The organism is Helicobacter sp. MIT 03-1616 (genome assembly GCF_000765685.2).
Lineage (GTDB): Bacteria > Campylobacterota > Campylobacteria > Campylobacterales > Helicobacteraceae > Helicobacter_C > Helicobacter_C typhlonius.
Genome location: NZ_JROY02000004.1, coordinates 1 through 57,671, shown reverse-complemented (window position 1 = coordinate 57,671; position 57,671 = coordinate 1). Strand labels below are relative to the sequence as shown.

General features: G+C 38.9%; 61 protein-coding genes and 1 pseudogene (1 of these 62 running past the window's edge). 50 read left to right on the top strand and 12 right to left on the bottom strand.

Annotated elements, in window-relative coordinates:
* The 29 genes and pseudogenes from nuoH to LS67_RS03725 all read left to right on the top strand — a co-directional run.
* Positions 1 to 347, top strand: the final stretch of a protein-coding gene (nuoH, locus tag LS67_RS03865) for an NADH-quinone oxidoreductase subunit NuoH (protein WP_034326174.1). The gene continues 643 nt to the left of window position 1, outside the view; only the last 347 of its 990 coding nucleotides appear in the window; the start codon falls outside the window, past its left edge; its stop codon occupies positions 345 to 347.
* A gap of 9 nt (positions 348 to 356) precedes the next feature.
* Positions 357 to 1,052: an NADH-quinone oxidoreductase subunit NuoI gene (nuoI, locus tag LS67_RS03860; RefSeq protein WP_034326125.1), complete on the top strand. Its 696-nt coding sequence runs from the start codon at positions 357 to 359 to the stop codon at positions 1,050 to 1,052.
* A complete protein-coding gene (locus LS67_RS03855; protein ID WP_034326128.1) occupies positions 1,045 to 1,569 on the top strand; it encodes an NADH-quinone oxidoreductase subunit J in 525 nt (174 codons plus the stop codon). The genes nuoI and LS67_RS03855 overlap by 8 nt, the downstream gene beginning before the upstream one ends.
* Positions 1,562 to 1,864, top strand: coding sequence for an NADH-quinone oxidoreductase subunit NuoK (gene nuoK, locus LS67_RS03850; protein ID WP_034326129.1), 303 nt, complete (start codon positions 1,562 to 1,564; stop codon positions 1,862 to 1,864). The genes LS67_RS03855 and nuoK overlap by 8 nt, the downstream gene beginning before the upstream one ends.
* A gap of 4 nt (positions 1,865 to 1,868) precedes the next feature.
* Positions 1,869 to 3,743 (top strand): NADH-quinone oxidoreductase subunit L, encoded by a 1,875-nt coding sequence (gene nuoL, locus LS67_RS03845; RefSeq protein WP_034326132.1) that lies wholly within the window; start codon positions 1,869 to 1,871, stop codon positions 3,741 to 3,743.
* Positions 3,740 to 5,311, top strand: coding sequence for an NADH-quinone oxidoreductase subunit M (locus LS67_RS03840; protein ID WP_034326134.1), 1,572 nt, complete (start codon positions 3,740 to 3,742; stop codon positions 5,309 to 5,311). Before nuoL ends, LS67_RS03840 begins: the two co-directional genes overlap by 4 nt.
* 1 nt (position 5,312) lies before the next feature.
* Positions 5,313 to 6,782, top strand: a complete 1,470-nt coding sequence (gene nuoN, locus LS67_RS03835) for an NADH-quinone oxidoreductase subunit NuoN (RefSeq protein ID WP_034326135.1) — start codon at positions 5,313 to 5,315, stop codon at positions 6,780 to 6,782.
* A gap of 30 nt (positions 6,783 to 6,812) precedes the next feature.
* Positions 6,813 to 9,179 carry a tetratricopeptide repeat protein gene (locus tag LS67_RS03830; RefSeq protein ID WP_231944848.1) on the top strand — a complete coding sequence of 789 codons (2,367 nt, stop codon included), beginning with the start codon at positions 6,813 to 6,815 and terminating at the stop codon, positions 9,177 to 9,179.
* Entirely contained in the window at positions 9,179 to 9,982 is an 804-nt protein-coding gene (locus tag LS67_RS03825; protein WP_034326138.1) for a HesA/MoeB/ThiF family protein, read from the top strand. The genes LS67_RS03830 and LS67_RS03825 overlap by 1 nt, the downstream gene beginning before the upstream one ends.
* Positions 9,983 to 10,033: 51 nt before the next feature.
* Positions 10,034 to 10,501, top strand: a pseudogene (gene moaC, locus LS67_RS03820) (cyclic pyranopterin monophosphate synthase MoaC); the annotation flags it as partial.
* 94 nt (positions 10,502 to 10,595) lie between these two features.
* Entirely contained in the window at positions 10,596 to 11,981 is a 1,386-nt protein-coding gene (locus LS67_RS03815; RefSeq protein ID WP_064504556.1) for a DNA recombination protein RmuC, read from the top strand.
* Positions 11,982 to 12,288: 307 nt separating this feature from the next.
* The gene (gene trxA / locus LS67_RS03810; protein ID WP_034326139.1) at positions 12,289 to 12,609 is read left to right on the top strand and encodes a thioredoxin; all 321 of its coding nucleotides are present in this window, start codon (positions 12,289 to 12,291) and stop codon (positions 12,607 to 12,609) included.
* 318 nt (positions 12,610 to 12,927) lie between these two features.
* Positions 12,928 to 14,529, top strand: a complete 1,602-nt coding sequence (locus LS67_RS03805) for a phosphoethanolamine transferase (RefSeq protein WP_231944847.1) — start codon at positions 12,928 to 12,930, stop codon at positions 14,527 to 14,529.
* Positions 14,530 to 14,705: 176 nt separating this feature from the next.
* Complete coding sequence (locus LS67_RS03800; RefSeq protein WP_034326141.1) at positions 14,706 to 15,866, top strand: hydrogenase small subunit; 1,161 nt, start codon at positions 14,706 to 14,708, stop codon at positions 15,864 to 15,866.
* Positions 15,867 to 15,876: 10 nt separating this feature from the next.
* Positions 15,877 to 17,607 (top strand): nickel-dependent hydrogenase large subunit, encoded by a 1,731-nt coding sequence (locus tag LS67_RS03795; protein ID WP_034326143.1) that lies wholly within the window; start codon positions 15,877 to 15,879, stop codon positions 17,605 to 17,607.
* Positions 17,608 to 17,617: 10 nt separating this feature from the next.
* Positions 17,618 to 18,376 (top strand): Ni/Fe-hydrogenase, b-type cytochrome subunit, encoded by a 759-nt coding sequence (cybH, locus tag LS67_RS03790; RefSeq protein WP_034326144.1) that lies wholly within the window; start codon positions 17,618 to 17,620, stop codon positions 18,374 to 18,376.
* Positions 18,376 to 18,915 (top strand): HyaD/HybD family hydrogenase maturation endopeptidase, encoded by a 540-nt coding sequence (locus tag LS67_RS03785; protein WP_034326146.1) that lies wholly within the window; start codon positions 18,376 to 18,378, stop codon positions 18,913 to 18,915. Before cybH ends, LS67_RS03785 begins: the two co-directional genes overlap by 1 nt.
* Positions 18,912 to 20,750 carry a hypothetical protein gene (locus LS67_RS03780; RefSeq protein WP_034326148.1) on the top strand — a complete coding sequence of 613 codons (1,839 nt, stop codon included), beginning with the start codon at positions 18,912 to 18,914 and terminating at the stop codon, positions 20,748 to 20,750. Before LS67_RS03785 ends, LS67_RS03780 begins: the two co-directional genes overlap by 4 nt.
* Positions 20,751 to 20,801: 51 nt before the next feature.
* Positions 20,802 to 21,569, top strand: coding sequence for an SIMPL domain-containing protein (locus LS67_RS03775; RefSeq protein WP_034326149.1), 768 nt, complete (start codon positions 20,802 to 20,804; stop codon positions 21,567 to 21,569).
* Between the two features lie 7 nt (positions 21,570 to 21,576).
* The gene (locus tag LS67_RS03770) at positions 21,577 to 22,728 is read left to right on the top strand and encodes a trans-sulfuration enzyme family protein (protein WP_034326152.1); all 1,152 of its coding nucleotides are present in this window, start codon (positions 21,577 to 21,579) and stop codon (positions 22,726 to 22,728) included.
* Positions 22,725 to 23,702, top strand: coding sequence for a PLP-dependent cysteine synthase family protein (locus LS67_RS03765; protein ID WP_034326153.1), 978 nt, complete (start codon positions 22,725 to 22,727; stop codon positions 23,700 to 23,702). Before LS67_RS03770 ends, LS67_RS03765 begins: the two co-directional genes overlap by 4 nt.
* A gap of 213 nt (positions 23,703 to 23,915) precedes the next feature.
* On the top strand, positions 23,916 to 25,907 hold the full coding sequence (locus LS67_RS03760; protein ID WP_138109599.1) for a glycosyltransferase: 1,992 nt from the start codon (positions 23,916 to 23,918) through the stop codon (positions 25,905 to 25,907).
* Positions 25,895 to 27,085 (top strand): glycosyltransferase family 9 protein, encoded by a 1,191-nt coding sequence (locus LS67_RS03755; protein ID WP_052099943.1) that lies wholly within the window; start codon positions 25,895 to 25,897, stop codon positions 27,083 to 27,085. The genes LS67_RS03760 and LS67_RS03755 overlap by 13 nt, the downstream gene beginning before the upstream one ends.
* Positions 27,078 to 27,812: a class I SAM-dependent methyltransferase gene (locus tag LS67_RS03750; RefSeq protein ID WP_138109597.1), complete on the top strand. Its 735-nt coding sequence runs from the start codon at positions 27,078 to 27,080 to the stop codon at positions 27,810 to 27,812. The genes LS67_RS03755 and LS67_RS03750 overlap by 8 nt, the downstream gene beginning before the upstream one ends.
* A complete protein-coding gene (locus tag LS67_RS03745) occupies positions 27,813 to 28,751 on the top strand; it encodes a hypothetical protein (RefSeq protein WP_034328490.1) in 939 nt (312 codons plus the stop codon).
* Positions 28,752 to 29,245: 494 nt separating this feature from the next.
* Positions 29,246 to 29,671, top strand: a complete 426-nt coding sequence (locus LS67_RS03740; RefSeq protein WP_236096338.1) for a methyltransferase type 11 — start codon at positions 29,246 to 29,248, stop codon at positions 29,669 to 29,671.
* 111 nt (positions 29,672 to 29,782) lie between these two features.
* Positions 29,783 to 30,610 (top strand): class I SAM-dependent methyltransferase, encoded by an 828-nt coding sequence (locus tag LS67_RS03735; protein WP_236096337.1) that lies wholly within the window; start codon positions 29,783 to 29,785, stop codon positions 30,608 to 30,610.
* A 30-nt stretch (positions 30,611 to 30,640) separates the two neighbouring features.
* Complete coding sequence (locus LS67_RS03730) at positions 30,641 to 31,231, top strand: class I SAM-dependent methyltransferase (protein WP_138109595.1); 591 nt, start codon at positions 30,641 to 30,643, stop codon at positions 31,229 to 31,231.
* Positions 31,232 to 31,253: 22 nt separating this feature from the next.
* Entirely contained in the window at positions 31,254 to 31,589 is a 336-nt protein-coding gene (locus LS67_RS03725; RefSeq protein WP_138109593.1) for a hypothetical protein, read from the top strand.
* A 5-nt stretch (positions 31,590 to 31,594) separates the two neighbouring features.
* Here LS67_RS03725 and LS67_RS03720 read toward each other — a convergent pair whose 3' ends face one another.
* On the bottom strand, positions 31,595 to 32,431 hold the full coding sequence (locus tag LS67_RS03720; protein ID WP_034327062.1) for a polyphenol oxidase family protein: 837 nt from the start codon (positions 32,429 to 32,431) through the stop codon (positions 31,595 to 31,597).
* Between the two features lie 133 nt (positions 32,432 to 32,564).
* Here LS67_RS03720 and nrfH point away from each other — a divergent pair, with 133 nt between their 5' ends.
* The 4 genes from nrfH (at position 32,565) to LS67_RS03700 (ending at position 36,488) form a co-directional block, all read left to right on the top strand.
* Positions 32,565 to 33,062, top strand: a complete 498-nt coding sequence (nrfH, locus tag LS67_RS03715) for a cytochrome c nitrite reductase small subunit (protein WP_034327106.1) — start codon at positions 32,565 to 32,567, stop codon at positions 33,060 to 33,062.
* Between the two features lie 25 nt (positions 33,063 to 33,087).
* The gene (locus LS67_RS03710; protein ID WP_034327063.1) at positions 33,088 to 34,932 is read left to right on the top strand and encodes an ammonia-forming cytochrome c nitrite reductase subunit c552; all 1,845 of its coding nucleotides are present in this window, start codon (positions 33,088 to 33,090) and stop codon (positions 34,930 to 34,932) included.
* A 159-nt stretch (positions 34,933 to 35,091) separates the two neighbouring features.
* Complete coding sequence (locus LS67_RS03705) at positions 35,092 to 36,078, top strand: hypothetical protein (RefSeq protein ID WP_034327065.1); 987 nt, start codon at positions 35,092 to 35,094, stop codon at positions 36,076 to 36,078.
* Positions 36,079 to 36,086: 8 nt separating this feature from the next.
* Complete coding sequence (locus LS67_RS03700; RefSeq protein WP_034327067.1) at positions 36,087 to 36,488, top strand: diacylglycerol kinase; 402 nt, start codon at positions 36,087 to 36,089, stop codon at positions 36,486 to 36,488.
* A gap of 186 nt (positions 36,489 to 36,674) precedes the next feature.
* Here the strand turns inward: LS67_RS03700 and LS67_RS03695 are convergent, their stop codons facing one another.
* Together LS67_RS03695 and corA are read right to left on the bottom strand one after the other, a co-directional pair.
* Positions 36,675 to 37,397, bottom strand: coding sequence for a TerC family protein (locus LS67_RS03695; RefSeq protein ID WP_034327108.1), 723 nt, complete (start codon positions 37,395 to 37,397; stop codon positions 36,675 to 36,677).
* An 11-nt stretch (positions 37,398 to 37,408) separates the two neighbouring features.
* The gene (corA, locus tag LS67_RS03690; RefSeq protein WP_034327068.1) at positions 37,409 to 38,377 is read right to left on the bottom strand and encodes a magnesium/cobalt transporter CorA; all 969 of its coding nucleotides are present in this window, start codon (positions 38,375 to 38,377) and stop codon (positions 37,409 to 37,411) included.
* A gap of 152 nt (positions 38,378 to 38,529) precedes the next feature.
* Between corA and pgsA the strand changes: the two genes are divergently transcribed.
* From pgsA to LS67_RS03645, 9 genes are all read left to right on the top strand, one after another.
* The gene (pgsA, locus tag LS67_RS03685) at positions 38,530 to 39,069 is read left to right on the top strand and encodes a CDP-diacylglycerol--glycerol-3-phosphate 3-phosphatidyltransferase (protein WP_034327070.1); all 540 of its coding nucleotides are present in this window, start codon (positions 38,530 to 38,532) and stop codon (positions 39,067 to 39,069) included.
* Positions 39,070 to 39,072: 3 nt separating this feature from the next.
* A complete protein-coding gene (rseP, locus tag LS67_RS03680; protein ID WP_034327072.1) occupies positions 39,073 to 40,128 on the top strand; it encodes an RIP metalloprotease RseP in 1,056 nt (351 codons plus the stop codon).
* Positions 40,129 to 40,137: 9 nt separating this feature from the next.
* Positions 40,138 to 40,797 carry a YggS family pyridoxal phosphate-dependent enzyme gene (locus LS67_RS03675; RefSeq protein WP_034327073.1) on the top strand — a complete coding sequence of 220 codons (660 nt, stop codon included), beginning with the start codon at positions 40,138 to 40,140 and terminating at the stop codon, positions 40,795 to 40,797.
* A gap of 21 nt (positions 40,798 to 40,818) precedes the next feature.
* Entirely contained in the window at positions 40,819 to 41,193 is a 375-nt protein-coding gene (locus tag LS67_RS03670; RefSeq protein ID WP_034327074.1) for a hypothetical protein, read from the top strand.
* A gap of 51 nt (positions 41,194 to 41,244) precedes the next feature.
* The gene (locus LS67_RS03665; RefSeq protein WP_034327075.1) at positions 41,245 to 42,543 is read left to right on the top strand and encodes a DUF3298 and DUF4163 domain-containing protein; all 1,299 of its coding nucleotides are present in this window, start codon (positions 41,245 to 41,247) and stop codon (positions 42,541 to 42,543) included.
* A 6-nt stretch (positions 42,544 to 42,549) separates the two neighbouring features.
* Positions 42,550 to 43,290, top strand: a complete 741-nt coding sequence (locus LS67_RS03660; protein WP_138109589.1) for a YaaA family protein — start codon at positions 42,550 to 42,552, stop codon at positions 43,288 to 43,290.
* Between the two features lie 68 nt (positions 43,291 to 43,358).
* Positions 43,359 to 45,158, top strand: coding sequence for a sodium-extruding oxaloacetate decarboxylase subunit alpha (oadA, locus tag LS67_RS03655; RefSeq protein ID WP_034327076.1), 1,800 nt, complete (start codon positions 43,359 to 43,361; stop codon positions 45,156 to 45,158).
* Positions 45,159 to 45,249: 91 nt separating this feature from the next.
* The gene (locus tag LS67_RS09580; RefSeq protein WP_156407279.1) at positions 45,250 to 45,393 is read left to right on the top strand and encodes a hypothetical protein; all 144 of its coding nucleotides are present in this window, start codon (positions 45,250 to 45,252) and stop codon (positions 45,391 to 45,393) included.
* A 138-nt stretch (positions 45,394 to 45,531) separates the two neighbouring features.
* Entirely contained in the window at positions 45,532 to 46,692 is a 1,161-nt protein-coding gene (locus LS67_RS03645; protein WP_034327078.1) for an aminotransferase class V-fold PLP-dependent enzyme, read from the top strand.
* A gap of 113 nt (positions 46,693 to 46,805) precedes the next feature.
* On the opposite strand, the gene LS67_RS03640 is transcribed toward LS67_RS03645, so the two are convergent.
* From LS67_RS03640 to LS67_RS03630, 3 genes are read right to left on the bottom strand one after another with little or no spacing between them, the layout of a single operon-like run.
* The gene (locus tag LS67_RS03640) at positions 46,806 to 47,159 is read right to left on the bottom strand and encodes a hypothetical protein (RefSeq protein WP_052082225.1); all 354 of its coding nucleotides are present in this window, start codon (positions 47,157 to 47,159) and stop codon (positions 46,806 to 46,808) included.
* Positions 47,143 to 47,682 (bottom strand): hypothetical protein, encoded by a 540-nt coding sequence (locus LS67_RS03635; RefSeq protein WP_034327080.1) that lies wholly within the window; start codon positions 47,680 to 47,682, stop codon positions 47,143 to 47,145. Before LS67_RS03635 ends, LS67_RS03640 begins: the two co-directional genes overlap by 17 nt.
* A complete protein-coding gene (locus LS67_RS03630; protein ID WP_052082224.1) occupies positions 47,679 to 48,131 on the bottom strand; it encodes a hypothetical protein in 453 nt (150 codons plus the stop codon). The genes LS67_RS03635 and LS67_RS03630 overlap by 4 nt, the downstream gene beginning before the upstream one ends.
* A 127-nt stretch (positions 48,132 to 48,258) precedes the next feature.
* On the opposite strand from LS67_RS03630, the gene LS67_RS03625 reads away from it, so the two are divergent.
* The 5 genes from LS67_RS03625 (at position 48,259) to LS67_RS03605 (ending at position 51,912) form a co-directional block, all read left to right on the top strand.
* Positions 48,259 to 48,918: an amino acid ABC transporter permease gene (locus LS67_RS03625; RefSeq protein WP_034327082.1), complete on the top strand. Its 660-nt coding sequence runs from the start codon at positions 48,259 to 48,261 to the stop codon at positions 48,916 to 48,918.
* The gene (locus LS67_RS03620; RefSeq protein WP_034327084.1) at positions 48,918 to 49,574 is read left to right on the top strand and encodes an amino acid ABC transporter permease; all 657 of its coding nucleotides are present in this window, start codon (positions 48,918 to 48,920) and stop codon (positions 49,572 to 49,574) included. Before LS67_RS03625 ends, LS67_RS03620 begins: the two co-directional genes overlap by 1 nt.
* On the top strand, positions 49,571 to 50,317 hold the full coding sequence (locus LS67_RS03615; protein WP_034327086.1) for an amino acid ABC transporter ATP-binding protein: 747 nt from the start codon (positions 49,571 to 49,573) through the stop codon (positions 50,315 to 50,317). The genes LS67_RS03620 and LS67_RS03615 overlap by 4 nt, the downstream gene beginning before the upstream one ends.
* Positions 50,318 to 50,670: 353 nt before the next feature.
* Entirely contained in the window at positions 50,671 to 51,219 is a 549-nt protein-coding gene (locus LS67_RS03610; RefSeq protein ID WP_236096336.1) for a hypothetical protein, read from the top strand.
* A 12-nt stretch (positions 51,220 to 51,231) separates the two neighbouring features.
* A complete protein-coding gene (locus tag LS67_RS03605) occupies positions 51,232 to 51,912 on the top strand; it encodes a hypothetical protein (RefSeq protein ID WP_034327088.1) in 681 nt (226 codons plus the stop codon).
* A 220-nt stretch (positions 51,913 to 52,132) separates the two neighbouring features.
* Here the strand turns inward: LS67_RS03605 and LS67_RS03600 are convergent, their stop codons facing one another.
* The 6 genes from LS67_RS03600 to nikR all read right to left on the bottom strand — a co-directional run bounded on the left by LS67_RS03600 (position 52,133) and on the right by nikR (position 55,800).
* On the bottom strand, positions 52,133 to 52,519 hold the full coding sequence (locus LS67_RS03600; RefSeq protein ID WP_034327090.1) for a hypothetical protein: 387 nt from the start codon (positions 52,517 to 52,519) through the stop codon (positions 52,133 to 52,135).
* A 33-nt stretch (positions 52,520 to 52,552) separates the two neighbouring features.
* The gene (locus LS67_RS03595; RefSeq protein WP_034327093.1) at positions 52,553 to 53,041 is read right to left on the bottom strand and encodes a TolC family protein; all 489 of its coding nucleotides are present in this window, start codon (positions 53,039 to 53,041) and stop codon (positions 52,553 to 52,555) included.
* A 128-nt stretch (positions 53,042 to 53,169) separates the two neighbouring features.
* The gene (locus LS67_RS03590; RefSeq protein ID WP_138109587.1) at positions 53,170 to 54,102 is read right to left on the bottom strand and encodes a hypothetical protein; all 933 of its coding nucleotides are present in this window, start codon (positions 54,100 to 54,102) and stop codon (positions 53,170 to 53,172) included.
* A gap of 35 nt (positions 54,103 to 54,137) precedes the next feature.
* Entirely contained in the window at positions 54,138 to 54,491 is a 354-nt protein-coding gene (rsfS, locus tag LS67_RS03585; RefSeq protein ID WP_081953919.1) for a ribosome silencing factor, read from the bottom strand.
* A gap of 36 nt (positions 54,492 to 54,527) precedes the next feature.
* Entirely contained in the window at positions 54,528 to 55,304 is a 777-nt protein-coding gene (locus LS67_RS03580) for a nicotinate-nicotinamide nucleotide adenylyltransferase (RefSeq protein ID WP_034327096.1), read from the bottom strand.
* Positions 55,305 to 55,368: 64 nt separating this feature from the next.
* On the bottom strand, positions 55,369 to 55,800 hold the full coding sequence (gene nikR, locus LS67_RS03575; RefSeq protein WP_034327098.1) for a nickel-responsive transcriptional regulator NikR: 432 nt from the start codon (positions 55,798 to 55,800) through the stop codon (positions 55,369 to 55,371).
* A gap of 164 nt (positions 55,801 to 55,964) precedes the next feature.
* On the opposite strand from nikR, the gene exbB reads away from it, so the two are divergent.
* The 3 genes from exbB to LS67_RS03560 are packed head-to-tail and all read left to right on the top strand — an operon-like array spanning position 55,965 to position 57,444.
* Positions 55,965 to 56,396, top strand: a complete 432-nt coding sequence (gene exbB / locus LS67_RS03570) for a TonB-system energizer ExbB (RefSeq protein WP_034327100.1) — start codon at positions 55,965 to 55,967, stop codon at positions 56,394 to 56,396.
* Positions 56,397 to 56,405: 9 nt separating this feature from the next.
* A complete protein-coding gene (gene exbD, locus LS67_RS03565) occupies positions 56,406 to 56,786 on the top strand; it encodes a TonB system transport protein ExbD (protein ID WP_034327102.1) in 381 nt (126 codons plus the stop codon).
* Positions 56,752 to 57,444, top strand: coding sequence for an energy transducer TonB (locus tag LS67_RS03560; protein WP_034327104.1), 693 nt, complete (start codon positions 56,752 to 56,754; stop codon positions 57,442 to 57,444). Before exbD ends, LS67_RS03560 begins: the two co-directional genes overlap by 35 nt.
* The last annotated feature ends 227 nt before the right edge of the window (positions 57,445 to 57,671 follow it).

Genomic DNA, 57,671 nt, shown 5'->3' with positions numbered 1-57,671 from the left:
GCACGCCTTTTGACTTGCTCGAGCACGAAACCGAGCTGACTGCAGGGTTTGCGACCGAATACAGCGGCTTAAAATGGGGAATGTTTTTTATCGGTGAGTATGCAAATATGTTTGCCACTGCCTTTATCTTAAGTCTCATATTTTGTGGAGGATTTAACGACTGGGGCTTTATCCCCGGTGGCATTGCGATTTTACTCAAGGTTTGCTTTTTTATCTTTTTATTTATGTGGGTAAGGGCGACATTCCCGCACGTGCGCCCCGACCAGCTTATGCGTATGTGCTGGAAAATTATGCTTCCTCTCGGGTTGCTTAATGTGCTCCTCACTGGCTGCATTTTATTATTTTAGGAGATGTGAATGAAAAAAGATTATTATGTCTTAGCACCTCGCAAAAATCGTGAAAATCAAGCCTTTCTCACGCGCGTAGCTATAAGTATCAAAACAACTCTAGGGCTTGATCTTTTTGCTGGACTCAAAAGATCTTTTGGCGCATTTTTATCTCCAAAAGTAACGATACACTATCCGCTAGAAACTGCACCATTAAGTCCAAGATACCGTGCAGTGCATACATTACAAAGACTTTTAGAATCCGAAAATGAGCGGTGTATTGGCTGCGGACTATGTGAGAAAATCTGCACGAGCAACTGCATACGAATCCTTACCAATAGAGGCGAGGACGGGCGCAAAAAGATTCTAAATTATAGTATCAATTTTGGACGCTGTATTTACTGCGGACTATGTGCGGAAGTTTGCCCAGAGCTTGCTATCGTGCATAGCGGGAGATTTGAGAGCGCAAGCGAACAGAGGGCACTTTTTGGAAACAAAAGCACACTTTTAGAATCTACCTCCTCGCCAATAGAATTTAGCGGCTTTGGCTCTGTATCCTTTAACGCTGATACGCGCGTGAAACAGACGCCGCTAAGCGAAATTGTAGAAAAACAAATTGCTTTGCAAGATTCACAAATCCTTACACAAGAAGATAATCAAACTAGCAGTGCAACATCTCCTGCACAAGAGACAAAGCAAGACAAACAGGAGGGCAAAGATGTTTGAGAGTATAGCATTTTATCTCTTTAGCACATTATGTATCGTGAGCTTTCTTATCGTTGTTTGCTCATCGCAGATTTTATACACAATGACAGCTCTTGCGAGTGGAATGGTTTTTGTCGCTGGTATATTTTTTGTGCTTGATGCGGAATTTTTGGGTGCGGTGCAGATTGTTGTCTATGGAGGCTCGGTAGTTGCTCTATATGCGTTTGCAATGATGTTTTTTGATAGCTCAAAGCAAGTAGTGCAATCTCGCAAAAATGAATGGGTGGCTTGCGTGCTGTGTGTGGGAATTGCCATAGTGCTTGTTGGGGCATTTGGTATGCCACTTGTGGGGAATAATCTCGAAACTATTGCGGATTCACAAAAGCTTATCGATATAGCAGATATGAATAATATTCAAATGATTGGCTATGTGCTTTTTACAAAATATCTTATACCTTTTGAAATTGCCGCTTTTATGTTGCTCGTGGCTATGGTGGCAGGAATTGTATTAAGTGTAAAAAGGAGCGAGAATGGTTAGTATTAATCACTACTTGAGTTTAGCGGCTATATGCTTTTGCATAGGACTTTTTGGCATATTAAGGAGGCGCAATATTCTTATGTTGTTTTTTTCTACTGAAATTTTGCTCAATAGCGTCAATATCGGCTTTGTTGCCGTGGCTTCATATCTTAATGACCTACAAGGCGAAATTTTCGCACTCTTTCTTATTGCTATTGCCGCAGCAGAAATCGCTGTGGGCTTGGGACTTGTAGTGATTTGGTACAAAAAGCATCGCACACTTGATGTCAGCACTTTAGAAACTCTCAAAGGATAGCATAATGATACCTACAAGTGAAACACTCGTGCAAATGGTGTATATAGCACTTTTTGCCCCACTTATTGGTGCGGTTTTTAGCGCGTTTTTTGGACATATGCAAAAATGTATGATTGCGGGTATCGTGCCTACACTCCTACTTTGTGTGTCTTTTATCGCCTCGCTTTTACTTTTTATTGCTGTGTATCAAAGCGAAGTCATCGTTTATATCGATTTTTTAGATTGGATTGAAGCGGGGGATTTTTATAGCTCATTTGGCTTTATGGTTGATAGCATAAGCGTGAGTATGATGGTTGTGGTGAGCTTTATCTCCACAATGGTGCATATTTATTCTATTGGCTATATGAAAAATGATAAAGGATTCAATCGTTATTTTAGCTATTTGAGTGCGTTTGTATTTTCGATGATGTTGCTCGTAATGAGCGATAATCTCTTGGGACTCTTTGCTGGTTGGGAAGGTGTGGGACTATGTTCGTATCTCCTCATTGGCTTTTGGTATGAAAAAGAGAGTGCAAATTTTGCCTCCATTGAAGCCTTTGTGATAAATAGAATCGCCGACCTCGCCCTTATTATTGGTATTTTTCTTATTGTATATCATTGCGAAAGCCTCAAATATGGAGAAATCTTTCTCGCATTACAAAACGAGCAGTTTGATTCAAGTCTGCTTATGTGGGTTGGTGCATTGCTCTTTATAGGTGCTATGGGTAAATCCGCGCAGTTTCCATTCCACACTTGGCTTGCTGATGCGATGGAGGGTCCAACGCCTGTATCCGCGCTTATCCACGCGGCAACAATGGTAACCGCTGGCGTGTATCTGCTCGTGCGCACAAATCCACTCTATCAAATGATTCCCGATGTAGGTTTTTTCATCGCTTCACTCGGCGCATTTGTGGCAATTTTTGGCGCGAGTATGGCACTTGTAAATAAAGACCTAAAGCGCATTATCGCCTATTCTACACTTTCGCAACTCGGCTATATGTTTGTCGCTGCTGGGCTTGGGGCGTATTGGATAGCACTTTTCCACCTCATCACGCACGCATTCTTCAAATCCCTGCTATTCCTTGGTGCTGGGAATGTAATGCACGCTATGGACGATAAGCTTGATATTACCAAAATGGGTGGTTTGCATAAACCGCTACGTTATACGATGATTCTAATGTCTATTGCCTCTGTGGCATTGGCTGGAATCTATCCATTTGCAGGTTTCTTCTCAAAAGATTTAATCCTCGAAGTCGCCTTTTCACAGCATACATTTATATGGACTATTTTATTTATCACTGCGCTTTTCACAGCATTTTACAGCTTTAGACTGCTTATGCTCGTATTTTTCGTGCCTAAAAACCACGCGCAACACCCACACGAGGCGTATTTATATATGCTCCTTGCAATGTTACCACTTGCCATTCTCTCTATGATTGCCGGGCTTAGTGGGGTGCTTTCAAACTTCTTAAGCACACACTTGCCCTATGAATTGCCAGAATTACCAGCCCAAACGCATTTGCTCCTTATTGGTGCTACCTTAACCCTCGTGTGCCTTATAGCCCTATTCAGTATTATCAAATACGCCAAAGGCGGCTTTAGTAGCTTTTGGGAGCGAACATTTATCTATAAGATTCTTATTAATAACTACTACATACCAAAGCTTTATGAGATTTTTTTCATAAAGCCCTATCAAAAATGCGCCTATTTCCTATGGCAAAAAGTAGAATTAGGCATTGATTATTTTGCAGATTCTATTGCATACTTCTTAAAAGCATTAGGAGGCAAACTCTCACTCGTGCAAAATGGCTCACTAACGCGTATGCTGACACTTATGATTATAGGATTAGGTATTTTGCTCTGTGTATGTGTGTGTTATTTTACTTGGAGGCAGTTATGAATTATCTTTTAAGTATTATTATCTTTTTTCCGGCTTTTGCCGCGGTGATTCTATATGTATTAAAAGGCGAGAAAGGTCGCGTTTTTGCGATTATTGTCGCCGCACTCGAACTGCTCTTTGTATTGCTTTTGTGGAGTGAATTTAATATTAATTATGGTGGGATTCAGTTTTATAGTCACATAGAAATCATTCATTCCTTTGGTGTAGCCTATGCTGTGGGCGTTGATGGCATTTCACTCTTTCTTATCACGCTCAATGCGCTTCTCACACTCTTTGCTTTATCGCTTTTTAAATATATCAAAACCTCTATTGCTATTGCGGTTTTATTCCTTGAAAGCATTATTATGGGTGTGTTTAGCGCACTTGATGTAATGCTCTTTTACATTTTTTGGGAGTTTTCATTGCTTCCCGTGCTTTACTTACTTGGCATTTGGGGAGGTGAGAAGCGAATCTACGCTGCCATTAAATACTTTGTCTATGCCTTTGGCGGTTCAATCATTATGCTCGTGGGAATTTTGTATTTCGCCTATCAATACAAGCTCTTTATGGGTGTGTGGAGCTTTAACCTCCTTGATTGGTATCAAATCTCTTTTAATACACAGCTCCAAAAATGGCTTTTCCTTGCATTCTTTATCGGTATGGCAGTGAAGATTCCACTCTTTCCACTTCATTCGTGGCAACCACATACCTATACGCAAGCACCGATGATTGGCTCTGCACTCCTATCGGGCGTTGTGAGTAAAATGGGAACTTACGGGCTTTTGCGCTTTGTCTTACCTCTTTTTCCAGACGCGAGTAGCTGGGCTACTCTTGTCGTAAGCATTATATGTGTAGGTATGGTCGTCTATGGCGCAATGTTAAGCCTCGTGCAAAAAGATGCAAAAACCCTCTTAGCCTATGGCTCTATCTCGCATATGGGTATCATCGTGCTAGGACTTTTTTCGCTCAATACAGAGGGATTAAGCGGGGCTGTATTTTTTATGATTTCACACGGACTCGTGGTAGCTGCACTCTTTTTCCTCGTAGGTGCTGTGTATGAGCGCACACAAACGCAACAAATATCACAGATTCAAGGACTTGCCCATAGTATGCCAAGGCTTAGCAGCACATTTGGTATTGTAATGATGTGCTCTTTGGGACTGCCATTGACTATGGGATTCGTGGGCGAGGTGCTCTGCCTCTATGGGATTTTCCAAGTCAATCCAATCATCGCATTTTTAGCCGGAAGTAGCTTCTTTGTGGGTGCAATTTATATGCTCGTGCTCTTTAAAAGAGTATTTTTAGGCAATATATCTCCTACACATAGCACCCTCAAAGACTTTAATCTAAGGGAAAAAATCGTGTTTGCACCTATTGTGGCTATTATTATCTGCTTTGGTGTGTATCCTAAGCCACTGCTTAATCCTATTAGCACGAGTGTGCAGACGCTACTCCCCATACTTACGCCGACAAATCCTAGCACCACGACAGAGCGCAATAAAATGGGAGAGCAAAATATCTTTATTTACAAAAGCGCCCCCGATGATTTTGACGAAGGGGTACTTGTTATCCCAAACATAGGAGATTAAAATGCCAGAATCTATGAATTTTTCTTTCACACAGCTAAATGTAGCACTTCTTATCCCTATGTGTATTTCGCTCGTTGGCGGCATTGTGTTGCTAGGGGTTGGGATTTTCAATAAAGCAAAATCGCGCGAGTTGTATATTGCCATTAGTATGCTTTTTGTAATTTTGAATCTTGGCTTTTTGTTCCTCGAGGGTAGCCCACAACCCCAGCTTGGATTCTTTAATCTCCTGCTTGTTGATGGTATTTCAATCCTCGTGCAGATTCTAATCCTACTCTCTAGCTTTATTATCTTGCTTTTTTTAATGCACAAAAATACGCGGACAGAGACACAAGGCGCAGAGTTTTACGCGCTCTTGCTCTTTGCTATCGCCGGATTTGGCTTTATGGTATCAAGTGAGAATCTTATCCTTATCCTCCTAGGCTTAGAATGCGCTTCTTTAAGTATTTATACGATGATTGCGCTTCATAACAAAACTTCGGCATTTGAAGCGGCGATAAAATATTTTGTGCTTGGCGCATTAGCCACAGCTTTATTTGCTTTTGGTGCGCTCCTTTTATACGCGGCTACGGGTAGCTTAGAGATTTCGCGCATTAGTGTGTTTTTGCAGGAACATACCTATGAGCCTCACACTCTCGTGTATGCGGGATTTGTATTCCTACTCGTTGCGCTAGGATTCAAAATCTCTATCGTGCCTTTCCACACTTGGGGACCAGATGTGTATGAAGGCTCAAATGCCCTTCTTACAGTGTTTATTGCCATTGTACCAAAGATTGCCACACTTGGCGTGCTGATTAGAATCTTTGGTATCTTTATCCACGCTCACAACCCATTTGTAGAATATACGCTCTATGTAATGATAGCGCTCACAATGACTATACCAAACCTCATAGCACTCGTGCAAAAAGATGTTAAACGTATGTTAGCTTATAGCTCCATATCACATTCTGGTTTTGTGCTTAGTGCTATTCTTATCGATGCTCCGGGCATTGTATTTTTGTATTGGTTCTTCTTTGTCTTTGCAAATCTCGGCGTATTTGGCATTTTATGGCTCTACATAGATTCTAGAAATAACGACACTTCCCATAGCTTTGAATCTTTAAGCGGTTTAATAAAGACAAATCCCACTCTTGGGGCTTTGCTCTCGCTCCTTATGTTTGCACTTGGTGGCATTCCACCCTTTTGTGTATTCTGGGGGAAAATGTATCTTATGCAGGCAGTGCTCAATACAGATTACATAATCCTAGCTCTACTTATGGCATTTAATAGCACTCTCGCAGCATTTTACTACCTCAAAGTTGTCGTGTATGTCCTCGCTAAAGAGCCCAAAGACGCTGTGCCTTATCGCGTAGAAATGGAGACTTCTAGCATATTTGCCCTAACCATTACCGCCATTATCAGTTTGTGCTGTATATTTATGGTCCAAAATTTGCTTGAAGTTGTAGCGACTTATATAGGAAATAGTGGCTTTTAGGTTTTGCTTTTAGCCACTTTAGGAGTGCGTGTGCGAAAATTTGTGGTGGCTTTGTGTCTTTTGCCTTTGTGTGCTTTTGGACTTGATGTTACTATTAACTATGGTAAAGAGTCAAAAGAATATTTCTCTGTGCTCAATATCGCCCACACCGACCCACTAGAATGCAACGAAAATCGCAACACACAAGACGAAGTAACCTATGTTGTATGCACCATTGAACGCACACCTGTTGCGAGTTTTTCCCCTACTCAAACACTCTTTTTTCACTTTTGGAGTCGCGTAGTCGATGGCAGATTCTATTTATATATCGAACCAGTACATAAAATGAAACTTTTTGCCACACCAAAAGACCTAAAAACTGCTACACTTATCACAAAAGAGCAGCCAACCAAAAGCGCGGCGTGGCAAATCATAGGCTACAAAAATGAGATTCCATTTCTCAATGACTATACCCAACAAGCAAAGCCAAGGGGGCTAAACTTCCCTATCAAAATTATTAAAAATAATAAACTATTTTTTAATGACCTTGATATTAATCGAGGACCTTTGCGCTATGATGAGGGAGAGGATTTTGCCACATACACGCAGATTAAAAATCTTATGAAAAATCACGCACACATAGAGGCAGTAAAACTGATTGATGAAACACTGATTGCCTATCCTAAGACTATTTTTGCCAAAGACTTGCTGCTATTCCGCCTCCGCGCATTAGAGCATTTTGACTCAACCGAAAATAGTGATATGATTGTCGATATGGGGACAAAATGGATTAAAAAGTATCCCACAGATTCAAATGTCCCCGAAGTGCTCTACTATCTAGGCAATGCCTATGCGGATATGAGAATCACAGATGAGGCTAAATATTATCTCGAGCGACTCATTAGCGAGTATCCACAATCTCACTATATGCCCTTGGCAAAAATGTCCCTTGCAAAATATTTTCATAGTGGGCAAGACGCAAATGTCGCCACTAAGCTTTTCGCACAAGCCTACCAAGAGGCAAAGGATTTAGACAGCGCAAGTGCGGTAGCCATAGAATGGAGTAAATTTCACTTGCTTAATGGCGAGAAGGCACAGGCACAAAAACTTGTTGAAACTATGCTCAAAGTGAATCCAAGCTATATCACCAAATACCCGATTAAAAGCTATGAATATTTGAAGCTCTTGGCAGAGGAACAGCTATATGCAAGTGCTGCGAAGCTTGGCGAGTATCTCTACGAGCATATCCTCAGTGATGATATAAGCAAAGAGGATTTGCTTAATAATGTAAGCCTATGGTATCAGTCTGCAAATGATGTGCAGGACGCACACAGAATTAATAAAATCTTTTTACAAGAGTTTGAGCATCGCCCTTTGGCAGAGGAGATAAAGGATAGGGATGACAAGCTACTTTTTGCACTTGTGAGCAATGAGGAATCGGCTTCTAAAATAAAAAAATATGATTATATCATTGAGCAATACCCCAATACACCAGAGCAAGAAAAAGCCTTTATACTTAAAGCACAGACTTTATTTGATGAGGGCAAATATAGTGAAGTTTTAGCCCTAAAAAATAATCTCAAAGATCAAAGTATTGTCGCACAAAGCTACAAGGCTATGCTAAGCCTTGCCCTCAAGGAAAAAGATTGCAAAAATGTGGCTAATATCTTTTTGCAATACCAAAATGTGAGTATCAAGGAGGATGAAAAAATGCCACTCTTTGACTGCCTCTATGCCCTCGCTCTTAATAAAGAAGCAGCAAAAATCTCGCTCAATATGGCAGCAGAAGCTAAAGATTTATCAAAAAAGCTAGAGTGGCTTTACAGAGATAGTCTCAACTTTGCCAAACTAGGTGATAGCAAAAGCACTGCAAGGGCTGGGCGAGACGCGCTAGAGATTGCTAAGAATTTGCAAAAAGCGCAATATTATGATGTTGGATTCACACTTTTTGACGCACTAATAAAACTTAATGATAAAGAGGGTGCGCTACAAACCTATGCTTTCTTAAAGCAAGCTCTAGCGGACGACCAAAGAATGTTTGCTGTGAATCTCACACTACTCAAAAATGCGGAGGCACAAAAAGACGAAATGGGAATTGATATTTACGCAAAGGATATTTTGCGCCTACAAAAGCTCATAAAGGATAATGCGGATTCTCCATATGTAGATTTTGCCCTCGCACAAAGTTATATCCGCACACAGCGTACAGATGAGGCAATTAGTGTGCTTGATGATTTGCTACAAAAGAATATAAGCGATGATGATAAACAAAAGACTTTGTATCTCAAAGGCTCATTACTCAAAGCACAAGGCAAAGATGCACAAGAGAGCTTCAAGCAATGTGAAGCGATACGATATGAGGGTGCGTGGAGAAGCCTTTGTGTTCAAGCATTAGACATACTCAAAGGCAATGAGTGATGTATAACTTTACAGACGAGCAGTTACATAGATACTCGCGACATTTTCGCTTGAGGGAGTGTGGATTCAAAGGTCAGGGAAAGATTTTAGAATCTAATGTGCTTATCGTGGGTGCTGGAGGGCTAGGCTCTCCTGTGGCACTCTATCTCGCTGCTGCTGGTGTGGGGCATATAGGCATTATCGATGAAGACAATGTTGATTTAAGCAATTTGCAAAGGCAGATTATCCACACTACTGCGGAGGTAGGCACTCCAAAAATAGAATCTGCTAAGGCAAAGATTCTCGCACTTAATCCGCATATCCAAATCACAACCTACTCCGCTATGCTAAATGCGAGTAATGCGCTAAGTATCTTGGGTGCTTATGATGTGATTGTCGATGGAAGCGATAATTTTGCAACAAAGTTTCTTATCAATGATGCGTGTGTGCTACTTGATAAGCCTTATTGCTATGGTGGAATTTTGCGCTTTAGTGGGCAAAATATGAGTATCAAGCCAAGACAAAGCGCGTGCTATACTTGTGTTTTTGATAGCCCACCGAGCGAAGGAAGTGTGCCAAATTGTGCAAGTGCTGGGGTTTTTGGCAGTGTTGCTGGAATCGTAGGAAGTATTCAAGCCACAGAAGTGCTAAAAATCATTACAGGTATTGGCGAACCGCTCTATAATCAGCTCCTTAGCTTTGACGCACTCACAATGAATTTCCGCAAAATCAAGCTAAAGCGCAATGAAAACTGCCGTGTATGTGGCTCAAATGGCATTACACAACTTAAGGATTATGAAAGCAATCAATGCGAATTAAAATAAACACTTGTAGATTCTAAGAATCTTGTGCCTTATAAGAAATAAAGGATAAAAATGGAACTTACACATCTTAACAAGCAAAACAATCCAACAATGGTTGATGTGAGTAATAAAGACATTACTACGCGCGAGGCTTATGCAAGTGGTGTTATCTCAATGAGCGAACAAGCCTTTGAAGCAGCGATAAACCACACCGGAAAAAAGGGGAGCATTACACAAACTGCGATTATTGCTGCGATTATGGGAAGCAAAAAGACAAGTAAGCTTATCCCGATGTGCCACCCGCTTATGATAAATAAAATCAATGTAGATATAACCCCAAATCCCACTAAGCACTCTATCACGCTTGGTGTTTTAGTAAAATGTGAGGGTAAAACAGGTGTAGAAATGGAGGCACTCACGGGTGTGAGTATCGGGCTTTTAACAATCTATGATATGCTTAAAGCCATTGATAAGTCTATGGTTATAAGCGATATTTGCCTGCAATCAAAAAGCGGTGGTAAAAGTGGGGATTATAAACGCATACATTCCAAAGCCACGAGAAAAAGCTCCAAGAAGGATTCTAAAACCTCTTTAGAATCTAAAGCTTCAAGCTCACATAGCGAGGATTCCAAAAATGGCTGAATCTACGCTTATCGCCGTGTTTTGTGGAATTGCGGGGCTAGTGTGTGGCGCATTTGGTGCGTGGATATGGCACAAAAAGGCATTGAAAACCTTGGAATCCGCACATAATGAAAAAATACAAAATCAAATACTTGAAAACCAAAGCCTATCGGTTGCCCTTGCTGAATCTAAGGGCATTATCACCTCTCTGGAATCTGCCTTTACGCAAAGATTCGCAGATTTAGAAAAGGGCTTTGAAACTCGTCTAGCAGAACAAAAGGTGCATTCGCAGGATATGCTACACAGACTACAAGAGCAATATACACTCACACAAGAAGAAATACAAAAAAATGAGGAAAGGAGTAAGCAGGAGCTAAGTAATGCTTTTAAGGCTTTGGGCGCGGAGATTCTTAGTCAAAATACACAAAACTTTAAGCAGGAGCAAAGCCTCTCTTTACAGCCGCTTAAAGATGAGATTATGCGATTTACAAAACAGCTCAATGATAACCATACCTCTGCACTCACACAACATACTGCCTTGCAAACACAAATCGAGCAACTAAGCAAGCTCAATATGCAACTTTCCACTGACGCACATAATCTCACAAATGCCCTCAAAGGCGAGAACAAGACACAGGGAAATTGGGGAGAGGTGATTTTACAAAGGGTATTTGAAAATAGCGGATTGCAAGAGGGTCGCGAGTATGAACTGCAAGTGGATATGCGTGATAACAATAATGACAAGCTCCGCCCTGATGCGATTGTGAAATTACCCAAAAGTGGCGATGAGCAGCGATGTGTGGTAGTCGATGCCAAAACTTCACTAATTGCATATGAGAGGCTGTGTAACGCGCAAGATAAGCAGGAAAGAGTCTTGGCACAAAAAGATTTGGCAGATTCTATAAAATCCCATTTCAAAGGCTTAAGCTCCAAAAATTATCAACAATACACACAAGGACAAAAACTTGATTTTGTGCTAATGTTTATCCCTATTGAGGGAGCGTTTTTAGAGGCTATGCAATATAATCCTATGCTTTATGATGAGGCATATCAAAAAGGTGTGGTGCTTGTCTCACCCACGACTATTATGGCGGTGCTAAAGATTATCTGCAATCTATGGGAGATTGAGCATCGCAATAAGTATGCCGATGCAATATTTGACGAGATTAAAACACTTTTTGACCGCATTGAAAAGTTTTACAATGAGCTAGAAAGGCTTGGGGGCAATATTGATACGATGAAAAAAACTTATGATGGTGTGATGACTAAATATAATGGAAAACAAGGTATCGCTAAGCCAAGCAAAAATATTCGCAATCTGCTTAGGGGCGCGGAGACACGGAATCTTGCAGATTCCATAAATACAAATTATGCGCTCGGTAATGACAATGAAGTTTAATGCTTAGGTGATAAACAAGAGGGCAACTATTCTTTCAGTCTCAACACTTTATTTAGAATTTTTATCGAATGGTAATCGCCTCAAATATGCTAAAATCACCCTTTTAACACCTTTTACTTTTGTGAGAAAATGCCTTTTATTAGTGCGGATTCTATGCAAAATAAAAAGGTGATTTCCACTGATTGCCTTAAAAACTAAAATCAATAAACTTTTTATTGAATAATGCAATGTATAATAGGTGTATAAATGTCGTTATGTCGCATAGGTGCGCTTTAGTGGCGTTTAAACTAAACATAAGGAGCTTATTATGGGTAAGTATATAGAATTGAGTAATGATAACTTTGACGCAGAGGTTATGGGTAGTGGCGTTGCGCTAGTGGATTTTTGGGCACCTTGGTGCAATCCTTGCAAAATGCTTTCACCTGTGATTGACAAACTTGCCGAATCTTATGAGGGAAAAGCAAAAATCTGCAAAGTGAATGTGGATAACGAATCTGAGCTTTCAAAGAGATTTGGTATTAGAAATATCCCTACAATCCTCTTTTTTAAAGATGGAGAGATTAAAGAGCAAGTAACGGGTGCAAAATCAGAAGATGATATACGCGCGAAACTCGACACACTCCTCTAAGATTTTAAGTATAGTTTCTTGCTTCTAAACCTTGCTTGGATTTTATATTTTTTAGAGTCCAAGCTAACCACACGAGACAAAAACATAAAAACAACATTGTTAATTCAAGTTCAAACGCTCATTGCTTCATAGTGCTTGTGGTAATTTATGATGATTAAGCTTATACAAAATACACAACAAGATGATTCTATTAGAATCTAAGCCACAATATGCTATTATGCTTACCTTAGCTTTGATTTATTTATTTACACCTAAAAAATTTGAGTGATAAGATGAAAGGCACAAAACACACAAAAATAAGGTATAGGATTTTGCCCTATGAGATTTCGCCCTATAGTTACAATTTTTAAAAAACTTTTTTCTTCTCATATAAACTACCATTGGGTAACGCTATGTGGTGCAATCTTTCTTGCATTTTACCTCAATGATACTTTTAATGCTACATTTGATAGACTAGCCACACAGGCTGGTTTTATTTATCTGCTCTATTGCGGAAAAATCGTGCATATATTTTTCTTAATGCTCGGGCTTGAGATTCTATGTCTGCGCTTTAGTATCAAGTTTGTGCTGGGCTTTATTTTGTTACTTAGTAGCGTGTGCGGATTCTATATGGATTCACTTGGCGTAGTAATTGATGAGGATATTATACAAAGCGTAATAGAGACACACACGGACGAGGCTATGGATATGATAAGTGTCGGGCTTGTATCGTATGTGCTATTTTTTGGTGTGCTACCTTGTTTGCTTCTCGCACTCCTTAGATTCAAAAAACAAAGATTTATAGAATCTTTTGCGCAAAAGAGCATAATACTCATAACCCTAGGTGTGCTTATAGCACTAAGCTATGTCGCCTGTGGGAAGGATATTGTATTTGTTTTCAAAAAACAAAAAAGTCTCGCAAGTATGCCAAATCCAATAGCACCAATTCGCTCCACTATCCTTTACATTCAAAACCAAGTAGAGCAGGATTTCACACCTATCTTTGTAGCTCAAGACGCACATTTAAAAGCAGATTTACCGCCCCAAATCGTGCTTTTTTTTATCGGTGAAAGCACAAGAAGTGCAAATTTTTCACTCAATGGTTACAAAAAGCTTACAAATCCCTACACAAGCGCACTTAAAGTGATAAGCTTTAGTGATTTTTACTCCTGTGGCGTTATTACCGCTATTTCTGTGCCTTGTATGCTCACACATTACACACATAAAACCTATACACACCGCAATCTATCACTCTACACAAACAATATACTCGACATAGCCAAAGATGTGGGCTATGATGTGTGGTATCTAGGCAATAATGGTGGCAAATGTGTGGGAGGTTGCGACAGAAATATTGAGCATAGCATTTTATATCCTAGCGATAGCCTTGATGGCGCAATGCTCCCTGATGTCAAGCGTATTATAGAAAAAGCACAAAAAACAAAGCAAAATACTTTTATTATCGCGCACGGCTATGGGAGTCACGGGGCTTCTTATGCGCTTCGCTATCCTCCAGATTTTGAGCATTTTAATCCAGTGTGTAAGCAAAAAGAACTTTCAAAATGTAGTTATGAAGAGATTGTCAATACTTATGACAATTCGATTCTCTACAATGATTGGGTATTGTCGCAGATGATACAAATGCTAAATAATACAAATATGCGCACAATGCTATGGTATGTGAGCGACCACGGAGAAAGCCTAGGAGAATTAGGGCAATATATGCACGGAGGGTTAGGCTATACCCTCGCCCCGGAGTATCAAAAACATATCCCCTCAATTATGTGGTTTAACAATCAATGGGGCGATGTGCCTACTTCTGCGCTAAACAAAAAAGATACCCAACTCAATCACGACTATATATTTCATACTTTGCTTCATTTGCTAGGGATAGAGACAAAAGACTATGATAAGAATCTTGATATTTTGCACCGCAATTAAATATCACAAATATCCCTATAAAATTCACACGATTTTTTAATTCGTATTAAAAGTTAAAAAATCAATTACTTTTAGTAACTTTTGCTTCAAAAAAATTTACTTCTCCCATTTTCACTTAATACTTGGATTCAAAACATATTAAAATTGCGAAGACTTTAACAACAAAGGGGACTGCTATGAAAACACAAGATGCACATAAAGAGTTGTTTGGTAAAGCCTCTCAAAGACTTGAGGAACTCTCAAAACTTCCGGCACATAATGCGGAGAGGGATTTACTGACAGAGTTAGAATCTAAAGGATTCTCTCGCCGAGATTTTATTAAATGGTCTGGTATGATGACTGCCGCACTTGCACTTCCCGCAAGTTTTGCTCCACTAACTGCAAAAGCCGCAGAGCTTGCGAACCGACTCCCTGTCGTATGGCTTCATATGGCGGAATGCACTGGTTGTAGCGAGAGCTTACTACGAAGTGATGCACCTAGCATAGATTCTCTTATCTTTGACTATATTAGCCTAGAGTATCACGAAACCGTTATGGCAGCCTCTGGTTGGCAAGCTGAAGCAAACTTAGAAAATGCTATTCATAAATATGCAGGTAACTATTTGCTTATGGTAGAGGGTGGTATTCCTAAAGGTAGCAGCGAATTTTATCTCACTATCGGCGCACACGGGCGCACAGGCGCGGAAGAAGCAAGAATAGCAGCAAAAAATGCAAAAGCTATCTTTGCCATTGGCACCTGCTCTAGCTTTGGTGGTGTGCAAGCAGCTTATCCAAATCCAACAAACGCGTGTCCTCTTAGTGAAATTACAAATCGCAAAGTGATTAATGTACCCGGCTGTCCGCCAAGCGAGAAAAACATCGTGGGTAATGTATTGCATTTTATTTTGTTTGGCGAATTACCTACACTTGATGCTTACAATCGCCCTACTTGGGCTTATGGCTTAAGAATCCACGATTTGTGTGAGCGCAGAGGGCGGTTTGATGCAGGACAATTCGTAGAACATTTTGGCGATAAAAATGCTGAAAAAGGCTACTGCCTCTATAAAGTGGGCTGCAAAGGACCTTATACTTTCAATAACTGCTCAAAACTTAGATTCAATCAACATACAAGTTGGCCTGTGGGCGCAGGGCACGGCTGTATAGGCTGCAGTGAGCCAAAATTTTGGGATACAATGAATCCATTTGAAGAACCAATTAGCAATCATCTCTATGCTACAAACTTTGACGGAATGGGGGCTGACAAAACTGCTGATGTCATCGGCTCTGTTATATTAGGGGCTGCAGCAATCGGTATTGCCGCACACGCAGTAATAAGTTCAACACAAAAAGCAAAATAAGGAGTGAAAAATGACAAAGCGTATAATAGTAGATCCAATTACAAGAATCGAAGGACATTTGCGTATTGAAGTGATTGTTGATGATAATAATGTTATTACTGATGCGTTTTCTACCTCAACGCTATGGCGCGGTATAGAAACTATTGTAAAAAATCGCGACCCACGTGATGCTGGATTCATAGTGCAAAGAATCTGCGGGGTATGCACATTCTCTCACTACAAGGCTGGTATTACCGCGGTGGAAAACGCGCTCGGTATCAAGCCTCCGCTTAATGCGATTTTGACGCGCACACTGATGAATATCTCACTTTTCTTGCACGACCATGCAGTGCATTTCTACACATTGCACGGGCTTGATTGGTGCGATATTACTTCGGCACTTAGTGCAGACTGTGAAAAGGCTGCAAAACTTGCGTTCAAATACACCAACAATCCTCTTTATACAGGCGAAAATGACCTTAAAGCCGTGCAAGAAAGAGTATCAGCATTTGTAAAACAAGGTGCATTAGGACCATTTGCGAACGCGTATTGGGGGCACAAAACTTATAGATTCACACCAGAACAGAATCTTATCGTTCTCTCACACTATCTCAAACTCCTTGAGATACAACGTATAGTGGCACAAATGATGGCTATTTTTGGCGCAAAAAATCCACATCCGCAAAGCTTAACTGTTGGCGGAGTAACTTCTGTTATGGATATTTTAGACCCTAGCCGACTTGGCGAGTGGCTCTGCAAGTATAAAGAAGTGGTAAAGTTTATCAATCGTGCATATTGGGCAGATGTGATTATGGCGGCGGAAATGTATAAAACCGAAGATTCGGTATTGAAGGGCTGTGGCGTGAAAAACTTCATTAGCTTTCAAGAAATGCAAGTTGGCGAGGACGAGTGGCTCTTTAGTAGCGGCATTGTTAAAGGTGGTGATTTGAGCAAAGTCTATCCTATTGATGAGAGCAAAATCACAGAGGAAGCCACACACTCGTGGTATAAGGATAGTGAGCCTCTCCACCCATACGATGGCAAGACAAATCCAAAATATACAGGCTTTAGAGACGCACAAACAATCGGTGCTGATGGAAAGCTTGTAGATTCTAAGATTATTGATGAAAATGGCAAATACTCTTGGATAAAATCGCCACGATACGAGGGTGAGCCTATGGAGGTTGGACCTCTTGCGAGTGTGGTGGTGGGATACGCGAGCGGAAATCCTGCGATTGTTAAAGTTGTAGATGAGTTTTTGAGCGTTACAGGACTACCGGTAGAGGCTATTTTTAGCACACTTGGTAGAACCGCGGCGCGCGCAATAGAATGTAAAGTCGTGGCTGATAATGGTATCAAAGCGTTTGAAGCACTTACTGCAAATATCGCAAAGGGTGATACAAGCACTTGTGCGCCTTATGTTATTGATAAGAAAAAAGAATACAAAGGGCGATACATCGGCAATGTGCCTCGAGGAATGTTAAGCCACTGGGTGCGTATCAAAAATGGTGTGATTGAAAATTATCAAGCAGTCGTGCCTTCTACTTGGAATGCTGGACCTATGGATTCTAAAGGACAAAAAGGACCTTATGAAATGAGTCTTATCGGTACACAGGTAAAGGATATCACGCAGCCGCTAGAAATTATCCGCCACATACATTCATTTGACCCTTGTATTGCGTGTGCAGTGCATGTTATGGATACAAAAGGTAATGAATTAAGTCAATACAAAGTAGAACCCTCATTTGCAAGACTTCGCTAAAGGAGGCGGTATGAACAAGATTGATATGTTTAAAAAAGAACTCCATATGCACGAGGAGTTTTCGGGGATTACTCGCCTGTTTCATTGGCTAAGGGCATTGTGTATTTTTGCGCTTATCGCCACAGGATTTTATATCGCCTCGCCATTTCTCATCTCTCAGCCAGAGATGACTCAAGCCACTTTGCAGGGCGTCATCAATGGAGAGGTTGTGCTTACGCAGGATATGGGTGTGGTAGGCACATCATATTTGCAAGCCTATATTCGCAATGTGCATTTGGTTATGGGCTTCGTGCTTATCGCCATTTCTTGCTTTAGGCTTTATCTCTTTTTCTTTGATAAAAAATCTTTGCCAGAGAGAATCTCATTCACTCAAGTCAAAGACGCGAAAGTATGGGTTGCACAGATTAGAGCCTATCTTTTCCTAGGCGCTCACCCACATATCAATGGCGCGTATAATCCAATACAATTTGTAACATACTTTTTCCTTGCTATACTCGTGCTTTTAATGTCCCTTACCGGTATAGTGCTTTACTACAATGTCTATGGAGATGGACTTGGCGCGATTTTGGCATTTTGCTTTAAGTGGGTGGAGGCGCTCTGCGGAGGTTTAGCAAATGTGCGAAGCATACATCATCTTTCAACTTGGGCTTTTATGATTTTTATCCCAGTGCATATCTATATGGCAGTGTGGAATTCTGTCAAATATCCAAATGGCGGCGTAGATGCGATGGTGAGTGGTATGCGTTATACTGAAGATGTAAAAATCTAATGAAAATCCTCGTGCTGGGCATTGGCAATATCCTCTTTGGCGATGAGGGTATTGGGGTTCATTTAAGCAATTTTTTGAAGCTCAACTACCGCTTCAGTGGCGAAAATGAAGTGGATTTTGTCGATGGCGGCACACTCGCCACAATGCTTATCCCTCTCATCACTTCTTATGATAAAGTGCTTATACTTGACTGCGTGAGTGCGAATAATGCTAATGTGGGCGAGGTATATTATTTTGACTTCGACAATGTCCCTCAAATTATTACTTGGGCAGGAAGTGCGCACGAAGTAGAAATGCTCCAAACCTTGCGCCTCACAGCTATTAATGGCGATTTACCACCAGTAAAAATTATTGGCATTATCCCCGAGGTTATCGGTGAGGAGACAGCATTCACTCTTTCAGATTCTGTAAAAGAGGGTGCGAAGCTTATGGAGAAACTCGCCCTAGAATTCCTAGAACAAAATGGAATCCACGCGGAAAAAATCGACAATAAAGACTTACAAGAGGTGGCTAATGGCTCATTTCGAGGTTATGAATGATTTATGACTTTAGCTTTACCAATACAAGCACAGATGAAGAATTTTTCCTCTCTATCCTAGCCAAAGAAGCCAAAACCCTCGACTTAGAGGCTTTTTTTTACACACATAGTGAGCAAACACACTGCCTTTTGGTAGATTTACATGCTCTTATAGAATCTCACAAGCAAAACGCGTCATCTCACGCGCAACTATCTCAAACCCAATCCCAAAATAAAGAAAGTATTTTAGAGCAATTTGCTAAGGATATGGACTATTCAGGGCAAATTCTATCTTTTGCAAATAACCTCTCTCTTACTCTGCCACTCTGTCTTTATTTTTCTTTTTTACAGCTAAACCCCATAAATCCGCCACAAGCTTTTTTTGATACACTTGATACACTAGATTCTAAACTCTCCCTTATAGAGATTTTGACCCACGCCCTACCCCTTGCCTTAGAGATACCACTGCATTGTGATTTGCAAGATGCTAATCATATATTAGCACGTTGCAAGACACCCAAAACGCACTACTATACGCCGTTACAGACACAGCAGATTCTCAATCCTACAAGCACAAATTTTGCGATACTCAACCCAACACAATCCCCTATGCACAAAGCCCTAAAAGAGCCGAGCGCAGATTATTTAAGCAAGATTGTAGCTAGGCTCAAAAATGGGGAAAATATCGTTTTTAGCACTGCGCGCGGGGTGCAATCACTCTCCCTTACCCCCACAGCGCACACGCATACAACCATTGTATGCGATATTGGCTCACTCAAAACCTACTTTCGCACACATAAGGCGCATATTGATATTCTCGCAAGTTTTGAAAAGCCCTCAACACGACTTGTGCCTAAAGAAGTATTTGAAAAACACTTTCCCGCCGATGAATGCGGTTTGGTAAAAGTAACCCTGCCCTATGATATGCCTCTAGCAATCATTGGTGCGCTCCTTTTACAAGACGAGATAGGCTATTTTTTTCTCTCGCATACGCAAGGAGAGCCAGATTTTGACTTCGCACATTCTGTGCAACAAGAGCAGATTCTAAGCATTGCCAAAAATGGTATGTTTATCGACACACATATCGCGCATAACCTCTCTTTGCACTCACTCATAGACGCGCATATTGATGTAGATTCTCAATATTCTCATCTTGTTATCTATCTTAGCTCCAAGCACCCGAGTGCCTTTCTCATCTATAATCAAAATCCAAAAGTCCTCCTTGATATTTCCTTTGATAATAATCCACTTCATATATGCGAGGAGATTACACGCAAATATGAAAGCGGTGGGGAGCTTTTGAAAAATTTTGGTGCGCACTATCCGCAGATTCTCTCATCTCTTTTTAGCCTTGAAAACGAAAATCACCCTACAAACAATCTCATTGATATACTTGATACTTGCGCCTTTGTGCTAGGGCTACCCCCAAAGAATATTCAGGCAGACACCGCAACAAATACTGATAAAACAGAGGCGGACAAACCGCAAAGAGCTGATAAAAATGTGCTTTTTTATCACGCGTATCGCTTTGTGCGTGAAAGAGGACCACGCATTGATTATAAGCTTACGCGCGAGGGCAATCATATTTGGCTTGATTATCCCCTTGTCGTGCGCTCGTGCATAAGCTTTAAATGTGCCGGGGTGGAGAATGAGATTCTAAGCTTTGGTGTACTCGATTCATTAAGTGAGTTTGTCGCTACACTTGTGCGCGATAGCCTCACAAATCTCGCTATTGATAGAGTCCTTTTGCTCGGCGATATGCTCGCTAATCATATTTTCCTTGATAAGATTCTAGAATATCTACCTAAAAATATTCATCTCATTTTGCCAAAAAATGGCTTTATTGATTACAAGTAAATTACTCAAAATAGCTATAATCTCGCCTTATCAAAACTTAAGGAGTAATAAATGAAATACATCGTAGCATTGTTAGCAGGTTTTATGGCTTTTATGATGAGTGCGTGCAGTGATGAACCACTTGCGCTAAACACAAATGAATGTCCACAAGATGCGCTTTGCCTCAACAAAAGCATATCGGTTTCACAAAATATTATGCCTAATGCCTACAAGGCGAGTATCCGCATTACAGAAAGCGATACATTGCGAAAGGGTGGCGAGATAGAATCAAATGTAAAAAAAGACATTGCCAATACTCTAAATGACATCATTGGCTTAAGCAAAAAACAAGATTTATGCGAGGGTGGCAACCACGAATTGCGTCCAAATATCCAATACAAAGACGGCGCTGCAAGGGACACCGTGGGCTATACACTTAATTTCAACCTTGAATGCGATGTGCCAAGCAAAAAGAAAAAAGAATACGATAGCCTTATCGCAGAGATTGATAAGAAAATCAACAAAAACAAATATTTAAGCTTCCTTGCACCAAATGTAAATATCATCGCCACTTCTGAATCTTTACAAGAAGCACAAGATAAGGCATTTGAAAGTGCATTGCAAATCGCAAAAGAGAAAGAAAAAGATTACTCTAAAATCACTAACGCAAAATGCGTTCTTGCTGGGGCAGATTCTACAAATACCCACATCATACAGCCAAAAATAATGAGAGCAGAGGCAAGTAATATGAGCGCATATGCGGATACGAGCTGGGAGCTTCCTATACCAAAAGAGCAAGAGATTACAGCTAGAATTCAAGTGAAATACATTTGCAGATAGGATAAATATGAAAAGCAGTTTTGATACATTACTTATACACGGCGGGGCGACCACAGACCCACGCACAGGCGCAGTAAATACACCAATATACCAAACTTCCACATACGCTCAAAGTGCGCTAGGAGTGAATCTAGGCTATGAATACTCACGCACGAAAAACCCCACGCGTGATGGGATTGAAAGCCTCATAGCAGAATGTGAAAACGGCAAGTTTGGCTTTGCATTTGCTTCAGGTATGGCAGCTATTGGGACGATTCTAAGCCTTTTTTCAAGCGGAGATTGTATTATCATCTCGCATAATATTTATGGTGGCACTTTTAGAATCTTAGACAAAGTCTTTACACATTTTAACATCAACTACAAAATCATAGACACAAGGGATTTAGACGCATTAAGGGCGGCTATCACACAAGAAGTCAAAGCCGTGCTTATAGAAAGCCCTGCAAATCCTCTACTTAATGTTACGCCATTGGCACAAGTGGCAAACCTATGTAAAGAAAAGGGCATACTTAGCATAGTGGATAATACCTTTATGACACCATATCTACAAAAGCCTTTAGAGCTTGGCATTGATATTGTGGTGCATTCAGCGACAAAGTATCTAGGCGGACATAGCGACCTTATCGCTGGACTTGTGGTGGTAAATGATGAGGAGTTAGCCCAAAGAATTGGATTTTTGCAAAATAGCATTGGCGGTGTGTTAGCACCATTTGATAGCTTTTTGCTTATACGCGGTATAAAAACATTAGGCTTAAGAATGCAACGTCATTGCGAAAATGCGCTATTCTTAGCAAATACCCTAAGTGAGCATAGTGCTGTGAAAAAAGTATATTATCCCGGACTACAAGATGATGAAGGCTATGAGATTCAAAACTCACAAGCGCGTGGTGCTGGAGGAATGATAAGCTTTGAGCTCAAGGAAAATTATGATTATAGAATCTTCTTTAAATCAACGCGTATTATCGCATTAGCCGAAAGTCTAGGCGGTGTAGAATCGCTCCTCTGCCACCCCGCTTCAATGACACACGCTTCAATCCCAAAAGATATACGCGAAAATCTCGGCATAAGCGAACAACTCATACGATTATCAGTAGGTATAGAATATGCACAAGACTTACTCGATGATATTAAGCAAGCTATTAAACTCTCTAAGCAATGATTTTTACTTCAACCCTTGAACTCATTGGCAACACACCGCTTTTAGAACTAAAAGCGGTGGAGATTCCAAACAATAATCGCATTTTTGCTAAGCTCGAATATTATAATCCAGCAGGTGGCGTAAAAGATCGCGTAGCTTTGTATGTGTTTCAAAAACTGCGTGATGAGGGAAAACTCACAAAAGATTCGGTGGTGATTGAGGCTACTGCTGGAAATACAGGACTAGGTATCGCCCTTGTGGCACAGCATTTTGGGTGCAAGGCAATACTTGTTGTGCCTGATAAATTCTCCATAGAAAAGCAAATCCTTGCAAAAGCACTCGGCTCAGAGGTGATAAACACACCCAAAGAACAAGGTATGCAGGGTGCAATAGATGAGGCAAATGCCCTACTCTCTCGCACTAAAAACGCCTTTAGCCTCAATCAATTTGAGAATCTCAACAATCCTTACGCACATTATCTTAGCACGGCTGTGGAGATTTACACAGATATGCAAACGCTTAATCCCACCTGTGTGCCACCTTTTGATTATTTTGTATGTGGAGCTGGAAGCGGAGGAAGTTTTAGTGGCTGTGCGCGGTATTTTAAGGAGCAAAATTTTCGTATAAAGGCTGTGTTAGCCGACCCGCTAGATTCAGTGATTGGCAAATGTCAATATGGACACGAATGCGGATATAAATGTGAAAATAAATGCGTATGCACTCACATCGAGGGTATCGGCAATGCGCAAATCCCAAAAACTATGGATACCTCGCTTATTGATATGGTAGAAAAAATAAGCGATGAAGAGGCATATAATGGGCTTAAAATCTTAACAAGACAAGAAGGGATACTAGCTGGTATCTCATCTGGGGCTACCCTAAGTGCAGCACTCAAAGTAGCAAATAAAGTGCAAGGAGCAAAAATTGTAACGCTCTTTGCCGATGAGTTAGGCAAGTATTTTAGTCACGATGCAATTAATAGCCTTATACAATAGCTAAGGCTTTGACTTATAGAATCTTATTAGAATTTCACAAGGCGCAAGGTATTCAAAAGCTTTTAGATTCTACAAAGAAATAAAAAGATATAATTACCGCTTTCAAGCCATTGCATTATTTGCGCAAATAGTAAAACTCGTCCTTTAAAGATATAAGTATAAATAAAAAAGAAGACAAAAACATAAACTCGTGCAAAGCAACTAAGGATAAGAATGAAAGTCGTGCATCTCATCACACAAGATAATGGTGGAGCGGGTAGAGCTTGTATAAGACTCCACAAAGCACTATTAAAAGAAGGTGTAGATTCTATAATCCTTACGCAAAATAAAACCACAGATTTGCCAAGTGTAAAACGAGTAGCCCAAAGCAAATTCCAAAAGGCTTTCTCAAGAATCCGCCCTTTTCTTTCACAACTCCCACTTATCCTCTATCCTAAACGAGACAAAGACATATTTTCACCAAATCTACCATTTTTTACACCAAGCAATCGCTTACTTTTAAAGCAAATAGAGGAACTTAGCCCCGATGTCGTGCATTTGCATTGGATAGAGGATGGGTTTTTTAATATCAAAGATTTAGAATCTATACAAGCACCGCTTTTGTGGAGCTTACACGATGCTAACCCCTATACAGGCGGTTGCCACATAGTGGCAACCGCCTGTATAGGGGTTAGCAATCATTGTAAATTCTGCCCCTTACTCAAATCAAAATTTCCTTTTGATATTTCATTTTGGACTTTTAAACGCAAAAATAAAACATATAACAAATTAAGCAACCTTACCATTAATGGTTTATCTTCTTGGATTGCTTCTTGCGCCAAAGATTCTGCACTTTTAGGCAATAAACCCATTGTCAATCTCCCAAACCCCATTGACACAAATATTTATCGCCCCATACAAAAAAGTCTAGCACGAGAAATGCTCCATATTCATACACCAAAAAAAATCATTAGTTTTGGTGCTATCGGTGCTACTTCAACACCGCGCAAAGGATTCTATGAGCTCAAAAATGCTTTAGAATCTTTACCTAACGCACTTAAGACTCAATGTGAATTGCTTGTCTTTGGCTCAAGTCAAGGAGAAAGTATAGAGGGAATTTCTACATTCTTTCTAGGGGCACTCCACGATGATATTGCCCTCGCCTTGCTTTATAGCGCAAGTGATGTGTTTATAATGCCAAGCTTTGTAGAATCTTTTGGGCAAACAGCACTTGAATCTTTAAGTTGTGGCACACCTGTGGTGGCATTTGATACAAGCGGACTTAAAGACATTATCACTCATAAATACAATGGTTATCTTGCTAAATGCTATGAAGCGCAAGATTTAAAAAATGGCATAGAGTGGATTCTCTCTTTAAACACACAAGAGTATGCCGCATTAGCGCATAACGCCCGCAAAAGCGCAGTAGCACTTTTTGGTTCTAGCAAAATCGCACATTCCTATATAGATATGTATCAGCATTTAGCTGGGGGGGGGGCAGTAGATAAATTACGAGTTATTACACTCGCAAAATCCCTTATACACACATTTTTCCCTCATATTTCTACTCCACATACATACTATATTGGCTTTGGCGCAATTGGTGGAGCAGATACCACACGCAAAGGATTCGATGAGCTTAAAAGTGCTTTGGAATCTTTACCTAACACACTCAAAGCGCAATGTGAGCTTATTGTCTTTGGTGGGAATGCTCCCGAAATTGTTGGCATCAAAAAAACACATATTTTGGGCTTTGTGTATGATGATAGCTCACTTGCCCTCGCATTTAATGCTTGTGATGTCTTTATTGCGCCCTCTTTAGCAGAAAATCTAAGCAATGTCATTATGGAATCTCTTGCGTGTGGTACGCCTGTGGTGGCATTTAATATTGGTGGCAATAGCGATATGATTACACATAAGTGTAACGGCTATCTTGCTACGGATACACGCGATTTATCTGCTGGTATAGAGTGGGCTTTAGGCTTAGATTCATTAAATGCGCAAAATATAAGCTTTGCCGCTACTCAAAGTATCGCTACACAATTTAGCTCAACAAAAATTGCTAAAATCTACATAGAAACTTATCAGCAACTAAGCGGGGGGGGGGCAGTAGATAAAATTAGATATGTAATATACATATCTCCCACATTCTTACCTTACTTTTCTCTTTATTCATCACAGATTCAGAATCTATCTTGCTTAGGTGGCGATGTATGCGCAGCCTAAGTATCTTACAATCCTCTACTGCAAAAGCAATATTCAAAAAGCCTATTTATTTTGTTATAGATTCAATCATTAATGTGCTCTATCCCACAAAACAAGCACGACAAAACAAATCCTTAGTGATACTGCGAAACGATGCCATTGGTGATTATTTGTTATTTAGAGATTTTTTGCGCATACTAAGACAAGAATATAGCAGCTACCATATTACCTTGATTGGAAATATCGTATTTAAAGACTTTGCACTTTGTCTTGATAGGGCTTACATTGATAAATTTATTTGGATTGATAATAAAAAATTTAGAAAAAACATTCTATATAGCATTCTTTTTTTAGCTAGAATTCGAAAACATACATTTGATGTATTTATTAACCCCATACATTCAAGGGACATAAACAATATCATTATTTCAAACAAAATCAATGCCATTTATAAATATGCCCCAAGCGGTGATAGCATAAATATAGCCCCAAATATTAAAGCACAAAATGACAGAATCTATACACAACTCTTTAAAAGTAGTGAGGGGATTATGTTTGAATTTTATAGGAATAATGAATTTATCAATCATCTTTTGCATAAACAAATCCATATTGAGCCTTATATCGATGGCACATTATTTACAAAATTTGAAGCAACATCAAATTATAGTGTGCTTTTTATCGGGGCAAGTGCTGAATACAGAAAATGGAGCATTGAAAATTTTGCAATAATTGGTAAGTATTTAATAGAAAATTATCATCAAAATATCGTTATTTGTGGCGGTAAAGAAGATATGGAAAAAGCAGAAATTTTAGAATCTAAAATCAATGCAAAACATAAAGTTTTCAATATGGTAGGCAAAACAAGCCTAAATGCACTAGGTGGAATCGTATATAATGGCAACCTACTTGTTTCGAATGAAACAAGTGCCGCACATTTAGCAGCCATATTAGACACAGCGATAGTTATCGCCGTATATAATGGCAACCACCTAGGTAGGTTTATCCCTTATCCAAAAGGGCTAAGGGATAAATACTACCCGGTGTTTCACCCATTTATCGAAGAAAACTTCGATAAATATGAAGAGCTAAGTAATGCTTATGCTTACCAAAGCACACTTGATATTAATGAAATAACAGCCAAGCAAGTTATTGGTGTTATTGACAAAATTATGACAAAAGGAGCTGCAAATGAATGATTATTTTCAAGCTAGAGGTGTTAATCCTCAAATGTATAAAAACACTAAACTTCCTGCATATTTCAAGGAAGTTATAGAATCTCTGCCTTCTCAAAGTAAAGTTCTAGATTTTGGCTGCGGATTTGGACAAAATCTCCTCGCTCTAAAAGAAAAAAATTTTGATTTTAGTGGGGGGGGGGGGGGTGATAAGAACTTTCATCTCTTTGGTATTGATATTAATAAAAATGCCATTGCGTATGTGCAGAGTTTAGGAATAGAATCAATGGTATGTGAAAATATTTTTGATTTTATTCCTAGCCAAAAGTTTGATTTGATTATCACAACGCACACATTGGAGCATTTACCAAAAGATAAAGTTATCCCCCTACTTTCTCATTTTAAAGATTATTTTTTAAATGAAAGAGGCAAAATCTTTATTGCCGTGCCAAATGCCCAAAGTCATACAGGCTGTTATTGGGCTTATGAGGATTTCACTCATAACACCCTTTTCACTGCTGGAAGCTTGATATATGTTTTACAAATGGCTGGTTTTAGCAATATAAAAATAATTGACAAAGACGCAATGACTGGGGCGAAAGGCATTAAAAAATTGATTCGTAAATTTTTCCTTAAACTTTATAGGTATAATATCGCTTTTTGGAATCGTATTACAGGAAGTGCGTTTCACGCACCAAGCCCACAAATTTTTAGTTACGAGATAAAAATTCTTGCCACAAAGGAATCTTAGATGAAAAAATACATTCGCTCATTGCTTCAGCGCATAAAAAGACATTTTACCTATACATTAGATTCTAAAATAGACAAACTCACTATCCTCAATGCTAACTTACTTTCACAGCAACATTTACAAGCTTATAAGCAAGAATTAATGGGGGGGGGGGTAAGTATAGAATCTATGGAATTTAGTGCGTATTCCCAAAATGGAGAAGATGGAATCTTAGATTTTCTTATTGAAATTTTAGGGCTTGATCGCGAACATAGCCCCTACCCTAAAGCCTTTGTGGAATTTGGCGTGCAAGATTATACAGAATCTAATACGCGCTATCTACTTAAAAAACGTCATTGGCAGGGCTTAGTTATTGATGGCGGAGCAGACTATATCAACTTTATCAAAAATGATGAAATTTATTGGAGATATGATTTAGAGGCAACTTGCGCCTTTATCACAAAAGATAATATCAATACCCTTATACATAACTACCTCATTTCACGCAATCTTACAAATATTGCCCTATTGAGTGTTGATATTGATGGCGTAGATTATTATGTATGGGAAGCTATTGAATGCGTTACTCCTGCTATTGTGGTAGTAGAATATAATGCAATTTTTGGCGAACAAAGCGTGAGTGTGCCATATAGAGAAGATTTCAATAGATTCAAAGCTCATTATAGTGGTTTATATTTTGGTGCAAGTCTGCAGGCTCTTATTAAACTTGGCAAGAAAAAAGGCTATGCTTTTATAGGCTGTGATAAAAGTAGGACAAACGCATTTTTTGTGTATAATCCACTTCTTTCTAAACTCTCTCCTATCAAAGTGCAACATCTTTCATATTATTGCCATTCTCATCACGCAAGGCAAAGTCGCGATGAAAATGGCACACTCAATTACCTCTATGGAGACAAACGACTTGAAAATATTGCTCACTTGCCCTTATCTATAATATAATCCCTGCTTTATAGAGATACATAAGGAGATGAAAATGACACTCTTAGCTCAAATAATTTATCAAAGCTACCTCAATACTCAATCCAAACTCTTGGCTTACCTCCTATTTGCTTCTTAAAGTGTGTAATTCCACAATCAAATGCCATTTTAGAGGATTTACATTTTATATGCCACTTTCTCATACAATATTTATTTTTCAAAACGTTACCCCTCCTATGATATGCAGCTTCGCAATATAGCACAATACATTTATAATGAAAAAAGTGCATTGACTATGGTAGATGTTAGGAAGCAACATTTGATACTTGTTGCCTTACCGGGATAAATGATGTTTCATATCTTCTATGTGAAGGTAAAAAAAGCTATGCCAATCTTATTGCAAAAAATAATGGGGGGGGGGGTATAATAAAGCTTATGCTACCCTCACTTCACAATATGATTGGCTTATACTTGAAATATTCGACCAAATGGTTAGAATGCAAGGTGGTGGTGATATGAAAATTTGTCTTGAATCTGCAGCAGCCAATGATGACAAAATGCTTGGAGCATTTATCAAAGAACGAGTAGGTACTGATATTTTTACCAACAATACACAATATATCTCCCTTATCTCTAAAATCACCCTTGATAAAATAGCAAATAAATTTCTCAATATCTATTTAAAGATTCTCTATTTTCTCACACCTGCCTCTATCCGTAATGAAATTTTTATCCGCACAAGCATTGAAGAACGACACAAATGGGCATACGATAATTTTTCGCTTACGCGTCTCTTACAAGAAGCAGGTTTTAGAGAAATAGAGCAAATGAGGTATGATACCTCTGCCATTGATCACTTTAATGAATACTGCCTTGATATAAATAGTGATGGCTCTCCATATAAAGGTGTCTCTAGCCTCTATATTGAAGCAATAAAATAAAATTTGGATTCTAAAAATCAAAATCTATTTTCTCACATTCCCTTAGTATTGCTTTAAGCTATTTATAAAATTTTGTGATAAAATAAAAAAGCACAAAAGCAAAGGAAGAAAATGAATATTAACTTAGAAAACAAAAATTTAGAGCCGAGTGAGAGGCAAGAGATTCTCACTTTACTTAATATGCAAAATCCCAACATTAGCGATGATTTAGAGCAGATATGGTATCTACTCAATCAAGTGTGGCGCAATATGGGCTGCGATAATAAACATTTAGATTGGGAAAAAATAGGCAAATTTTATACACACCCTGTGTGGATTCTCAATGGGCTTTTTATAGAATCTCACGAACTTTCTCTTAGCATACGCAAGGCAATAGCGCAATATATCGCTTCACTCAATCCAAAACGCGTATGTGATTATGGTGGTGGATTTGGTAGCCTAGCCAAAGAGATAGCCAAACTTTGCCCACATACGCAAATTGATATTTATGAGCCATTCCCTAGCTCTTATGGCAAAAAATGTGTTGAAGAATTTAGTAATATTGCTTTCGTTTCTATGCTTAAAGAAAACTATTATGATTGTCTTGTATCTACCGATGTTTTAGAGCACGTTGATGATGTGCTACATACTTTTGAATCTATGCTTGCGACCCTTACAATCGGGGGCAAGGCACTCATTGGCAACTGCTTTTATCCTGTCATTGAATGCCACTTGCCTAAACATTTTCATTATCGCTACACTTTTAGATATATTGCTACAATGATGGGTGTTTCTTATAATGGCAGTGTAGAGGGCACGGGATATGTAGAAATCTACACGAAACACAAAAAGTCGCGTGTCAATTTTACAACGAAATTAGCGGGGGGGGGGGAGCAAATGTTTATTTGCAATAATGCCTATTCTCAAACCCATACTCAAGCCACTCCTCAAAGTGTTTAAACATTTCGCATCTCACACAAAGGATTCAAAATGACAAACTGCATTCTCTGTCATAGTAACAACACTGAAATTACCCAAGAAGTAAAGCAAGATGATATAAATGCACTGTGTAGAAAAGTATATGGTATGGATACAAGCTACCTTATCACGAGTGATTTACTCTATCATCATTGCAAAAGCTGTGATTTGCGCTTTTTTACTACCAAAGATGGCACTATCCCCACAGGCGATAATAACTTCTACAACACACTTACCGAACTTGATTGGTATTATTTTAGTGAAAAACACGAATATAGCTTTGCCAAACAATTTATAAATAAAGATTCTAAAGTATTAGAAGTAGGTTGTGGCAAGGCTGCATTTGCACATTTCCTACCTCAAGAAGCAAAAGCACATTATGTTGGACTAGAATTTAACACACAAGCAAAAGAATTAGCAGCAAAAAATGGAATTTTAATTGAAAATATACCCATTGAAGAATATGCCAAAAGCCATGCACATAGCTTTGATATTGCTTGTAGCTTCCAAGTGTTAGAACACGTAAGCAATCCTCATAGCTTTATCTCTGCACAAATTCAATGCCTAAAAGATTCACAACTAAGTATGGGGGGGGGGGTATAACTCATCTTTATTAATGATCGCCGTGCCAAGCGAAGATAGCTTCATTCAATATTGTGTCAATGGTATTCTCAATATGCCTCCTCATCACATCTCTCGTTTTAGCGATAACACCCTGCATAATATCGCTGATATTTTTAATCTCAAGCTCATTAACTTGTATCACGAGAGTGTCCAAAAAGAGCACATTGAGTTTTACAAAAGCACAATGTGGGCAAAACTTTTTCTCCCTACCCCACTTGTGGATAGAGGATTTTTTAGAAAAGTAATCAATAGACTAGGAAGAATAGGCAGACACTGCATAAAAATCCCACCAAATGCTTACGGACACACAGCAGTAGCCATTTATGAGATAAAATAATATTTTTACACCAGCATTGCCAAAAGCCCAAAGCGTCCAGTGATGCCCTCTCTGCGATAGGAGTAGAGATTATCATTACAGCAGCTACAATGAGGATTTATCTCAATATGTTCTTGCTTAATACCTAGATTCTCACATTGTGTGTAAATACAATGAATTAAATCAAGTTTATTGCCATTCATTGCGCTTGATTCAAAGCCTAACCTCAAAAGCTCATCGCGCACTTCTTGCCCTACTTCATAGCAACACGAGCGGATAGAAGCCCCCACATAAAGCAGACAATCTGCTGCTTTTGTACCATAAAGAGTAGTCATTTTTGCAAGAGTTTGTGGCAAGATTCTATCAAATACACCCCTGCGCCCCGCGTGTATCACTGCCATTGCGTGATGCTTTGCATCATAGAGCAAAAGAGGATTGCAATCCGCTACCAATACGAGACAGATTCTGTAAGGCAGGTGCGTAATAATTGCATCAGTCTTGCCGATACAAATAGAATCCTTAAAGTCTCGCGTTGCAAAATCCTGCTCCCCTCTCTGTAAATGCTGCGATTCCAAAAGGCGAGATTCTAAAGCCTCATCTAAAACAATGCTTTCTGCGCTGTGAATCTGCTCCATATAATACAAGGGCTTTCTCTTCTCTTGTGCAATATGGCATTCCTCATAAAGACACATTGCCACCTTTTGATGATTTCTCACTACATTTTGAAACATATCGCCTACATTGAATCCAAGATTGAGTGCATTAAATGCCCCTACACTCGCTCCACCAACGCGATTAGTAAGTGCAAAACGCACATTTTGCTCCCTAAAAAGACTACTTTCAAAACTCGTATGTAAAAACATATTTTTCCTTTTTTACCTAGTGTTTGATAAAAGTTAAATATTTTTCCAGCGCACATATGGTAGTATTCTATCAAGTATTTTCTTAAAGATTTGCTCGCTAAACACAAATAAGGAGGGTTTATTGAGACAAGGCATGCAAAATAAGTCGTCCTCTCTCGCGTTTAATGTGGTTGTTGTGTTTCTTGTTGTTATTGTGATTCTTGCGTGTTATACATTCTACCACGCCAAAGGCTTCTCATACTTTAGCGATGCACCAGAAGCGTGCAACAACTGTCATATTATGAATGAGGTATATAACGACTATCTTAGTGCGCCACACTCGCAAAAAACCGCAGGAACGCCACGAGCCACTTGTAATGACTGCCACTTACCGCACGGATTTGTCTCAAAATGGGTTGCAAAAGCTAAAAGCGGTGTAGGGCACGCTTATGCTTTTACATTCAAGCTTGATGATTTGCCTATTAATCTTAGTGCAAATGCATCAAGCAAGGAAATCGTGCAGGATAATTGTGTGCGCTGTCATATAGAATATGCCCAGAATGCGGTCAATCCAACGACCATACCCGGACATAACAACGCCCTAAGTTGCGTTTCGTGCCACGAGAGTGCGGGGCATAAACGAGGTTTCTAAACCAAGAGATTAAAGGAGGAAAAAGATGAAAAAAGGCAGAGGACTACCTATATTTATTGTCGTAGCCGTCATTGTAATTGTTGGGCTTTTGTGGATGAACTCGGATATTTCGTCAAAACAAGCAAATACCGGGACTGTGTCAAAACAGCTCGTGGAGCTTACTGATGAAAATCCAACATTTGATTTTTGGGGTAAAAACTTCCCTGAATACCTTGATATGTATCTCAAGGTAGAGACTGAAGCACCAAAATATACAAGTTTTGGTGGGAATTTGGCGTATTCAAAGCTTATTCGGTATCCACAACTTACAATTTTGTGGGCTGGGTATCCATTTAGCATTGACGCAAACGAGGAACGAGGGCATTTTTGGATTCAAGTCGATCAAATGGAAACAGCGCGAAACAATAAAGATTTTCTTAACGCGCACGGATTTGCTGGATTTGGCGGACAGCCTGCGGCGTGTATGAACTGCCATAGCGGCTGGACTCCTTGGCTCATTAATAATGTAGCAAAGGGCGATTTCGTTGCTTTCAACAGCACAAAGTATTGGACTATGATTAAAAATGTTCCTACAAGAAATGGTATAGAAGAAGGAAGTGAAGCACACGGCGGACCTCACGGCGGTAAAAGAATGGGTGTAACCTGTGCTGACTGCCACAATCCTAACGATATGAACCTAAGAATAGTGCGCCCAGCACTTATCAATGCACTTGTTGATAGAGGTTATCAAAAAGATGCAATGCAGGGCATTAAAGCAGATAGAAAAGAAATGAGAACCCTTGTGTGCGCTCAATGCCACGTAGAATACTACTTTAAGCCAACAGGTGAAAAAGTTAAGGTTATGGGTGAGAGTATTGCAAGTGACGAGAGCAAGAAATGGTGGAATGGCACACAAAAGACTTATGATGAATTTGAACATTGGAGAGATGGCAATAAAGCTACTGAAATCGAAGTCGATGGTATTAACCTTACATTCCCTTGGAGTGCGTGGAAAAAAGGCGAGAAGTTTAGAATCGAGATGTTTGATGAGCACTATGAGGCGGTGCGCCCTATTTTCGCACAGGATTGGTCTCATAAGGAAACAAAAGCACCTATGCTTAAGATTCAACACCCTGAATATGAGCTATTTAGCGGTGGGGTGCACGCAGCAAATGGTGTAAGTTGTGCGGATTGTCATATGCCTTATGTCAAAGGTGCAGGTGGTAAAAAAATCACACAGCACAATATCACTTCACCACTTTTTGATGTGAATTCTGCGTGTAAAACTTGCCATACACAACCAGAAGAATATCTCAAAAATCAAATTGCAGATATTCAAAAATCTGTAGCATTTGACCTGAGAAGTGCAGAATATGCAACCGTTAGCCTCATCTTTGATATTAAGAAATTGCGCACAGAGCTTAGCAACCTCCCTGCTTATCAAACAGATGGTAAGCCAGATGATGCAAAAATTTCTAAAGCATTAAAAGAGCCACTTGAGCTTCACCGCAAGGGACAAATGAGGGGCGATTTCGTAGGAGCAGAAAACTCTACAGGATTCCATAATCCACGCGAAGCAAGCAGAATGCTCCTCCAAGCTGTGGAAATGGCGAGAATGGGCCAAACTAAGCTTGTTGAAATTGCGACTGCAAATGGTATTAAGAATTTCACAACTTCCAATCTTGGATTTGATGAGATTCAGAAGTTTAATCCGGGTGAGATTGTGTATAAAATTGACCTTGATGGACATACTGCGGGCGAACGCTACTATGAAGACCCCAGGGTAAATGGTGAAGCACCACAAGAACTCCTAGAGCTTGATAAAAATACTAAGCCCTATAATTTTGGAGCGATTGATAAAATCTCTGCAAGTGCTACAAGCACAAAATAATCTCTTCAAGCCCTCTGTATGAGGGCTTTTCATTACTTCTTTTTTAGATTCTAAATCCACTCTTAAAATCTATTTGAACTTAAATACTTTTAGCTCTTTGTGGCTTCTCATTACGATACTATGCTATAATTTTTTCAATTAGACCTCAAAGGAATATTAATGGATAAAAAGTTGATTGGCATTATTCTAGGTGCTGGCGCGATTATAGCAATAGGTTTGGGTATTTTTCTTTCCTTTAAAAGCAAAGAAATTAAATCACATATGCAGCAAACATTGAATGAAAGATTTGAATCTTTTGCCCAAGAAAGCGGGATAATCTCAGAATGGGAACCTTTTTCTTGTGGCGGACTGATAAATATAGGGTGTTATAGCCCAAAAATTGTAATGGGAAGCGATGATAAAATCGCTTTCATTCTTAAAGATACGGGGTTTGATATTGATTCTATGGATAATACTTCACTCCAATTATCATTGAATATTAAGGAACTACAACTTAAAATTGAAAAGCTTGATGAAGCTGACGAGGAAAGTTTTACTTTGCTTTCACATTTTATCCCCAACAAAATAAGATGTAATCTTTCGCTCAAACAAAACGAAAATAAACTCTTTGAAAATTCCAAATGTGCTTTCACAGCAAAAAATGCAGATTATGAGATACAAGGTAATACCGCATATCAACACGAAAGTTTCACAACACAAAATATTGCACAGATTCTAGAAAGTTTCTATTTTAATATTTTCTTGGGCGAAGAAGATAATTTCACCAATCAATACAAATACGCACTTGATAAAATTTTATTTAAAGTCAAAGAAAATGGCTTTAGTCAAGATATGTATAAATTTTACGAATCACAAAGTAAAATACAAGGTACAGCTGCAAACGAAGAGGGATTTAAACAATATGCTAAAAATACCAGCACATTCACAACATTTATCATAAGATTAATGCTAGGAGAAGCTTATCAAAGTGAAATTATATCTTTTGGTGATGCCTTAGAATCTTTTATATTGGGTAATAGTAAAGAAATTGGTTTTTCCTTTCAACGCAAACAAGGTAAAGAAGAAGAATTTGTCTTATTTGAAGAATTAGATTTTTATTCTCCATATTTTATGGATAATTACACCTTTGAAGTTATCTCTCGCTAGGTTTAACTATGGATAATCAAGAAAACTATCAACGTAATAATAAAAAAGGCAAGAAAGGCTTAAAGCGTCTCTATAATGCATTTTTTTTCTCACTAGATGGCATTAAAGCTGCGTGGAAAGATGAAGAGGGATTTAGGCAAGTGCTTTGTATAGGCATTATTTTGAGTATTGCAGCATTTTTTATAGCACAAAATTGGGTAGAGCTCATCTTACTTATCCTGCCTTGTATGTTATCTGTGATTGTTGAACTTATCAATTCCGCTATTGAAAATGCCATTGATTTTACAAGCCTTGACATTCACCCACTTGCCAAAAAAGCTAAAGATATGGGAAGTGCAATACAACTCATTGCTTGTCTTTTTGTTGCTTTTGTATGGGGTAGCTATTTACTAATGCGCTTTGTGTTCTAAAGGATTGCAAGTGTGCATAAGTAGCTTTAAAACTCTGCAACGAGCATAACAGCCCTACCCCGCCTAAACACTAGGATTCAAAAATACAAAATCCACGAGTAAAACTACTTTTAGAAAGAAATGATTAGAATCTGGTAGGCAAAGAATGTATCTTTATTTTTAAGAGGGGGTCCAAACTAGATTCTATCATTTCTCAGAATTCCTCCCCCTAATATAAATATTTATCAGCTCAACGCTAAGGGAGAAAATAATCGCAAAGTAAATATATCCTCTAGGTATATGAAAATGTGCGCTGTCGGCTACGAGCGTTACACCCACCAAAATCAAAAACGACAAAGCCAAAGTTTTGATGCTAGGATAAGATTCTATAAAATGCGAAATGCCCTTAGAGGCAAAAAGCATTACACACACACTTATAACAATGGCAAGTATCATCACAGGCAAAATATCCACCATACCCACCGCGGTAACCACAGAATCAAGTGAAAATATAATATCAAGCACCATAATCTGCACAATCGCAAAGCCAAACGAAATATGTCTTGTTTGCATATTTTCATCTTCTTTAGAATCCTGCTCACTCATTTGGTGAATCTCACTTGTGGCTTTATAAATCAAAAATACACCACCCAAAAAAAGCACAATGTCTCGCCCACTCACTGCAAAATCGCCTATATGAAAAAGCGTATTATTGAGCTTCATTACCCAAAAAAGCCCTACAAGCAAAGCAATGCGCGAAAGCATAGCAAGGCTTATGCCAAAGATTCTAGCCCTTTCGCGTTGGGATTCTGGCAGACGCGCAATAACAATCGCAAGAAAGATAAGATTATCAATGCCGAGCACAATCTCTAAAAAGACAAGTGTGCCAAGTGCAATCCACGCATTAACATCACTCACCCAGCCAAACATAGAAAAAAACATTAAATCCAGCCTTTTTTCTTAAAGTAGATAATAGGGAAAATCGTGGAAAGTATCATAATAATCAACACCACAGGATAGGAGAAGTCCCAATGCAGTTCGGGCATATTATCAAAGTTCATCCCATAGATTGTGCCAATAAGCGTTGGAGGCATCATCGCAACCGTTACCACCGTGAAAAGCTTAATAGTTTTATTTTGCTCAATATTGATTTGGTTTGTAAGGATCGTTTGAATATTATCAAGCGCGTGCATATTCGCAGTGGTAAATTCTACAAGCGAGTTTAGGTCCTTTAGCACAATTGTAATATTTTTTTTCACATCAGTATCCGCCTTATCGCTTTTAAGCACAGCAGTAATTGCACGCCTTTTATCAAAGAGTGAATCCCGCACGCTCATATTGACTTCTTGCAAAGATGAAAGCTCCTCAAGCATTTCCTCGTAATTGATTACATGAGAGTTAAAGACCTTTTTACGCATAGCGCGTGTATTTTTAGCTACACTTTCGAGCAAGTCAGCATCTTTCTCAACGCGGATTTCAAAAATTTTACCGAGCAAGTCAAAGCCATCTTCAAAGACTTTGGGAGTGGCAAGAACGATGTCTTGAATCTCATCAAAAACCTTAAATTCACTATAACGAATTGTTAAGAGAATATTTTTACAAAGCAAAAATGTAATGGTTTCATTGAGTAACTCAGATTCAATAGAGCGGACAAGGAAATAGGTATTAATTGTTATCGTCCTGCTATCCTCCCAATATCTCGCTGACTGCTCGATTTCTTCTCGCTCCTCTTTGCTGGGGACTTCTATGTTGTAAGTATTTGAGATATAATGCACCTCATCAGGTGAAGGGTGAAACAAATCTATCCATAGAATCTTATCGTGCTCGTGGAGCATCCTCACTTTTTCATCGCTCAAATGCAGACTTTCGCGCATAATCAGCCCATTGCGTCTAATGAAAATATTAATCATTCCTGCCTCCTTAAACTCACACTTACTAATATGTGATTGTATCAAAAACTCGCTCAAGTTTGCATAAGTTAGGCAAGTTTTGTAAGTAAGTTAAATAATCCGTTGTAGAATCTCGCCCTAATACTACATAGAAAGTCTTTAAAAGGTAAAAAGTGAAGCATATCCCTAATTTTCTAAGCCTATCACGCATTTTTTTGGCGGTTTTATTGCTTTTTGTGGCTTTGCACTATGATATGATTTTACCAGATTATGTGGATAAAAGCTGGGTAAATTACCTTACTTGCCTTATTTTTTGCATAGCGAGTTTTACCGACTTTTTTGATGGTTATATTGCGCGTAGATACAATTTTCACTCGCGCTTTGGGGAAGTTTTTGACCCATTAGCAGACAAAATGCTTATTCTTTCTGCTTTTATTGCTCTTTTAATTTTAGATAGGACATCTCCTTGGGCAGTATTTTTGATTTTATCACGAGAATTTTTTATTACTGGATTGCGCGTAATGGTGGCAGGAAGTGGCACAAGTGTGGCAGCAAGTAGAAGTGGCAAATATAAAACAGGTGCACAAATTACCGCAATCGCATTTTTATTGGCAGATTTTTTCCCCGGTGGCGAGATATTATTATGGATTGCAGTAGTATTGACTTTATATTCTGGGGCTGATTACACAATTAAATATATGAAGAGTCTATAAAAGATGAATGTCCTTATCGCATTATTTATCTTATCTTTTCTTGTTTTCTTTCACGAGCTAGGACATTTTATTGTAGCGCGTATGTGCGGTGTAAGTGTGGAAGTCTTTAGCATAGGCTTTGGTAAGAAAATAGCGAGTTTTTACAAAGGCAATACACAATATGCTCTCTCACTTATCCCTCTTGGCGGCTATGTGAAATTAAAAGGACAAGATGACGCTAATCCAAAAGCACATAATTATGAGGCAGATTCATATTTAAGCAAGAATCCATATCAACGCATTGCAATTTTGTTGGCAGGACCATTATTTAACCTACTCCTTGCCTTTTTTCTCTATATGGCGGTAGGTTTAGGTGGAAAATTAAGCCTTTTGCCTGTGATAGGAGAAGTTAAGGAAAATTATCCTGCTTACTTGGCTGGTATGAAAGTCGGGGATAGAATCTTAAGTATAGACAATAAAGAGATTAAAACTTGGGAAGAGCTAGATTCTGCCATTGTAAATGCGCAAGGGGCATTGCTTTTTACCTTGCAAAGAGATATGAATCCGCATATTGAAGTTGTGCTTACTCCATCACAGCAAGAGACAAAAAATATTTTTGGCGAGACGATTACGCGCAATATAATTGGCATTACAAGTAATGGCGAGACGGACATAGTGCGATACAATTTTTTACAAAGCATAGGCTATGGACTTGATGAGACTTTAAAGGCTTCCACACTTATCATACAAAGCATTGTGAAACTTATAAGTGGTGTCGTGCCAAGTAGTGAAGTGGGTGGCGTTGTGAGTATCGTATCTGTGATAGGTTCGGCTTCACAGGATAGCTGGGTTATGCTTTTTTGGCTTACTGCTCTTATTTCTGTGAATCTAGGGATTCTTAATCTCCTGCCAATCCCCGCACTAGATGGAGGACATATTATATTTAATTGTTATGAAATTATTATGAGGAAGCCACCGAGTGAAAATGTTGCATATTATCTTACATTGTGTGGGTGGGCAATACTTTTTGGTTTAATGTTTTTAGGATTGTATAATGATATTTTTCGTTTGTTATCATAAGGAAAGAATATGTTAGCTTTGAATCTTGAACGCGTTTTGCGTAGAATCGAAAGGGCTAGATTAGCTTATAGCCCTCATCAAATCATCTCACTTGTCGCAGTGAGTAAGTATCAAACACAGGAGCAAATCCGCACTCTTTATGAATGCGGACAAAGAGCATTTGGTGAAAATAAAGTGCAGGATTTGCGCACAAAAACCCAATCCTTAGATGATTTGCCTTTAGAGTGGCATTTTATTGGGAATTTGCAGGAAAATAAAATTAATACTCTTCTTTCTTTGAAGCCTGCGCTTTTGCATAGCTTAGATTCTATAAAACTCGCCCTTGCTTTGCAGAAACGATTAGGGGAGCAAAAAATAAGGGCATTGCTTCAAGTTAATGCTGCAAATGAGACAACTAAAAGTGGTGTGAGCATAGAATCTGCTAAAGAAATATATGAGCAAATATGTGCCACTTGCCCAAACATCAAGCTTGAGGGCATAATGAGTATTGGCGCACATAGTGATAAAAGGGCTGATATTGAAAAGAGTTTTAAGCTTACTCGTGATGTGTTTGATAAGGTGCAAGAGAGAGGGGCAAAGATTCTCTCTATGGGTATGAGCGGGGATTTTGAAATAGCTATTGCTTATGGAGCAAATCTCGTGCGGATTGGTTCAAAGCTATTTGAATAATCCCAAGCAAAGGAGGAAAAAATGAAAATATTTTTAATATTGGCTTTGTGCTATGTTGGTGTATTTGCTAAGAGCAATCAAATGACGCAACTAATGCAAAATATGGAATATGCAATGGAACAAATGCAAAGAGGGTTTTTGTATAATAAAAAAGAATGGATTGATGCAGGACTAAATGAGCTAAAAGAACTCAACAAGCAGCTGGTGCGTATAGATTCAAATGTGTATTTGAATCAAAGGCGCGATATGAATGTAGCAAATATCATCGTAAGTAGGACGAGCGAAAATATTGATCTTATGGAGAAATTCATCAAACAAAATGATATGTTAAAAAGTGCTGATGTATATGGGAGAATCTTAACTGCCTGTGTGAGCTGTCACGCGATAAGTTGGTAGATTCTTATTTGCAAAATCTTCCCTTAAAATTTTCACAAAAAGGAGCAAAAAATGGCAAAGATGAGGAAATGTGCATTATTGGTATTGTGTGCGATAATGTTAGGCTGTGGAGATTCTAAAGATTCTCAAAAGAAGCAATCTACTCAAGAACAAACGCAAGAGAGCAAGGCTCAAGGGCAAGATATTGCACAAGATTCTGCCTCTGCGCGAGAGCTGCTAGGATTACAAGAAAATAGCACGGCTTTTTATGTGCTTAAAGGCAAGGTAGGCGATAAGGAGCAAGTAGGGTATTTATCTATATGGGAGGATAAAAAGCGTGATATAGATATAGAATCTAGCATAGAGAATATAGAAAATGACCCTGAAAAAGGAAGAGTAGTTTATTTAAAGCAAAATAGCAAAGATTTTCCTTTAATGATTGCTATTACTTTGCCAAATGTGTGGAATGAAGCAATGGGAGACAATGAACATTTTATATCATCACTTGATGCTCAAAAGATTACTTTTAGTAAAGATGAAAAAGGATTTTTAAAGGTAAGTGGTGTATGGGAAGATGATAATCCTCGCGGCGATAGGCTATTTTGGCATCAAAAAAGTTATTTTAAAGGAGAGAAATTTAGCTTTATTCAAGACGACTCTTTGCCCTTAAATGTGGTAACTTTCACACAAGAATACTATACACATTCTACCAAAAAGCTAGATGGGCAAGTTATTTCATTTGAATCTACTTACAGAAAACCTATTATTTTGCCCTCATATAATCCCAAACTTGAATCTCACATCGTAGAAAAGCTTAATGCGCAACTTGCAGATGGGGCAAAAGATGTGTCGGAGCTACAAAAGCAGCTTCAATATCTAGCAAAGCAGGATTTTAAGGCATATAACCAAGAAAAAGAGCAATTTGATGCAGAATATGCAAAAATGTATAGTGTAGAATTTATAGATTCACATATTGTATCATTACAGAAATTTTCTTATGTGTATGAGGGAGGAGCACACGGGGTTCATGGCACAACAATGGAAAGCTATTCTTTGCAAAATGGCGAAAGATTATCAAGCAAATTAGAGGATTTGTTTCTTTTAGATGAGAAAAATAAAAATACACTTTTGCAAATGCTTACTCAAAAACTAGAGACGCCAGAATATAAGGAGAAACTTTTTGAGGAGACTTTGCCGCTGAAAGCATTGCCACAGACTTTTTTTGTTACATCTCAAGGTATAAAATTTGTATGGCATATTTATGAGATTGCTCCTTATGTTTATGGAGAAATAGAACTTCATATACCATATAAGGACTTAAAATCTTTTGTCAATCCTTCTTCGCCTTATGCGTATTTGTTTGGATTATAATAAAAAATGAGTATAAAAATCCTCTTTAGCCCAAGTGAGGGTAAAAATAAGCCTCAAAATACAACAAAGACTTCGCATAATGCATTATCTCACATACTAGATTCTAAAGCAGTGCGTGAATATGTAACATTTTTACAAACTGCAAGTGAGCGCGATATAAGTGCGATTTTTGGGAGTAAGATTCTTGATATGCACGATTTGGCTCTTTCGCAGAATCTACCTACTTCTCCAAGAGTAGAAGCTATTAAGCTTTATAGTGGTGTGGGGTATAAAGCCCTTGATTTTGAAAGCTTAGATTCTAAAGCGCAAAGCTATGTGTGTGAAAATTTGTATATTTTTAGCAATCTTTTTGGTGCAGTGAGGGCAGATGAGCCTTTGCCATACTACAACCTTCATCAAGGCAAAGGTGTAGGAGCTTTTAGCTTAAAAAATCTCTATAAAGATTTAAAAGCTAAAATTGATAAGATTCTATGTGGAGAGGAAGTGCTAGATTTGCGCGCTGAAGCATATATAAAGGCTTATAAATGTGAATGTGCGAGGCAATACTACCAAATCGTATTTTTAAAAAATGGCAAGAAAGTGAGCCATTATGCGAAATTTTATCGTGGCTTATACGCACGAAGTCTCACTCAAAAGAACATTAAAAGCCTTGAAAATTTAGAGAATCTGCGCTTTGATTTTATCAATCTTAGTGATGTGGTGATTACACAAAATGCTACAATATTAACCTATGAGATTATCTCTTAAGATAAATTTGCCTTTTGTAATGCCAAATGCGCTAGAATTGATTTTAGATTCTAAAATAAGGTTGGCTTATGATAAAAATCACAGAAAATAGTTTGCGAGACGGACATCAATCGCTTTTGGCTACGCGTATGCGCACAGAAGACCTCGTTGAGGTGGCAAAGATTTTTGATTCTATTGGATTTTATAGCCTAGAAGTATGGGGCGGGGCGACCTATGATACTTGTCTGCGCTACTGCAAAGAAGACCCTTTTGAACGATTAAATGAATTTAAAAAAGTATGCGTTAAAACGCCACTGCAAATGCTTTTACGAGGGCAGAATCTTATCGGCTATCGGCATTATGCTGATGATGTGGTTGAGGAATTTGTAAGGCTTTCAAGTGAAGCGGGTATGGATATTTTTAGAATCTTTGACGCCTTTAATGATTCAAGAAATCTCAAAGCCTCCATTGAAAGCGTAAAAAAATATGGCAAGCACGCACAGGGCGCGATTTGTTATACAACTTCGCCGGTGCATACGATACAAAACTTTGTAAGCTATGCAAAAGAGCTTGTTAAAATGGGTTGTGATTCTATCGCTATTAAAGATATGGCGGGGCTACTCACACCCTTTGCTGCTTATGAACTTGTCAAGGCATTGAAAGCCGAAGTCGGTGTGAGCCTTAGCCTACATACGCATTCTACCGCTGGATTTGCCTTCGGGGCGCATTTAAAGGCGGTTGAAGCAGGTGTTGATGTGCTTGATTTGGCAAACTCTGCCTTGAGTGAGGGCACGAGCCACCCTTGCACACAATCAATGGTCGCCACACTTAAAGGCACAAAATGGGATACAAAGCTTGATATTGCGCAAATGGAAGCCGCAGCGGAGATTTTACGCAAGAATCGCCGCAAATACAAGAAGTTTGAATCTCAATACAATCAAACTGATACACGTGTGCTTATCAGCCAGATTCCCGGCGGTATGATTTCAAATATGGCAAATCAGCTCAAAGAGCAAAACGCGCTTGATAGAATGGACGAAGTGATGAATGAGATTCCAAAGGTTCGTGCAGATTTTGGTTATGTGCCCTTGGTTACACCCTCTAGCCAGATTGTCGGCACACAGGCAGTGCTCAATGTGCTTATGGGTGAGCGCTACAAGACGATTACCACCGAGACACGCAATGTCGTGCGGGGGCTGTATGGACGCACACCTGCGCCACTCAACGAAAATCTAGTGAAAAAAGTGCTAAATGATGGCGAAGAGATGATAAGTGTGCGCCCAGCGGATTTACTAGAACCTGAATTAAAGAAAGCAAAAAAAGAAAGTGTGGGGTTTGCAAAAAGCCCCCAAGATGTGATTTCTTACGCAATATTTGGTGCTATCGCCGAAACCTTTTTAAAAGAGCGCAACGCGAACAAGCTTAATCCCGAACCATTAGAATCTTATGAAGAAAGATGCGATGATAAATTACCTAAAGAATTTGAAATTGTCGTCAATGGAGAGCATTATGCGATTAAAATTGAGGGTAGCGGCGAAAAAACAGACGAGGTGCGACCATTCTTTATACGCGTTGATGGTGAGTTAAAAGAAGTGTTTGTTGAAAGCACAAGCTCCACGGGAGAAACGAAGGCAGTAAAAAAACAAAATAGTGGTAGTCTCCCCCAAGCAACCGCTCCAGGACACGCAAAGTCTCCAATGCCCGGCACACTTACAAAACTTAAAGTGAAAGTAGGCGATAAAGTTAAACAAGGCGATACTCTAGCCATTGTAGAAGCTATGAAAATGGAGAATGAGGTGCTTTCTCCTATTGATGGTGTAGTAAAGGAAATTTATGCCACGCAGGGTATGCAAGTGGGGAGTGATGTGGCGATTATGCTCCTTGGTTAGATTCTAATCTAGTCAAAGCAAATCCTTGAAAGCTAATAGAATCGAGTGTAGCCATAGCAGTTTTAAGCGTTGGGGTGAGTGGTATCTATAAATGATAGCAAAAATAAGTGGAGCGATTCTCACGCAGTGGCAGGTTCATAAGCTCACACTTGCATATTTTTATCCCCTCCCCCTTGAAGCAACAAAGAAAAATATAATTTTTATATATGATAAGATTCTGTTTTATACATTTTAGAATCTTTTTTGCAGATAAGGTTTTATCTTAAATGAAACTTAGCTTCTAACTCAAGGCTAAGTTAGCCCTTTGCTTACAAGATTCTATTTTACCCAAAGGCTGTGGCTAAAACCTTAATAAAAAAATAAGAGTGTTTGAATGAATGTGAGTGAAACAATGATTTATGTTGATAATGCCGCGACCTCTTTTCCTAAACCCGAATGCGTGGTAAATGCGGTGAGTCAATTTTTATGCGAAGTGGGCGCAAGTCCTGCAAGGAGCGCACATAGGTTATCCATAGAATCTGGGCGCATTCTTTATGAGGCGCGTGCAGGATTAGCAGAATTCATAGGGCAGCCGCAGGAGGAGCGCATTATATTTGGTGCGAATGCCACGACTATGCTTAATAGTGCGCTTTATGGGTTACTAAAAAGTGGTGATAGAGTGCTTAGCACAAACCTAGAGCATAATAGCGTGGTGCGCCCGCTTGAAGCTCTAAGACGCAAACATAATGTGTGTTTTGATTTGGTAAAAGCCTCTCCCACCTGTGTGCTTGATATGCAGGAATTAGAATCTAAACTCGAGGGTGCTAAGGCTTTGATATGTGTGTATGCGAATAATGTTAGCGGGGCAGTCTTACCCATTAAACACATTTATCATCTCTGCAAGGCACATAATGTGATTTTTATCCTTGATGCTTCTCAAGCGGTGGGGCATTTACCCCTAAGCGCAGATGATGCGGATATTATTTGCGCATCCTGCCACAAGGGCTTGTATGCGCCTAGTGCGCTTGGCTTTATGAGCCTAAATCCTTTCTTTGATGAAAATAACCTCGATAGTTTTATGCAAGGGGGCAGTGGCTCACTTAGTGAGGAGATAAGCCAACCACACATATTGCCCGATAAATATGAAAGTGGCACGCCAAATATGTGCGCGATTGCCGGGCTTAGAGTTGGACTAGAGTGGATTAAAGAGCGCGGATTAGAATCTTTGCATACCTATCAAATGACATTGCGAAACTATCTCTATGAGGAGCTAAAACAGATTCATAATGTCAAAGTGTATGAGGTCGAGGGAGAAGTTATTGGGAATCTTGCCTTTAATATCGAGGGGAAATATCCCTCAAGTGTGGGATTGAAGCTTGATAGGGATTTTGGTATTTTAACGCGTGTGGGACTGCACTGCTCGCCGCTCACACATAAGAGTATAGGGAGCTTTGCAAATGGCGGGAGTGTGCGCTTGAGTGTGGGTGCATTCAATGACTTAGAGCAGATGAAGCGCATTGTGGAAGCTATCTATCATATCGCTAAAGAATCTTAGGGTTTTCAAAAGTATAAATCTCAAGCAAAATCTCGTGCTTCTAGCAAAAGTGCAGATGCTTAAAAATGATATATCTCACTTCAATGCTGGGTGTAAGACTTTATTTTTAGATTTTATGTTTTGGCTAGATTCTCTAAAAGTGCATACTCTCGCAGAATCTGCCACGATTCCACAAGCTTTTTATAACTATAACGCGCATTTGCTGGACTTGATGAAGGAAGTAAAAAGATTTGTATGCTTATGTCAATTTCAGGGGCAAAAAGTGCGCTAAGAATACGCCAAAAACGATTGCGCGAATACGCATAATAAAATTGCTCATCGCGTGAGATTACAGAGGGAAATGAGCCCAAAATCAATACACGCGAATAGGTATCAAACACAGGAGCAAATGGGTGAGTGAGGTGTATTTTTTGTATTTGAGGTTTAGGCACTTTTTTGTATTGTGCATTTTCATTTGTATTTTTCATTCTTTGATATTTTCCCTGCTTTATATTCCTCCATAGGCTCTCCCCAATTTATAAATCCATACATCAAAAAAAACATTAAACAAAAATGCAACATTGCACTTGCAAAACATAGAGTAGCGATTTTTTTATATTTGGCAAAAAGAGCGTAAATGCCTAAAACTGACAGAGAACAAAAAATAGCATTGATACAATAATGAAAAACCAGCCAATCAAATGTTCTAACTTCAGCTTTGGGGTGTGCTTTATCAAAGCCCAGCATTTGGGAAGTAATGCCAAGAAAGAACCAACAAGAAAGTCCAAAAAAGCAAAACATAAAATATTCAATATGGATATTTCTATAAAATCGTGCTAAAAATAAACTGAACACTCCTAAAAAACCAACAAGTGATAAGAATTGAAAGAGAAAATCTTTTAAGAACCAATACAAAAATCCTTTGCTTGAATCTATTGCAGCAGCAAATAAGATTCCAAGAGAGCTTATCCAAAATAAAGCAATACATACAAATACTATGCCTCTTCTCATCGCTTAACCCTATCGCTTTTTATCCATAACTTCAATATCTCGCCATTTTTGCGCTTATAGGCAACAAAGCTAAATTCGCCTCTATTTTGCAAGAGATTGAATCTATCTTTTGGAATTAAAAATAAATTATTGATTTTACACCTTTCATTAGGTGCAGAATAAAAATACGCTCTCTCCTTTGCGTGTGTGCCAATGATTTCATTTTGCATAACAAATACTACATTTTTATCTTTATATTGCTCTTGCAAAGCTAAATTTTGCGAAAAATCGCAATATTGCAAGCAATCATTGAATTTCTTTGCTAGGTTCGCATTTACAACCAAGTCCTTTACTTGCACATCATCTTGGAATGCTTGCGTTTTCCTATCATATTTTACCCAACCCAATGTTCCTCCCGGATCGCTAAACTCCATTCCGTGTTCATCTATTGCTTTATAGCTATATTCCATAAATACCTCTGCTCTTCTCACTCTTCATTGCAATACAATCTAATCATAACGCGTTTATGCTTTACATCTCATTTGTCTGTGAATTTAACAATTCTCTATATAATGCCTAAAAACATAAAGGGAAAATATGCTTGATATTGCGTTTATGCGAGATTGTGTGCCACTCTTTGCTAAAGCCCTGTCTTTGACGCTTTATATATCATTTTTTGGCATAGCACTCTCTCTTATCATTGGCTTTATAAGTGCGTGGATTCTCTTTTTCAAGGTGCGCTTTCTACGCGTGATTGTGGGTGCTTACGTGGAGTTAGCGCGCAACACTCCCTTGCTTATTCAGCTCTTTTTTCTCTACTATGGACTTCATAGTGTAGTAGGTGCAAATCTCAATGAATATGTGTGTGCTATCGCAGGTTTAGCATTTTTGGGTGGTGGATATATGTGCGAGAGCTTCCGCAGTGGATTAGAATCTATCGCGCACTCACAGATTGAAAGCGCACAGAGTTTAGGACTAAAATCTCATCAAATGATGTTTTATGTGATACTCCCTCAATCCCTTAGTGTCGCTCTGCCCTCTGTGTGTGCAAATGTGATTTTTCTCCTCAAAGAAACTTCGGTGGTGAGCGTGATTGCCCTTGCAGATATTATGTTTGTAGCAAAGGATATCATCACGCAATATTACAAGACAAACGAAGCTCTTGTAATGCTAATCCTAAGCTACCTTGTCGTGCTTCTCCCGCTCTCTGTGATGTTTTCACTCCTTGAGCGATACTACAAGAGGCGGGTGATATAATGGAAATATTTTTTGTTGGCTCAAACTTCGCACGATTAGCTCAAGGTGTGCTCCTCACGCTACAAATCGCGCTTGTCTCTATTGTCCTTGCTACTTTGGGTGGGCTACTCTTGGGCTTTGTGATGAGTGCAAAAAACATCTTTGTGCGCGGGGTGTGTAGATTCTATCTTGAATGTGTGCGGATTATCCCTATCCTTGCGTGGCTTTTCATCGTCTTTTTTGGTATTTCACAACTTTTTGATATTAATTTAAACGCGGTAACGAGCGCAATCATCGTCTTTAGCCTCTGGGGTGTGGCTGAAGTGGGCGACTTGGTGCGTGGGGCTATCACTTCTTTGCCTAAACATCAAAGCGAAAGTGGTAGGGCTCTTGGCTTAAAGCAGTGGCAAATTATGCTCTACATTATCCTACCTCAAGCCCTGCAAAGACTGCTACCCTCTCTCATATCACTTTCCACGCGTATGATTAAGACAACCTCGCTTGTAGCCTTACTTGGCGCGGTGGATTTACTCAAAGTAGGACAGCAAATCATAGAGCTTAATAAATCAAATCCAAATGCAAGTTTTTGGGTGTATGGCGGGATTTTCTGCACTTATTTTATCCTCTGCTATCCGCTTTCATACCTTAGTAAAAGATTGGAGAAAACATACCAATGAAAACAGATTCTGCACTCCTTCGCATTTCTCATCTCAAAAAAACCTATGACGGGACACATTTTGTGCTTGATGATGTCTCTATGCAGGTGCAAAAAGGTGAAGTTGTGGTAATTTTGGGCGCGAGTGGCTGTGGCAAAAGCACATTTTTACGCTGTATTAATGGATTAGAATCCACGCAAGGCGGCGAAATTGTCTTTAATGGTGAGATTATCAATCACCCCAATGCGCAGTGGAGCAAGATACGGCAGCGCATAGGTATGGTGTTTCAAAGCTATGATTTGTTTCCACATATGAGCGTGATTGATAATATTTTACTCGCTCCTATTAAAGTCCAAAAACGCGATAAAAAAGAGGTGCTCGCCCAAGCGCATACATTGCTTAAACGCGTGGGGCTAGAACATAAAATAGAATCTTCCCCCAAAGAGTTAAGCGGGGGGCAAAAACAAAGGGTGGCAATCGTGCGCGCGTTGTGTATGAATCCGGAGATTATGCTTTTTGATGAAGTAACCGCCTCGCTTGATCCCGAAATGGTAAAAGAAGTGCTAGAAGTGATTTTAGAACTCGCAAGAGAGGGTATGACAATGCTTATTGTAACGCACGAAATGCGCTTTGCTCAAAAAGTCGCAGATAGAATCTGCTTTTTTGATGAGGGCAAACTCATAGAAGAATCCACCCCACAAGAATTTTTCACTGCACCCAAAAGCCAAAGGGCACAGAAATTCCTCAATGTTTTTGAACTCTAAAATGTTTTGTTTGCAAAAGGTTGTGAAGCATACTTTTACATCTAAAAAGAAACGAAGCACAATGGATAAGCTAAAGAGATTTGTTACAATAATCCTACACTTTGCACTACTCATCTTGTTAGCGTGCTATGTAGCTATCAATAAGTGGTGGCGTTCATGGCGGACATAAAAGCGATAGAAAAACTAGAATCTAAAGGCAAAGACTAGTCAATACTGATAGCACCATAAATCCACCAAGTAGGAGACACTTCTATTACTGCTAAGGGAGATTGTGTTATTATTAAAGCTGGTGGAGTAGAAGTAGTGATAGATTCTAAAGGATTAGTCGTTAAAGGTGGGGAGGTAAAGGCGGAGTGAGGGAAGATGCTAAGAGCAGCTTTGACCCATTGCTTCTGCAAGGATTGCCATATAAGAAGGGAGAAGTAGATTATAGGACTCTATTTGCTCCAAATAATAATATTAAACTTTATGATTCTAAAGATACATATAATCGCACTCCCAATACAAATACCATAGTATGCTATGTTAATTGTGATAATTTTATAAACAATAATACAGGTAATAATCTCAATGGTTTTTCAAATAACAATAAAACTTTTTCCGCACAAGTTACAATGGATTCTAATCCTACCCAACCCTTTACCTATGAAGATTCTAACATTACAGCTAAAGAGATTATCAATAAGGATAATACTTCAACTTTGGTCATAGAATCTAATACAAATTTGCTAGAATATCAAGGTAATACCACTGATACACTAATGAGTGGAATAAGTGCAATGTTTGCTTCAATGGCAACATTAGCAGAGAAATATGGGGTAGATAAATCACTCAAAGAATCAACTAAAGGACTTGGAACTAAAGGCAGAATCTTAGCTATTATTTCAAGCACGAAGTGTTGATAAGGCAAGAATATGAATGAAAAACAAGATATAAGATATGATGAGTTTGGAGAGGAGATTCTGTATGAGATAAGGCATAATGTGTTTATATTGGATTGGATTTCTTATATATTAATTTTTTTAGTTTCTCTATTCATTCTTATAGTATTCCCAATAATGATAAGTAAAATATTCGCAGACGAAAATCCTATTCTTGTATTGATTGCTGTATTTTATAGCCCAAAGTCTTGGTTGATATTTTTGCTCTATATTGCCATTTTCTATTCGGTTATAGATGCGTATCGCCAAGTATTTTACTATCGCAAAAACAAAATCTACATTACCAATCAAGGCATAGGCTTTGAGAGAAGGAATTGGTTTAGAATACAAAAAGGATTCTTTAGATTTGGGGAAGTGGGATTAGTCAAATACTATACTCCAAGACCATTTTTAGAAAGGTCTAATTGTTTTGTTTATTATTTTTTGAATCACCAAGCACCGAGTAAAAATTATAGGTATTTTAATTTGATTTTTATGCCTAAGCATTATCATAAAGTATTTTTATGCGATGAATATATGACAAATCAAGAACGAGAAAAACTACTCAACTTCATTCGCCAAAAAACCAAAGAAGCTTTAGAATTTCAAGGAATAACAATCAGTGATGCAGAATTAAAAGATAAGATAAAAGATTTAGGCTATAAGGACATCTAATGCCACAAGATTCTAGGTTTAGGTCGGTATTTAAGATTGTTACTAGTTCTATCTGAGTGCGATTTTGTATTAAGGGTAAATTCTTTCTGCTGTGATTGCAAGATGAGTTGGCTATTTTTAATCAATCCATTTTGCTGGTGCTTTGTGTAGAGATTGCTAAAGTCCCAATTCAACCGCACACCAACAATGTAATAAGGCGAGAATGTGCCTTTTAAAAAATTTAACCCCGGATTTGCATATCCACCTTGAAAAATAAATCCACATAGGGTAAATTCTTAGCATTCTCTAGCTTTTTTTGACTCTCAATCTCGATGCTTTTGAGGCTAAAATATAATGTTTCTGGGCGAAATTCTAAAGCATTTGTGTTCTCCTCATACGCGAGATGTCGCACACTCTGCAAAAACGCACTTTGTTCCTCTAGGCTTGGAATAAGTAAATTCTCACCTATTTTTGTCGCACTTAGCATTGAAAGCGTTTGTGTTGCGATGTCTTTTTCATTTTTCAACGCCTGTGCATTTTTTTGCGTGTTGAGAATCTCGATACGCATTTTGTCGAGGATTTCTTTTTCTATCACGCCATTTTTATAGAGGATTTCAAGATTCTTCAAGTTTTTATCAAGCTCCTTGATATGTAGCTCATTTTACTCGATTTGCTCACCCAAAAGGAGCAGAGAAAAGAAAGTATTAATCACAGATTGCTGAATCTTATAGAGGCTAATCACATTATCACTCTTGCGCGTGGCGTATTGTGCGCAACTCATATCTTTTTGTGCAACAAGCCCCATATCAAGCACGGGCTGGGCAAGCTCAAAGGCAAATTGATACTGGTCTTTACTCAATGGCTTGTAGTTGAAAGTTGGAAAAATACCTTGCATTTGATTATTATCAAAAGGCAAGGTTGTAACATCGCTTTGATAGGAAACCTTGCTTGAAAAGCGCAAATGTGGGATAAAGTGCATATTATATCTTTCAAGCGTGAGACTTAATACCCTATCTAAAAGCTTGGTATTTTGATAGAGTGGGTAATTCTCCCTAGCAAGCTTCATATAATGCTCGATATTCTGCCCTACCTCATCTTCCCCTAACACCACAGATAGTAGGCACAAGATACCACAAATAAGTCTCCTCATTTATCCCCCTTAAAATATTTTCTTAATTCTTTGACGAGATTCTAACAAAAAAATAAATAGTTTGATGAATTTTGCAGATTCTATACAATGACACATACTTGCTTAGATTCAAAAATCTAGCCTAGAGTTTAGAATCTTAGCAACGCACTCAAACCATTCTGCCAATTCAACTCATAGTATGACAGCATATAAGAAAAATTCGACTTCACAAGAAGGTGGAAATGCTTAGTTTCTAAAATGCCAATGCTTATTTCGCCAAAGACTCCATTACTCATACCGAGCCTATCATACACGATTACACCATTTGCCAACACGCCCACACCCGAGCTTGAAAGATTTAAATCACTCAATGCCCCAACGCTCAATGCTCCTTCAAAATAGCGCATATCCCAAATATTTTTTACCCCCATAAGCATATTAAATCCGCTATCAACAGGACGGCGATTTTTGAGCTTCTCTTGAAGTGGAAAAAATGCGTAGCTCTCTAAGCGCACAAAGGGCATTAAGGTATATTTACCAAAGCTAAAACCATATCCATAATCGACATTAAATAGCACACTCTGCTCGTCAAACTCCACGCCAGAAACACCTCCTGCAAGTCGCGCAGGGAGGGCAAAGGCAAAACCTAACTCAAACCCCAACATATGATAACCCCTATCGCTTTGTGCGAATAAAATATCAAGCTGGGCTAATGTGCCAATTTGAAAATTTGCATCATATTCAAGGGTAAAATCCTGTGTGTTTGTGCGAAATGGCTGAAGAGAAGATTTAGTAAAATTTGTCTGCACGGATAAAAGCACATCACTTTGATTGTTATTGACTAAGATTCTATGATATTCCAGCCCCACGCCATTCACAGAGATTCCAAACTGATGATGACGCATATAGGAATTAAGATAATGCAACGAGAGACTTTGCGTGATTGAGTGCTTCTCTAGCGTAGATTTATCCACAGCATTATTCGTAGATTTCACAGAACGCGTATAAGGCAGATTCAAACTATCGGGTGAAAATGCCTCATCTTGCAAAGGCACGATAATGTCCGCACCAAAAGCGCACACAGACAACAAACCTTGCAAGATATATCGTAAAAGCATTATTTTTTAGCGAGGGAGCGCAAAAATTCCTCTAAATTAAACTTTTTGCGATGATTAGGCGTAAAGATATGAATCATAATATCCCCCAAATCTGCAATAACCCAATCCTCGCTTTTCTCATCTGTGGAGTAAAACACCTCGTTCAAGGGCTTTAGCTCACTTTTTAGATGATCTAGCAAAGCAAAGGCGTGCTTCCCAATCATCGCGCTTACAATAATCACATAATCAACAATATAATCCCTATCTCTCACATCAAAGACTTCGATATCCTCGCCTTTTTTATCAGCTAAAAGTGCGCTTATATAGTCTATGCGCTCCTGTGGATTGCGTAAAATTTTTTGCTCCTGCAATATTTCCAAAACTGCTCCTTTAATAAATTTAAACGCGCATTATAGCCTAAAATATGCCTTTATAATGCTATGAATGCAAGGTGGCATCATCATAAGTGCGCTATTGATGTCTCCACTATGCAGCAAGGTGCGCACTGCGCTTGAAGACAACGCACTAAAATCTTGCAAATGGAGGTTTTCAATCACGTGCGGGGCAAAATGAGAATGCAGAGCAAGGCTAGAATACGCGGCAGATTCAGAATCTGCATTATGCACAGCACTCGCCCTTTTCTTCATATCTCCACTTTTTTTAGAATCTACGCAGGAGCTAGATTCTAAAGTAGATTCAGGGCTAGATTCTAAATCCACCCTATGAACTACCACGAAATCAACCATTTCGCATAATTCTTGCGGATTGTGCCACCGCGCTAATTGATTGAAACTATCACTACCCAGCACAAAGGCATATTTCATATCCCTACACATATCCGCATATTTTGCCTTTAGCTCATTTTGAATCTCCCTCACACTCTCCACGCTATACACGGCGCGGTTTTGCCTTATCTCATAGTCATTTACACTCACACGCGGCAGAGACGCTAGGGACGAAGATGAAAGAGGTGGATACTGCGCATTATATTCTTTAGCTATTTTCTCACACATTTGCAATCGTTGAAGCGGAGCAAAGAGCGGCGGGGTTTTCAATGGATTTTTAAAGTTTGGCATAAGGATAATATGAGTGTAAAGCACATTCTCACACAATGTGCGGATAATCTCGCTATGCCCCTTATGGGGCGGGTCAAAGCTCCCACCATAGATTGCTACATAGCCCTGCATTTGCCAATGCCCTTATGTTTATATAATACTCATAGAATCTTAGCTTACTTAAAAGCAACTCACGCTACTCAAAGCGACTTGCGCGTGTGAGCTTTGAAAACTTTACACCCTTTAAGCCACCGATTTCAATGCTAAGATTCTCAATATTGCTTCCCTTGCCGCGTAAAATAATTGTCTCTAAACAATTATGATGGTCTAAATGAATATGTGTATTGCATAGAATCTCCACGCTACCATTGTGTGTGTTTGTGTGCTGAATATCAATCATTCTTTGATTTAAATCCCGTTGATGATGGTCATAAATAATCGTCAAAACTGCCACGCCCTGTGTGTCTTCCGTGCCACTACTCCATACTTCCTCATTAAGTTTTTCGCGTATCATATCACGCACGATTTCTGAACGTGATGAGTAGCCTTTATGTGTTAGACGCTCATCAAGGCTTTCAAGCAAATTCTCTGGTAAAGACACACTAAATCGAATAATATTGGGCTTCATTGTGCTTCCTTTAGCTTATGAATATAAGCCAAATTGTAACCTAAAAAAACTAAGCATAAAAGCGAAGTATGGAGTTTAAGTGAAATTAAAAGGAAATATAAACTTATCTTAAGAATGATTTTTATAATATGTGCGAGTTCATTTTTAAGTCTTGGAGCATATTAATGGAATTTCTAAAAGAATATATCGACCATATCATTTTTGCTATTTTGGGCTTGATGAGCTTTCTAAGCGTATGGTTTAGCTGTGAAAGGCTTATATTTTTTGCAAAACTTAAACTCACAGACTATCAAAACGAAGATGCGCTTGAAGAATCATTAAGTAAGAATCTTACCGCACTTTATATCATCTACTCAAATGCACCTTATGTGGGACTTCTTGGCACCGTTATTGGAATTATGATTACATTCTATGATATGGGTATGAGTGGCGGAATGGACGCTCAAAGCATTATGGTAGGGCTATCTACCGCACTCAAAGCCACAGCATTAGGGTTAGTGGTGGCAATCCCCACACTTATCGTGTATAACTGCTTTGTGCGTAAAATGGATATCGAAATCAGCCGCTACAAGCGTCTAAACAAACAAAAAGACTAGGACAAGGCGATGAGAATCCCAAAAAAAGATGGTTTAAATATCGTGCCTTTCATTGATGTTATGCTCGTGCTTTTAGCGATTGTGTTAAGCGTATCGACCTTTATTGCGCAAGGGCAAATAAAAGTCGAGCTTCCATATGCGAGTCAAAATCAGCAAAGCAAAGATGAAAAGCCAATTCTCATTGCAATTGATGATAAAAATATTATCTATTTTAACGATAAACCCATTGATGCAGAATCTCTCAAAACAGAGCTTGCCAATGTCAATAACAAGACGCTTATTCAGCTCAAAAGCGATAAGGATTCAAAATTTGAAAGCTTTGTGCAAATCATAGATATTTTAAAGGAGAAAGGGCATGAAAACTTTGGTATTTCAACAAAAAATAAATAACCTTTTTAACAAAACCAATGCCCACAATAGCAATGAACATATATCAAATTATGCAGGATTCATAATCAGCCTTGCACTCCACCTTGCCCTTTTTTTCTCGTTATATGGTGTTTTTTATAATATGGATTTGCGGCAAAATGGCGAGAGCATCACGACACTCTCCCTTGCTACTTTTATGGATACCTCAAATGAAGATTCTGTGAGTGAGACAAAGCCAATTGTAAAAAAGCAAAAGCATAGAGAAATCACAAAGCACGATGGCAAACTTGCAAAACAAGAAGAAATCATTACCCCACCACAAAACCCTCCAAAGGCACAGCCTAGTGAAAATCTAGAGGAAGGTGATGTGATACAAACACTCACTTTTAATGATGGGAGCGAAGATGAGCTTTTCTCCAAACTCAAACGCGCCATTGACCGCAAAAGTAAATATCCACCTATGGCACGAAAGCAAGGGCTAGAAGGGCGTGTGGTGGTTGAATTTGTGATACATAAAAATGGTGGCGTCTCACATATCCAACTTGTTGAATCTTGCCCTCATAAATCACTCAATCTTGCCGCGCTCAACGCAATTAAACAAGCACAAAATGATTTTCCTATTTTCACACAAACGACTAAAATCCGCCTACCTATTGTTTATGAGCTTGATAGGGGTTAGCCCTATTTGGCTTTGCCTAGTTTTATTTTAACAAATCGCCAAGTCTTGCCATAGAATAATTTGCAATAAAATTTTGTCGCTATACAAAAAGCATATTTGCTTACCATATTTTGCACCAATTTCAAAAGTTAGTTTCCAAACAAAAAAGTATCAAAAGTCTTTAGAAAATTTAAAAGATTTTAGGAAGTTTTGAGTTTTAAACCCCCAAGGGCGTAAAGCCTTTGGGG

Coding starts and splice junctions, on each gene's coding strand:
- nuoI (WP_034326125.1), top strand. CDS start 357: ATGAAAAAAGATTATTATGTCTTAGCACCTCGCAAAAATCGTGAAAAT.
- LS67_RS03855 (WP_034326128.1), top strand. CDS start 1,045: ATGTTTGAGAGTATAGCATTTTATCTCTTTAGCACATTATGTATCGTG.
- nuoK (WP_034326129.1), top strand. CDS start 1,562: ATGGTTAGTATTAATCACTACTTGAGTTTAGCGGCTATATGCTTTTGC.
- nuoL (WP_034326132.1), top strand. CDS start 1,869: ATGATACCTACAAGTGAAACACTCGTGCAAATGGTGTATATAGCACTT.
- LS67_RS03840 (WP_034326134.1), top strand. CDS start 3,740: ATGAATTATCTTTTAAGTATTATTATCTTTTTTCCGGCTTTTGCCGCG.
- nuoN (WP_034326135.1), top strand. CDS start 5,313: ATGCCAGAATCTATGAATTTTTCTTTCACACAGCTAAATGTAGCACTT.
- LS67_RS03825 (WP_034326138.1), top strand. CDS start 9,179: ATGTATAACTTTACAGACGAGCAGTTACATAGATACTCGCGACATTTT.
- LS67_RS03815 (WP_064504556.1), top strand. CDS start 10,596: ATGGCTGAATCTACGCTTATCGCCGTGTTTTGTGGAATTGCGGGGCTA.
- trxA (WP_034326139.1), top strand. CDS start 12,289: ATGGGTAAGTATATAGAATTGAGTAATGATAACTTTGACGCAGAGGTT.
- LS67_RS03805 (WP_231944847.1), top strand. CDS start 12,928: ATGAGATTTCGCCCTATAGTTACAATTTTTAAAAAACTTTTTTCTTCT.
- LS67_RS03800 (WP_034326141.1), top strand. CDS start 14,706: ATGAAAACACAAGATGCACATAAAGAGTTGTTTGGTAAAGCCTCTCAA.
- LS67_RS03795 (WP_034326143.1), top strand. CDS start 15,877: ATGACAAAGCGTATAATAGTAGATCCAATTACAAGAATCGAAGGACAT.
- cybH (WP_034326144.1), top strand. CDS start 17,618: ATGAACAAGATTGATATGTTTAAAAAAGAACTCCATATGCACGAGGAG.
- LS67_RS03785 (WP_034326146.1), top strand. CDS start 18,376: ATGAAAATCCTCGTGCTGGGCATTGGCAATATCCTCTTTGGCGATGAG.
- LS67_RS03780 (WP_034326148.1), top strand. CDS start 18,912: ATGATTTATGACTTTAGCTTTACCAATACAAGCACAGATGAAGAATTT.
- LS67_RS03775 (WP_034326149.1), top strand. CDS start 20,802: ATGAAATACATCGTAGCATTGTTAGCAGGTTTTATGGCTTTTATGATG.
- LS67_RS03770 (WP_034326152.1), top strand. CDS start 21,577: ATGAAAAGCAGTTTTGATACATTACTTATACACGGCGGGGCGACCACA.
- LS67_RS03765 (WP_034326153.1), top strand. CDS start 22,725: ATGATTTTTACTTCAACCCTTGAACTCATTGGCAACACACCGCTTTTA.
- LS67_RS03760 (WP_138109599.1), top strand. CDS start 23,916: ATGAAAGTCGTGCATCTCATCACACAAGATAATGGTGGAGCGGGTAGA.
- LS67_RS03755 (WP_052099943.1), top strand. CDS start 25,895: ATGCGCAGCCTAAGTATCTTACAATCCTCTACTGCAAAAGCAATATTC.
- LS67_RS03750 (WP_138109597.1), top strand. CDS start 27,078: ATGAATGATTATTTTCAAGCTAGAGGTGTTAATCCTCAAATGTATAAA.
- LS67_RS03745 (WP_034328490.1), top strand. CDS start 27,813: ATGAAAAAATACATTCGCTCATTGCTTCAGCGCATAAAAAGACATTTT.
- LS67_RS03740 (WP_236096338.1), top strand. CDS start 29,246: ATGAAAATTTGTCTTGAATCTGCAGCAGCCAATGATGACAAAATGCTT.
- LS67_RS03735 (WP_236096337.1), top strand. CDS start 29,783: ATGAATATTAACTTAGAAAACAAAAATTTAGAGCCGAGTGAGAGGCAA.
- LS67_RS03730 (WP_138109595.1), top strand. CDS start 30,641: ATGACAAACTGCATTCTCTGTCATAGTAACAACACTGAAATTACCCAA.
- LS67_RS03720 (WP_034327062.1), bottom strand. CDS start 32,431: ATGTTTTTACATACGAGTTTTGAAAGTAGTCTTTTTAGGGAGCAAAAT.
- nrfH (WP_034327106.1), top strand. CDS start 32,565: ATGCAAAATAAGTCGTCCTCTCTCGCGTTTAATGTGGTTGTTGTGTTT.
- LS67_RS03710 (WP_034327063.1), top strand. CDS start 33,088: ATGAAAAAAGGCAGAGGACTACCTATATTTATTGTCGTAGCCGTCATT.
- LS67_RS03705 (WP_034327065.1), top strand. CDS start 35,092: ATGGATAAAAAGTTGATTGGCATTATTCTAGGTGCTGGCGCGATTATA.
- LS67_RS03700 (WP_034327067.1), top strand. CDS start 36,087: ATGGATAATCAAGAAAACTATCAACGTAATAATAAAAAAGGCAAGAAA.
- LS67_RS03695 (WP_034327108.1), bottom strand. CDS start 37,397: ATGTTTGGCTGGGTGAGTGATGTTAATGCGTGGATTGCACTTGGCACA.
- corA (WP_034327068.1), bottom strand. CDS start 38,377: ATGATTAATATTTTCATTAGACGCAATGGGCTGATTATGCGCGAAAGT.
- rseP (WP_034327072.1), top strand. CDS start 39,073: ATGAATGTCCTTATCGCATTATTTATCTTATCTTTTCTTGTTTTCTTT.
- LS67_RS03675 (WP_034327073.1), top strand. CDS start 40,138: ATGTTAGCTTTGAATCTTGAACGCGTTTTGCGTAGAATCGAAAGGGCT.
- LS67_RS03670 (WP_034327074.1), top strand. CDS start 40,819: ATGAAAATATTTTTAATATTGGCTTTGTGCTATGTTGGTGTATTTGCT.
- LS67_RS03665 (WP_034327075.1), top strand. CDS start 41,245: ATGGCAAAGATGAGGAAATGTGCATTATTGGTATTGTGTGCGATAATG.
- LS67_RS03660 (WP_138109589.1), top strand. CDS start 42,550: ATGAGTATAAAAATCCTCTTTAGCCCAAGTGAGGGTAAAAATAAGCCT.
- oadA (WP_034327076.1), top strand. CDS start 43,359: ATGATAAAAATCACAGAAAATAGTTTGCGAGACGGACATCAATCGCTT.
- LS67_RS09580 (WP_156407279.1), top strand. CDS start 45,250: ATGATAGCAAAAATAAGTGGAGCGATTCTCACGCAGTGGCAGGTTCAT.
- LS67_RS03645 (WP_034327078.1), top strand. CDS start 45,532: ATGAATGTGAGTGAAACAATGATTTATGTTGATAATGCCGCGACCTCT.
- LS67_RS03640 (WP_052082225.1), bottom strand. CDS start 47,159: ATGAAAAATACAAATGAAAATGCACAATACAAAAAAGTGCCTAAACCT.
- LS67_RS03635 (WP_034327080.1), bottom strand. CDS start 47,682: ATGAGAAGAGGCATAGTATTTGTATGTATTGCTTTATTTTGGATAAGC.
- LS67_RS03630 (WP_052082224.1), bottom strand. CDS start 48,131: ATGGAATATAGCTATAAAGCAATAGATGAACACGGAATGGAGTTTAGC.
- LS67_RS03625 (WP_034327082.1), top strand. CDS start 48,259: ATGCTTGATATTGCGTTTATGCGAGATTGTGTGCCACTCTTTGCTAAA.
- LS67_RS03620 (WP_034327084.1), top strand. CDS start 48,918: ATGGAAATATTTTTTGTTGGCTCAAACTTCGCACGATTAGCTCAAGGT.
- LS67_RS03615 (WP_034327086.1), top strand. CDS start 49,571: ATGAAAACAGATTCTGCACTCCTTCGCATTTCTCATCTCAAAAAAACC.
- LS67_RS03605 (WP_034327088.1), top strand. CDS start 51,232: ATGAATGAAAAACAAGATATAAGATATGATGAGTTTGGAGAGGAGATT.
- LS67_RS03595 (WP_034327093.1), bottom strand. CDS start 53,041: ATGAGGAGACTTATTTGTGGTATCTTGTGCCTACTATCTGTGGTGTTA.
- LS67_RS03580 (WP_034327096.1), bottom strand. CDS start 55,304: ATGCAGGGCTATGTAGCAATCTATGGTGGGAGCTTTGACCCGCCCCAT.
- nikR (WP_034327098.1), bottom strand. CDS start 55,800: ATGAAGCCCAATATTATTCGATTTAGTGTGTCTTTACCAGAGAATTTG.
- exbB (WP_034327100.1), top strand. CDS start 55,965: ATGGAATTTCTAAAAGAATATATCGACCATATCATTTTTGCTATTTTG.
- exbD (WP_034327102.1), top strand. CDS start 56,406: ATGAGAATCCCAAAAAAAGATGGTTTAAATATCGTGCCTTTCATTGAT.
- LS67_RS03560 (WP_034327104.1), top strand. CDS start 56,752: ATGAAAACTTTGGTATTTCAACAAAAAATAAATAACCTTTTTAACAAA.